Source organism: Nonomuraea sp. NPDC052129, from assembly GCF_040680095.1.
Classification (GTDB): domain Bacteria; phylum Actinomycetota; class Actinomycetes; order Streptosporangiales; family Streptosporangiaceae; genus Nonomuraea.
The window spans coordinates 1-55,000 of sequence record NZ_JBFAVX010000037.1 but is presented as its reverse complement, the minus strand read 5'-3'; the positions used below and the strand labels follow the sequence as shown (position 1 = coordinate 55,000).

Here is a 55,000-nt window from a genome sequence, read left to right as displayed (position 1 = left end):
CGCGTCCTGCTTGACCGAAACCCCCTGGATCGTGGGCAGCGCCCGGAACAGCGCGGCCCGCACGTCGGCGCTTAGCGGCTGGTCGCTCAGCAACTGGGAGATCGTCTGGAAGATCCGCTCCTGCCTGGTCGCGCCTGCGTCATCAAATTCCGAGACAGGAGTGGCGTCGACGCTCGCCCCGATCCTGGCGATCATCTCCTCGGGAGTGACCGGCGCCCTGGCCAGGTCCACGCCCGTGATGCCGGGGCCGACCTCTTGGATGACGAGCTTGCCCCGTCCGTCGTCCAACGCGGTCTGCTTGCCGTCCATGCTGTGCCACGTCTCGAGGGTGACCCGCTTGTCGCGATCCACCTCGGGCTCCGGTTCCTTGCGGAGGGGAGCGATCGTCTGTTTCACGTACAGCCAGTGGCCCGGCGACGGCATGATCTTGTACGGGTCGATCGCGGCGCTCCTGGCCGCCTTGTCGCCGAGCTCCTGAACGCGGGCGACCGGGGTGATGGCGGGTTGTTCATCGCCGCGTACCGCGAGGATGCCCGCGCCGGCGGCCAGCGCGACTGACGCGGCGAGCGCCAGACGCCAGGCCAGGCGCGGCCTGCGCCGCCTCGGCGCGGGCAGCGGCGGCATGGGGACCGGCTCGCGGATGGCCTGTAGCAACCGGGTGCGCGCCGCCTCCTTCGTCCCGCCGGTGATCGCCGGAGTAGCCTCAAGGAACCGTCCGAACTCGTCCATCATGCGTCCTCTCTCGTCTGACAGCCGGTGCCAAGAGCGGCCCGCGCCTGTTTGCGGGCCCGGTGCAGGCGCGAGCGCACGGTTCCGATCGGGATATCGAGTGCCTGCGCCACCTCCTCGTAGGCCAGTTGTCCCAACGCCGCCAGCAGCAGCACGTCGCGATCACCGCTGGCCAGGCCCGTCAGCGCCCCCGCAAGCCGACGGTCCTCTGCTTGCGCGGCGACGCGACCGATCACCGTGTCGGCCATCGGCTCCGGCGGTGGCTCCACACCGGTACGCGCCAGCGCCCGCAGGAACCGCTCCTCATCACGCCGCTGTTTGGCGATGAGGTTGGTCGCGATGCCGTACAGCCACGGCCTGGCCATCGGCTGGGTGTGATCGTAGGAAGCGCGGCAGCGGAAGGCGGTCAGGAACGTTTCCGCCACGATGTCGTCGGCGGCCTGCACACCCAGCCGCCGCGCGACATAGCGGTGGATCTGCTCGACGTAGCGGTCGAACACGCCGGCGAACTGCTCCGGGTCGTCGACTGACCGGCGGATGAGCTCGGCGTCGTCCGCCTCGACCATCCCCTCCGGTGGTGTTCGTGTCATGCCTGCTGTTTCCCGATGGGACGAAACGAGTTCTCGACGGCATCCGGGGGCATGCGAGGCGTGGCCCGGCGACACGATCAGGGTGTCGCGTCCCGGGAGTTGAGGGTCAGGGCGATGTACTCCTCACGCGACACCGCATGCACGGCCAGCCCCAGCCCATGTCGGTGCGCGAAACGATTGGCCGCGTCGGGCAGCCACGGCCCCGGCAGATGGTGCACGGCATCGCCCTGCATATTAAGGATGACCAGTCCGGATAAGCCGTCGTAGTGGTAGAGCAGCAAACTCACCGCGTCCACCACCCTCTCACCGATCCTTATCCTCGGGAGTTGCTCCTTACCCCGGGTGATCTGCAGTTTGTCGCTTGACGTGACACTGATGTACGCCCCCGTGCCGGAGCCGAGGATCACGCCGCGATCAGCACGCCACCGCTGAACGCGAGCCGTCACCGGACGTACGACGAGCAGTAGGGGGCTGAAGCCCACCGCCAGCCACTTGGCCTCCACGACGTCCAAGAGCATCCGGCCGACCGCCGAGATGCCGCGCCAAGCCATCCACATGCCGGTCGACGCGAGGTACACCATCGCGGCCAGCCCGGCGACGCCGACGCCGATGCTCACCGGTTTGCGGTACCTGAGCAGCAGCGGTGGAGGCTGGCCGTGGAGGCGACGCCAGCCGGGAGCCCGGGCGGCGAGCACGGTGCGTACCCGCTTCGAGTCGTGGTGGCGGGCGTCGATCAGCGGGAGGCCGGTCTGCGCCACGAAGTCGGTCAGGTGTGCGAAGTGCCATTCGCCAGGCAGGTCGAGGAGCACCAGGCCGTCTTCGTCGAGCGCGGCCAAGCCCTGGACCGCGTGGGTCTTGGGCTTTTTGGACGACACGAGGAACGCCTGGTCGTAGCTGTAGCAGTAGAGCCTCGCGGGTCTCAGCTGTAAGGACTGGCCGGATGCGGTGTCGGTGACCGCCAGTGCGTCACCGTCCCACGAGATGGCGGTCTTGGGACAGCGCGTCCCAGGGTGCGCCCCCGCTACCGGTCGAAGCTGAACGTCCATGACGATCATCGTCCTCCCCCTAGCCCCCTAGTTACATAAGACGGATAAGTCGGAGCTAAAGTTTCGGGCCCGGGAAACGCCCACGTGATGGTCCAAAGGACTAATGCGGTGGCCACAACGGTCCCCGAGTGTTTCGTGAAGCGACCGTCTCGATCCCCGCCCCACTAAGTGAGGACCTTCACCACACCCGTGAGTGCCAGTTGCGCCAGCGCCAGCGGCACCAGCACCACCCAGGCCAGCTTCTGCAGTTGGTCCTCGCGCAGCCGGGGAAAACTCACCCGCAGCCAAATCACCAAGAAGGCCAGCACGAACACCTTGACCAGCGTCCACACCCACCCGGCCAGCAACGGCCCGTGCCAGCCGCCCAAGAACAGCACTGCGGTCAGGAACGACAGCACGACGATCCCCACATACTCCGAGAGCATGAACAGGGCGAACCGCATCCCGGTGTATTCGGTCATCGGGCCCATGATGATCTCGGACTCGGCGATCGGCATGTCGAAGGGCGGGCGGCGCAGCTCGGCCAGGCCGGCCAGGAAGAACACCACGCCGCCGATGGCCTGCCACGGCAGCCACCACCACTGCCACGCCGACACGATCCCCGGAATGGACAGCGTGCCCGCCGCCATCGCCACCGAGGAGGCCGCCAGTACCAGCGGCAGCTCGTACGACATGAGCTGGGCGGCCGCCCGCATGCCGCCGAGCACCGAGTATTTGTTGGCCGACGCCCACCCCGCCATGATCGAGCCGAGCACCCCGATGCCCATCACCGCGAGTACGAAGAACAGCCCGAGATCGAGGTCCACGCCGACCAGGCCCTGGTCGACGGGGATGGCGATCAGTACGAGCAGGTAGGGCACCAGCGCGACGCCCGGGGCGATCATGAAGATGCGCCGGTCGGCCGCGGCCGGGATGACATCCTCCTTCTGCGCGAACTTCACCCCGTCGGCGATGAGCTGCGCCCAGCCGTGGAAGCCGCCCGCGTACATCGGCCCGAGGCGCGACTGCATGTGCGCCATGACCTTGTGCTCGGTCTGCCCGACGATCAGTGGCAGCACGAGGAACACGACGAGAATGGCGGCGAAGCGCAGCACCACGTCAAGCATCGGGCGTCCCCCAGTCGGCGGGCACACCGGGCGGCAGCGTCTTGCGCCGGCTCGGCGAGCCGTGCCCCGATTCGCCCGGCTCCTTGGCTCCCGGCCAGGGCTTGGCCACCCGGGCGGCGAGGATGAAGTCCTTGCGCAGCGGATGCCCCTCGAAACCGTCGGGCAGAAGCAGCGGCACCAGGTAAGGGTGGCCGTCGAAGAGCACCCCGAACATCTCGTACGTCTCACGCTCGTGCCAGTTGGCGCCCCGGTAGACGCCCACGGCCGAGGGCAGGCGCGGGTCGGCGCGCGGCACCCGGGTGCGGACGAGCACGCGTTCGCACGAGTCGGGGTCGTAGACGTGGGCGACCACGAAGAACCCGTCGGGCGGGTCGTCGACCCCGGTCAGCCAGTCGAAGAAGGTGTGGCCGGAGTCCCTGAGGAAGGTCAGGACCTCGATCCAGTCCGCCGTGGCGACGTCGACGGTGGTCTCACCGAAGGAGGTGGAGACCGAGACCCGCTCGCCGAACCGCTCTTCGAGAGTCACAATTCTCCCTCGTGCGAGCGGGACCACACGTAACGGTCGCTCAGCCGCTCCGCCGCGATCTTCTCCTGCAGCTTCATGATCCCGTGCAGCAGCGCCTCGGGCCGGGGCGGGCACCCGGGCACATAGACGTCCACGGGAATGATCTGATCGACGCCATTGGTGACGCAGTAGGAGTCCCAGTAGGGCCCGCCGGTGTTGGAGCAGGCACCGAACGAGATCACGTATTTCGGGTCGGGCATCTGCTCATAGAGGCGCTTGACCGCGGGAGCCATCTTGTCCGTGACGGTGCCCGAGACGATCATCAGGTCGGCCTGGCGCGGCCCGTTGGCGAACGGGATCACCCCGAACCTGATGAAATCGTGCCGGCTCATCGAGGTCGCGATGAACTCGATCGCGCAGCAGGCGAGCCCGAAGTTGAACACCCACAGCGAATATCGCCGCCCCCAGTTGAGCACGAAGCGCATCGGCTTGGGCGCCAAGCGCGAGATCGGCCCCACTGTGGGCATCGGGAGATCCGTGGCTGCCATAGGACCATTGTCCCTCGCGATCTCCCCCAGGAGTAGAGAGTCCCCGGTTGATCGACCGAAAAACAACCTAAGTCCAGGCGAGTACGCGCTTCCGCCAGGCATAGAGGATGCCGAGCGCGATGAACCCCAGGAAGACGAACATCTCCACGAGCGTCGTCAGCCCGTATCCCGGCGCGTCGAAGACCGTGGCCCATGGGAAGAGGAAGACGGCGTCCACGGCGAAGACCACGTACAGGTAGGTGAAGACGTAGTAGCGCACCTGCGACTGGGCCCAGCCGTCGCCGACGGGGTCGACGCCGCACTCGTACGTGGTCAGCTTCTCGGCCGTCGGCCTGGTCGGGCGCAGGAGGCGGTTGGCCAGGAGGGCTCCGGCCACGATGGCCACGCCGATCAGCAGCAGCGCGGCGACCAGTATGTAGGACCCGAAGTAGCCGTCCATGTCCTGATCGTAACCCAGTCAAAGCTCCGTCCCTATCACCCCAAAACGGGGTAAACCACGCGATCTCCCCCATAATCTGGCGGCCATGCGCAAAAAGCGATTCTTCGGAGGAATCGCGCTGCTAGTCCTCTCCGCGGCAGGTGGTGGGCTGGCAACCGCCTCCCCCGAGCCTGAGCACGAGCACGACGTCATGGTCCCCGCGGAGCCGACCATGATCGACTTCGTCGACCCGGCGACCGTGGACGGTCTGGGCACCAGAACCCTGGGCGGGGACGAGGGCGAGAACGCGGGTCGCTATGTGCACCTCACCTACCCCCGGCTGCCGGACGCCCCCCGCCTCAACGCGGCCCTGCGCGGCGAGGCCGAGCGGGTGCTGCGCGGCTTCCGCGAGGCCACCAGGTTCGACGCGCCGCGCCCCCGCCCCGAGCTGAACATGGACTGGCAGCTCACCGCCGCCTCCGGCGAGATCGTCGGGGTACGGCTGCGCACCGGCGAGTCCCTCGGCGACGGCTGGAGCAACTCCACCCGGACCCTCTGGTACGACCGCAAGACCGGCCAGGCGACCGGCTCGACGGGCCTGCTCGCCGGGCAGAGCATGCTGTACGACCTCACGCGACTGGTCAGGAGCCAGCTCACCAAGCGCGGCACCCCCACGACCGCCCACGAGCTGACGGGCGAGCAGTTCGACTCGATGGCCTTCAACCATGACGGGGACCTGGTGGTGGAGTTCGACGACTGCCAGGTCGGGCCGTGCTCCCTCGGCCGCCTGGCCGTGGCCGTACCCGCCCGGCAGGTGGAGCCCCTGCTGTCGCCGACCGGACGGGCGGCTCAGCATGCCGTACGGACGGCCGCCGAGCAGGCGTCCGCGACCGTGCCGAAGACGGTCCCGACGCCCAGCCCCGAGGCCGCCAGCAACCAGGCGGGCTCGGTCGACTGCGCCGCGACCAAGTGCGTCGCGCTGACCTTCGACGACGGACCCGGCCCCGAGACGCCCCGGCTGCTCGACACGCTGCGCGAGGAAAAGGCGCGGGCCACCTTCTTCACCATCGGCATCAACGCCGCCGCCCGGCCGGACCTGGTGCGCAGGATGAGTGCCGAGGGGCATCTGGTGGCCAACCACACCTGGGCGCACCGGGACCTGTCGAAGCTGCCGACCAGTAAGATCGCCGATGCGCTGGGCCGGGCCGAGGACGCCATTACGGCCATCATCGGCGAGCGCCCCACGCTGTTGCGCGCTCCCTACGGGGCGGTCAGCGAGGACGTCACGGACGTGGCGGGAGAGATGGGCCTCGCCATCGTCGGCTGGGACGTCGACGCGGGCGACGGACGCGTGGACGACGCCAAGACGATCACCGACCGGGTGACCCGGCGGGCGCGAGCCGGGAGCATCGTGCTCATGCACAACGTCAACAAGACGATCGTGGACGCGGTCCCGGGCATCATCAAAAGATTGCGCGGGAAGGGTTACACCCTCGTTACCGTTCCAGAGTTGTATGGAACAGCAGGGATGCAGGCAGGACGCCTTTACCGGCCGGGGTCGGAGAGCACGCCGCAGCGCCCCCAGACGTAGTCCACGTCTTGGGGGGACGTATAGTTGGCGCTCGTGACCCGAACAGTCCTCTTCGCACGGCTGCACGTAGACCTGTGCACAATCGCCGGCGGCCTGTGTCACCCCTAGTGGTTCTCCGGTAGCCCCTGATTGCCTCCGCGTTTACCCGCATTATGTGGCGAGGAAACGTGTTGAACCTCGCGAGGATCTAGCATGGAAACTGAGAACGCGCCCACAGCCACCGGCGCGTCGAGGAGGACTGAGCTGTGACGAAGCAGGTCCAGCAACTCGACCGCGTGATCATCCGATTCGCCGGGGACTCCGGTGACGGTATGCAGCTCACGGGCGACCGCTTCACCGCGGGCACCGCGGAGTTCGGCAACGACCTGTCGACGCTGCCCAACTTCCCCGCCGAGATCCGCGCCCCCGCAGGCACCCTCCCCGGTGTGTCGAGCTTTCAGCTGCACTTCGCCGACCACGACATCCTGACGCCGGGTGACGCCCCCAACGTGCTCGTCGCAATGAACCCGGCGGCGCTGAAGGCCAACCTGGGCGACCTGCCCCGTGGCGCCGACATCATCGCCAACATCGACGAGTTCACCAAGCGCAACCTGCAGAAGGTCGGCTACGCGGCCAACCCGCTGGAGGACGACTCGCTCAGTGAGTGGCGCGTCCACGCGGTGGCGCTGACCTCGCTGACGGTCAAAGCGCTCGAAGGCTTCGAGCTGTCCAAGAAGGACGCCGAGCGTTCGAAGAACATGTTCGCGCTGGGCCTGCTCTCGTGGCTGTACCACCGGCCGACCGAGCACACGGTCAAGTTCCTTGAGCAGAAGTTCGCCAAGAAGCCGGAGATCGCCAAGGCCAACATCGCGGCCTTCCAGGCGGGCTGGAACTACGGCGAGACCACCGAGGCGTTCTCGGTCTCCTACGAGGTGAAGCCGGCCCAGCTGGCGCCCGGTGTCTACCGCAACATCTCGGGCAACCAGGCCCTGGCCTACGGCCTCATCGCCGCGAGCGTGCAGTCGAAGCTGCCGCTGTTCCTCGGCTCCTACCCGATCACGCCGGCCAGCGACATCCTGCACGAGCTGTCCAAGCACAAGCGGTTCGGTGTCCGCACCTTCCAGGCGGAGGACGAGATCGCGGGTGTCGGCGCGGCGCTGGGCGCGGCGTTCGGCGGCGCGCTGGGCGTGACCACGACGTCGGGGCCCGGTGTGGCGCTGAAGGCCGAGACCGTCGGCCTGGCGGTCACCACGGAGCTGCCGCTGCTCATCGTCGACGTGCAGCGGGCGGGTCCGAGCACCGGCATGCCGACCAAGACCGAGCAGACCGACCTGCTGATGGCCATGTTCGGCCGCAACGGCGAGTCTCCGCTGCCGATCGTGGCGCCGATGTCGCCGAGCGACTGCTTCGACGCCGCCATCGAGGCGGCGCGGATCGCGGTCAAGTACCGCACCCCGGTCATGCTGCTGTCGGACGGCTACCTGGCCAATGGCTCCGAGCCGTGGCGCCTGCCGGAGGTGTCCGAACTACCCGACATCTCCCAGGAGTTCACCACGGCGCCGAACGGTACCGACGGCGAGTTCCTGCCGTTCAAGCGCGACACCGACACGCTCGCCCGCCCGTGGGCCATCCCCGGCACGCCGGGCCTGGAGCACCGGATCGGCGGCATCGAGAAGGCCGACGGCACGGGCAACATCAGCTACGACCCGAACAACCACGACCTGATGGTCAGGACCCGGGCCGCCAAGATCGCCGGCGTCGACGTGCCCGACCTTGAGGTCGACGACGCCGACGGCGACGCCAAGGTGCTGGTGCTGGGCTGGGGTTCGACCTACGGCCCGATCGCGGCGGCCGTACGCCGCATCAGGAAGAGCGGCGGCAAGGTCGCGCAGGCGCACCTGCGCCACCTCAACCCCCTGCCCGCCAACACCGGCGAGGTGCTCAAGAGCTACGACAAGGTGCTGCTGCCCGAGATCAACCTGGGCCAGCTCGCGCTGCTGCTGCGGGCGCGCTACCTCGTCGACATCATCAGCTACAACCGTGTGCGCGGGCTTCCGTTCAAGGCCGAGGAGCTGGCCGGAGTCATCCAGGACGTGATCGACAGTGACTGAGCTGATCAATGGGAAGGGCCTCTCGCTCGTCCCCAAGACGGACACCAAGCAGGGCCTGAAGGACTTCAAGTCCGACCAGGAGGTGCGCTGGTGCCCCGGTTGCGGTGACTACGCGATCCTGGCCGCCGTGCAGAGCTTCCTGCCGGAGCTCGGGCTCAAGCGCGAGAACATCGTGTTCGTCTCCGGGATCGGCTGCTCCTCCCGCTTCCCGTACTACCTCAACACCTACGGCTTCCACTCGATCCACGGCCGCGCGCCGGCGATCGCGACCGGGCTCGCCGCGAGCCGGCCCGACCTGTCGGTGTGGGTGATCACGGGTGACGGTGACGCGCTGTCGATCGGCGGCAACCACCTGATCCACGCGCTGCGCCGCAACGTCAACCTCAACATCCTGCTGTTCAACAACAGGATCTACGGTCTGACCAAGGGCCAGTACTCCCCCACCTCGGAAGTCGGCAAGATCACAAAGTCGACGCCGATGGGCTCGCTGGACAAGCCGTTCAACCCGATCTCGCTGGCCATCGGCGCCGAGGCGTCGTTCGTGGCCAGGACGATCGACTCCGACCGCAAGCACCTGCAGTCGGTGCTGCGCGAGGCCACCGCCCACCGCGGCACCTCGCTGGTGGAGATCTACCAGAACTGCAACATCTTCAACGACAACGCCTTCGAGCAGCTCAAGGATCCGGAGATCCGCGACGACATCACGCTGCGGCTGGAGCACGGGCAGCCGATCGTGTCGGCGTCGAAGGCGGTCGTCAGGGCGGCCAACGGCGGCATCGAGGTGGCCGACCGCGCCTCGGTGAGCGCCGACCAGATCCTGGTGCACGACGCGCACCACCCCGACCCGTCGCTGGCCTTCGCGCTGTCGCGGCTGGACGAGCCCGCGTTCGAGCACGTGCCGATCGGCATCTTCCGCTCGATCGACCGGCCCGCGTACGACGTGCTGATGGCCGAGCAGATGGAGGAGGCCGTGGCGCAGAAGGGCGCCGGCGACCTCAGCGAGCTGCTCATGGGTGGAGACACCTGGCGCATCGGCTGAAACCGTGGGGTAACGCAGCTCCTTCGCGAACCGATACACCTCCGATGCATCGGACTCGCGGGGGAGCTGCGGAGTGGCCGAAGCGCAAAACGGGCCTGGTCAATCCCGGCTGAACGCCTTCAACCTGCTGCGCCTCCTGGGCGCGCTCGCGGTCATCGTCGAGCACAGCTGGGTGCTGACCGGACACGGGACACCTCTGACCCCGGACAGCGGGATAGGGGTCGGCGGCATAGGCGTCGGGGTCTTCTTCCTCATCAGCGGCTACCTGATCAGCACGAGCTGGCTGTCCGACCCGTCGGTACGCCGCTACACGCTCCGCCGGGCGCTGCGCATCTATCCCGCGTACGCGCTCGTCGTCGTCGCCACGGCCCTGCTGCTCGGGCCCCTGGTGAGCGCGCTGCCCGCCGCCTCCTACTTCTCCGGCTCCGGCGCCTGGAGCTACATCGCCAGAGGGCTGCTCATCCAGCCGGTGAGCTACGCGCTGCCGGGCGTCTTCCAGGGCCTCCCCTATCCGAGCGCGGTCAACGGGTCGCTCTGGACGATCTGGGTGGAGGTGCTCTGCTACGTCGGCGTGGCGGTCATGGGCCTGCTGGGGCTGCTACGCCGCCGGACGGTCCTGGTCGGGCTGGTGCTGCTCGCGCTGGCCGCCGCCTCGGTCATCCACCTCACCGGCTACTCCGGTCCGCTCATCCCCCTGGTCGTGTCGGCGTACGCCGCGCAGCCCGTCGCGTTCTTCGCGCTCGGCATGCTGATCCGGGAGTTGCGCTGGGTCCCGCCGCTGTGGCTGACGGTCCCCGTGCTGCTCGCGTGGTGGCTGCTGTGGGGCACGCCGGTGGCCAATCTGGGGGCTATCGCGGCGGTCACCTGCCTCACGTTCCTCATCGCCTTCCGCGCGCCGGCGTGGCTGCACCGGCCGACCGGCTCCTACGACCTGTCGTACGGGACCTACCTGCTGGCCTTCCCCGCCCAGCAGGTGCTGGTCCAGTACGGGCTCCGGGTCCCCGCGCTCGTGTTGCTGGCCACGGTCGGCATCGTGCTGCCGCTGGCCGCGCTGAGCTGGCGGCTGGTCGAGCGGCCCGCGCTGCGCCTGCGGCAGCGCAAGCCCGTCCCGGTCCCGGTCGCGGCCCCCGAGACCTCTTAGCGCGGCTCCGCCTGCGCCAGGAGCCGCTGCAGGTGCAGGCCCCGGTGCACGTCGATCTCGTGTGAGCGGCCGATCCGTACGGCGGTGGCGAACTCGGAGCGCAGGGTCGCCCTGGTCTCCGTCGAGTCCTCCGGCAGCTGTTCGGAGTCGAGCACCAGCGTGCCCTCCGGGCCGTACAGCTCATAGCGGGTCCGGCGGCGCTGCGGGACCCGGCCGCAGATCGTCAGCTGGCTGATCACCTCGTTCTCGTGCAGGCAGGTCAGCGCCAGGAAGCCGGACCGATTTCCGGCCGGTCTGATCTCCGTGATGCGGCCCAGCGCCGCGTCGAGCAGGTCCAGGCCGTGCGGTCCGGTGTTGTAGAGCACGCCCGCGCGGGAGCGCCACGGGCTGTCGGCGAAGGTGTCGTCGAGGAATTCGCCGGTGAGCTGCATGGCGCGGGCGCCGATGGCCGGGAAGTCGCGGGCCCGCTTGAGGAACTCGCGTACGGCGGGACGGTAGCGGTTGGTCAGTACGAGTTGCGTGGCCACGCCGGTGGCGTCGACCGCGTCGGCGAGCGCCTGCGCGTCGCGTACGGTCAGCGCGATCGGCTTCTCCAGCAGCAGCGCCCGGCCCTGGCGGGCCGCCTGGACGGCCATGGCCGCCTGGACGTCGGGCGGGACGGCGAAGACCACGGCCTCGCACCGCTCCAGCAGCCGCTCGTAGGAGGTGAAGGCGGGCACGCCGAAGCGTTCGGCCAGCGCCTGGGCGGCCGGGGCGCGCCTGCTCCAGACGCCAGCCAGCCGGGTCTCGGGCCCGGCGGCGAAGACGGGGGCGTGGAAGTCCCGCGCCCAGGGCCCGGCGCCGACCAGGCCCACGTTCACCGGCGCGCTCATGCCGTGACCTTGTAGACGTGGTAGGTGTTCTCCCGCTCGAAGGTGTCGGTGAAGCCGCCGTCCTTCACGGGCAGTGTCCTGTTCTCGAACAGCACCTCCACGCTGGAGGCCGAGTCCAGCGCCTTGGGCAGTTTCAGCGTCTGCCGCCCCGGCTGGACGCCCGCCTTGGGCATGGCGAAGACGTAGGAGGAGCCGTCGAGGTCCTTGAGCATGGTGTCGAGTCCCGGCGCGAAGGTGTGGACGTAGGACTGGGTGTTCAGGACGGGCGCGAGGGTGCGGATCCGCCGGTTCAGCTCCGTCACGGCCGTCCGCGTCGCCTGGGCGCACGGCTCGCGCAGCACGTGCTGGCTCGGGCAGGGCCCGGCGAAGCTGTGGTTGAAGTAGATGACGCCGCGTGCCTCGTGGATGAGGGAGTTCATCACCGCGCCAGCCAGCTCGTCGCCGGTGATCGCGCGCAGGCCGTTCGAACCCGGCCAGCCGAGCTCCACGAACGCGTAGATCGGCTGCCTCTTGCCGTCCAGGGCGTCGAGCTTCCTGCCTCGGTCGACGACCATGCCGTAGTTGGCGGCTCGCGGGCACCGGTCGGGTGGCAGCTTGATGAAGTTCTCGGCCTCCGGGCAGATGCCGGTGTCGGTGTACCAGTACACGTCGGTGGACATGACGTCGGTGTAGCTGTTGACGAACTTCTTCGCCTCGTCGTCGGACTCCCACATGGCGATGCCCTTGCCGTAGTTGGCGTAGTGCAGGCGGCCGTCGTTCTTGGGCAGTTTGTCCTTCAGGGTGCGCATCGCCGTGTAGCCGCAGGGCGGCTTGTCGGGCAGGCACACCTGGCCTTCCCCGCCGTACTTGCCGCTCCAGACGCCGTCGCCCGGCCCGGCGAACATGTCGGGCTCGTCGGCGATCATCCAGCCGACCGTCTCGCTGCCCGAGCCCGCCAGGGGCTTGCTGGTGATCGCCGACATTCCGTTGGCGCGGATCAGTCCCATATTGCTGTTGGCCGTCAGCTCGACGTAGGTGTTGAGCCCGGCCTCCTTGTCCATCCGCACGTCGCGTTCCTCGACGACGGACTCGAACCAGACTCCGATGGGGAAGAACGATGGATCGGTCCAGCCCGCGGCGGCCGGGGCGCTGAACTTGGCGTAATAGGCCGGGCCGCCGTCCCAGGGGACGCGCAGCAGGCCGAGGTCGTCTCGGGTCGACTTGGCCTGCGCGAACACCCAGCCCACGGCGATCACCAGCAAGGCGGTGACCGCGATGAGCAAGATCCGGCTGCGCGTCCTGTTCGTCCTGTTCGTCGTTCGAGAAGTCATTGCCCTCCCAGCGCTACGGGGCGATCCGGTAGACGTGATAGCTGTGCTCCGCGTCGAAGGTCTCGGTGAAGTGTCCCTCCCTGTCGACCGGGATGGACCGGTCTTCGAAGATCTCCTCGATGTGGCCCGCCGCCGAAAGATCGCTGGGTACGGTCAGCACGCGCGGCCCCGGAGCCTGGCCCCGGCCGAGCATCGCGAACAGGTAGTAGGCGCCGTCGTGGCGCTTCAGCATGGTGTCCAGCTCGGGCGCGAAGTCGTAGGCGTACGACTGGGTGTTGAGCACCGGCGCGAGCCGGGCGATCCGGCGGTCGAGCTCGGCGACCCCGTGCCTGACCGCCTTCCCGCAGGCGCGCCGGAGCACGTTGTCCACTTTGCAGGCGGGGTCCGTGCCGTGCGCGTCGTAGACGATCCCCCTGGCGCCGTGTATCAGGGCGCTCATCGCCGCGCCGCCCACCTGCTCGGAGGTGAGGCCGGAGAGCGAGATGATCGCGTACACCGGCTGCCGGCGGCCGTCGGCGGCGTCCAGGGTGCGCATCCGCTCGACGGTCGCGCCGTAGTTGGCCGCCAGGCGGCACTGGGCCGCCGGGAGCTGCAGCCACCGGGTGGCCTCGGCGCAGACGTTGGGGTCGCCGTACCAGGAGACGTCGGCCGCGACCACGTCCGAGTAGCCGTTGACGAACTTGGCGGCCAGCGCCTCCTCCTCCCAGTAGGCCACGCCCTTGCCGAAGGAGGCGTAACGCAGCCGCTCGCCCTTGGGCAGGCGCTCGGCGAGCGTGCGCATGACGGTGTAGCCGCAGGTGACGAGTACGGGGACGCAGACGGGTTTGGTGGTGAAACCGCGGGCGCCCGTCCAGCGCCCGTTGCCCGGTCCCGCCCACACGTCGGCCTTGTCGGCGATCAGCCAGCCCACGGTCTCGGCGCCCGCGCCGGGCAGCGGGCGGCTGGTCAGCGCGGTCATGCCGGACTTCCTGAGCAGCTCCGGGCGGCTGCCGTCGGCCAGTTCGACGTAGGTGTTGATGCCCGCCGCCCGGTCCAGCGCGACCTCCCGGCCGGTCCGCGCCGAGGCGAACCAGAGCCCCACGGGGAAGAAGCCGGGACGGGTCCAGCCCGCCCCGACGGCCGCCGCCGAGCCCTTGTAGGCTGCGGGACCGCCTTCCCAGGGCACCGCCCGCAAGGCCATCGTGGGCGCGGGCAGCGTGCTCGCGACGGGCTTCGGCGGGACGGACCGCAGCCACAGCCCGCCCCCGACGGCCACCGTCGCGGCGGTGAGCAGCGCCGCCCACCGCGTGACTGTCAGTATCCTCACGCCCACCCTCTTCAACGCCGTGCGTCTGGTGTCTGCTCGGCCAGCGCCATGAGGTCGGCCGCCCGCGCCGACCAGGAGGCGCCGGCCAGCGAGCCGCGCAGCCGCTCCGGCGACTGCGGGCCGCCTTCGGCCAGGCAGACGCGGATGGCCTCGATGAACTGCTCAGGGGTGGTCGCGGTCCTGACGCGGTCGGCGTAGTGGGCCAGCTCGTCGAACTCGGTGCTGACCACGGGCAGGCCGAGCGCCAGGAACTCCTTCAGCTTGATCGGGTTCGCGTGTTTGATCCACTCGTTGTCCAGCCACGGCATGATCGCCACGTCGAAGCCCGAGCCGTAGGCGGGGATCACCGAATAGGGGCGCAGGCCCAGCCAATGCACATTCGGGTGCTTGGTGAGCCGTTCGATCTGCCCGTTCGCGTCGCCGACGAGCACCAGTGACGCCTCGGGCAGGCCGAGCGCGACCCGTTCGAGCAGGTCGAAGTCCACCACGAAGTCGTCCAGGGCGCCGAAGAAGCCGATCCTGGGCCCCGGTACGGCCCGCAGGTCGGCGGGCTGCCGGTCGGCCGGTACGCGGCTGAAGTGCTCCAGGTCGACGCCGTGGTCGAGGAAGCGCGCCCGCGTGCCCGCGAGCGGGCGTTCCTCGGCCATGAGCCCTCGGCTGGCGTACACCACGTGGTCGGCACGTTCCAGAAGGTCACGTTCGAGGGCCTCGATCGTCCTCGTGTCGGACTCGGGGAAGGCGGAGTGGCGGTCCGAGCGGTTGAAGATCAGCGCGCGGCGGCGCATCGGGCGTACCACGTCCCAGGCGGTGGGGATGGTCACCACGATCACCGGCACCTTCAGGCCCAGCCACCCGCAGACCGCCCGTACCTGCGTCCTGACCAGCCAGGCGTTCAGCCCGCGGCCCAGGCGCGAGCCGTACAGGGGGAACGGGAGCGGCGACATCACCCATAGGTTCGGCTCCACCCGCCTGACGAACTTGGCCACGCTGCGCAGCTTCCTGGCGATGCGCCGCAGCACGAAGGTGGAGCGGCCGGGCAGCGGCATCCGCATGCCGATGCTGTTGACGATCAGCACCTTGCGCGACCCCGCGAGGTGGCGCATGAGCTGGAAGTCGGAGTGGGCCCGGTTGTGGTACCACCAGTCCTGGGCGGAGAAGCAGACGTAGGCGGGCGGCGATAACGGGCGGCCGCCCGGCGGCGTGGGCCACTCGTCCATCGTCGCGAGTTCGCGCAACGCCGCCCGGTGCCGCTCCCCTGCCCGCCGGCCACGGGTGACGGCGCGCAGGGCCTCGTTCAGGGCGACCGCCAGGCGCATGAGCAGCGCGCGGGGCCTGCCGTACCGCTGCCGGTGCAGCCGCACCCGGTTGGCGGCGGCCAGCGTCCACAGCGGGGCGGAGTTGGCCTGCTCGCCGCCGAGGTGGACGGCCACCGCCCCTGGCTCGTAGCGGATCGAGAAGCCGTGGTCGCGGATCTTGAGCATGTACTCGGTCTCCTCCGAGTACAGGAAGTAGCGCTCGTCGAGCGGTCCCACCGCGTCCAGGCAGGCGCGCGAGACCAGCCAGGCGGCGCCCGTCGCCCAGTCGGGCGTGCCCGGCCGCTCGTAGGCGCGCGGGTCGACGACGAGCTCGCCCAGCGGCGCGTGTTGGCCCGCTCTGAGCCCGCCGAGCAGCGCCTCTCCCACGGCCCGAAGGACCGTGGGGCGCCGGCGCAGGGACAGCTGCAACGTGCCGTCGGCGCCCAGCAGCCGGGGCACCGCGATGCCCGTGCCGGGCACGGCCAGCGCCTCGCGCAGCAGGCGCACCGAGTCGGGTTTGAGCCGGATGTCGGCGTTGAGGATGAGGACGTCGCAGCCGGGGGCGGCGGCGATGCCCGCGTTGACGCCCGCCGAGAACCCGCCGTTGCGGCCCGTTCTGACCAGCTCGACAGGCACCCCTGTGGCGAGCACCCGCTCCACCGTGTCGTCGGGGGAGTCGTTGTCCACGACGATGATCCGGGCCGGCTCCCCCTCGCTCAGCACGGTGTCCAGAGAGCGCAGGCACTCCTCGATGACCTGCCCGCTCTGGTAGGTGACGATCACGATGGCAAGCGGCGACCGCTCGGGAACAGTCATCAGGCAGACCAATCTGTGGGGGTCAGGAGCGCCGGCCCGCGGCCAGCCGGTGCCACGCGGCCCCGGCCAGCAGCCTGAGCGCGAAGGGCAGGTCGTCACGCAGATAGCGGCGGACGAGTCGACGGGGTTCGAGGGCGAGCCTGAACAGCCACTCGCCGCCCACCCTTTGGATCCCGTCCGGAGCCCGCCGGAACTGCCCGGCGGCCATCGGGATCGCGGCGCCGCAGCCGATGTACCAGGCGTGCGGGAGTTCAGGGCGGAGCGCGGCTATGACGCGTTCCTGCTTGGGAAAGCCCAGGCCGACGAAGACGAGGTCGGGAGCGGCCGCGCGGACCTTCTCCACGGTCTCCGCCATCCCGCCGGCCAGCCGCTCGAAGCCGAAGGGCGGCGCGTACACCCCGGCCACCCGCAATCCGGGGTAACGCCCGGCCAATACCTCGCCGGCGGCCTCCGCCACCCCCGGTTCGCCGCCGAGCAGGAACACCGACCGCCCCTCGCGGGCGGCGACCTCACTGAGGGTGAAGATCAGGGAGGCCCCGGTGACGCGGTCGGATACGCGCAGCCCGCCGAGCCGAGCCGCCCACACCACCGGCATGCCGTCCGCGACCACGAGTTCGGCGCCCGCCACGAGCTCGGCGAGCTCGGGGTCGCGGCCGGCGGCGCGGACGATGTCCACGTTGGCGGTCACGATCATGCCGCCCAGGCCGTCGTGCCAGGCCCGCGCGAGGTGCTCGGCGACCTCCGGCTCGGTGATGGCGTCGATCCCGACGGCGCCCACCCGCGCGCGCGGCGCGACAGGTAAGGCGCGGTTCTTTGGACCGTTCTCATCCGACGAGTGGTCCATCGGAATGCCGCACCCCCCGTCTGCCGACTCACCCTTTGGACATCGGTATCGGGCTATATCCGTTACACGGTGGCCGACCGGAGGAGACACCCGCCAGGATGGGCTCCATGAGAGTCGAACAAGGCGCGCTCGCGGGGACCTTGCTGTTCGTCCCGAGCCCGCACAGTGACGAGCGCGGCCTGTTCACCAGGACGTTCGACGCCGAGATCGCGGCCGAGCACGGCCTGGACGCCGCGGCGTTCGTCCAGGACAGCCAGTCCCGCACGGTCAAGGGCGCGGTCAGGGCCATGCACGGCCGCTCCGGCCGGGGCGAGGCCAAGCTCGTCAGGTGCGCCCGCGGCGCGGTGTACGACGTCCTCGTGGACGCCCGGCCCGGCTCGCCCACCTTCGGCGAGCAGATGTCGGTGCTCCTCGACGACGAGACCTTCACGCACCTGTACGTGCCGCCCGGCCTGCTCCACGGCTACCAGGCGCTGAGCGACGCCGACGTCTGCTACCGGATCGACCGGCCGCACGACCCGGCCGAGGACATCTCCGTCCGCTACGACGACCCCGACCTGTCGATCGACTGGCCGCTCCCGGTCTCGGCGATCAGCGCGCGGGATCTGGCGGCCGGCTCGTGGAAAGAGGCACGGCGGCGGCTGGAGGGCTGACCTCGCGGCGCGGGGACTCTTTGAACGTCCCCGCGCCCGAAAGCCCGGCCTCGCGGCGCGCGGCCCGCATCAACGCCCCGGCCAGGCCGATGAGCAGGAACGACAGCGCGGTGGCGGTGCTGAAGGAGTTCAGGTCGAAGGTGGCCGAGCCCACCACCGGCACGATCAGGCAGGCGGCCAGCGTCAGCCCGAGGTCGCGGGTGCGGTCGTCCTGGCTGATGCTCCTGACGCGAACGGCCGACCACATCCCGACGACGAACAGGCCGACGAACGCCAGCACGCCGATCGCGCCGCCCTGCACGGCCGTCAGCAGGTACTGGTTGTCGAAGACCGGGTGGTGCGGCGGGAACCAGGTGCCGTTGCCCCGGCCCAGCAGGGGATGCTGCGAGAACTCCGAGATCGCCGTGGTGTAGTCGTTGGTCCGCCAGCGCAGGCTCTCGTCGTTGTCCAGGTTGGTGAACAGCCCGGCGATGGCGCCGATCAGGCCGGGCACGAGCAGCTTCATGACGACCAGGAAACCGGCGAGCGCGACGGCCGCCCTGACGCGCCGGGCGTTGGGCCAGCCGAGGAACAGCACCGCCCCGGAGGCGGCCAGGCCCAGGACCGTCGAACGTGAGGCGGAGAAGGCCATCCCACAGGCGATCAGCGCCACCACGGTCCACCAGCGCCGCTGCGGCTCACCGTGTTCGCGCGCGCCGAAGGCGTAGTGGAGGGCGACCGGCAGCACCATCGCGGACACGACGCCGAACTCGATGGGGTGCCCCGCGGTCGAGGCCACCCGGTTGAGCCCGTTGCGCTCCAGGATCGTCACCTCAACCGCCCGTATGCGGCTGCCGGGGATCTGCATGTACTGGGTCACGTCGAACGACAGCAGGAACTGGATCGCGCCGATCACCCCCATGATGGCGCCGACCACCACCAGCGTCTTCAGCACCAGGTCGAGCCGCTCGCGGCTGGGCACGCCGTCCACGCCGATCAGCGCGATGCCCACCATCGCGACCGCGATGACCAGCACGTGGTCGGACAGGTCCTGCTCGTAGGAGGGCAGCCACCCGGCGGAGGCGTAGGCGTAGGTCGCGAGGAAGGCGAGCGCGTAGAAATAGATCGCGTAGCGCACCGCCGACGGCCCCTTGGCCGCGCCGAGCGTACTGGTGAGGTGCGCGCAGAACCACCAGACGGCGGCGAACAGCCCGATGGCCTCCGCGTAGGTGAGGTCGAACGGCAGGCCGCCGATCACCTGACGGGCGGGCACCAGCATGAGGACCACGGTGAAGATCGCGCACAGGGTCGCGGCGTCGGCCCTGTGGGGCACTGGCCGGACGATGGACCGCTCGATTGCCACGTTCAACGCTGCAACACCGCTTCCTCGGTCCGGACGTCCGCCTCGGGCGCCGGTTCCGGCCCGTCCCGCTCGTCCCTCCTGCGCCGCAGCCCGGTCATGACGCTCTCGGCGCAGAAGGAGGCGCCGAGCGCGGCGGCCACGCCCAGCGCGAACACGGCCGCGGCGCTGCGGATCTTCCCGCCGCGCTCCGGCAGCGGCTCGGTCGGAGAGACCATCTCGTTCAGGTTGATGTACGTCTCCGGCGGTGCCTTCAGCACCTCCTGACGCCGTTTCAGCTCGACCTTGGCCCGCTCGGCGACCCGGACCACGATCGCCCGCGCGTCCTGGGGCGCCAGGCTCTTGCCCTCGATGACCACGAAGGGCGCGCTGATGAGCAGCTCGGGATTGGGGTGGCCGTTGTTGACCCTGTAGGTGGTCTTGCCGTCCGGCCGGATGCCCATCTGGCCGGCCACCTCCGTGGTGTTGAGGATCTGCACCAGGATGGAGGCCGACATGTTCAGCCCGCCGTCGAAGTTGAGCAGCGGGTTGATGATCGGGTTGGGGTTCTTGGGGTTCGGCGGCCGGTACGACCCGCTCGGCGGCACCGTGAGCACCATGACCGTCGTCGAGGAGTACTGGACGGGGATCTGGGTGTAGACGCCGTAGGCGGCGGCGAGCGTCAGCAGGAACGCGGGAGCCGCGATGTACCAGCGACGCAGGAGGACGATGATCGCGCTCCAGAAGTCCAACACAGCCCCCCAGGCATGTTCCAGCCGTACGTCAAAGCATCGGCGAGGCTGCGACCAGCGTTACTTATCACGTGTAACGTGCCAAAGCTTCACTGCGATGAGGGTGAGTGACCAAGCCCATGGCCTCGCTGGCCGTCGTCACCCCCAGCTATGGACCCGACGCGGATCAGTTCGCCGATCTGCACCGCTCCGTACTGGAGTACACCCCCGAGGACACCGTCCACCACGTCTTCGTGCCGCGCGCCGACCGGCGTCTGTTCGCCGCCCACGAAGGGCCCCGCTGCCGGGTCAGGACCGTGGGAGAGCTGCTGCCGAAGCGCTACGTCAAGGTGCCCCGAGTGGGCATGTGGGTCAACGCCCTGCGCCCCTGGCCGCCCGTACGCGGCTGGGTGATGCAGCAGATCGTCAAGCTGGCGGCCACGGCGGCGATGGACGCGGACGTGGTCCTGGTGGCCGACTCCGACGTGGTGCTCGTCCGGTCGACGACGGCCCAGCGCTCCCTGGTCGGCGGCCGGCCGCTGCTGCACCGGCTGGAGGACGGGGTGCACCCGCTCATGACGCGGCACGTGCTGTGGCACCAGGTCGCCCGCGAGCTGCTCAAACTGCCACCGGCGCCCGAGCCGCCGCTGCCCGACTACATGAGCCCGCTCACCTTCTGGGACCCCGCCATCGTGCGCGGGCTCCAGCGGCGGCTCACCGAGAACACCGGCCGGCACTGGGCCGACGCCTTCGGCTCCCGGCTGCACGTGTCGGAGTTCATGCTCTACGGCCTGTTCGTGGACGAGGTGCTCAACACGCCGGACGAGCGCCCGCCGTCGGACACCGGCCTGTGCCACAAGACCCCCGACGAGTCGCCGATGGACCTGCCGACCGCCCTGGCCTTCGCCGATCGGCTCGGGCCCGGGGCGATCGGCATGATGATCTCCGCCAAGTCGGGCACCCCGCGAGAGGTGCGGCAGGCGGCCATCGAGCGCTGCGCCGAGGTCGCCAACCGCGTTTCCTGACCCCGGCGCCGCGCGGACCCGCTCACCTAACCCGCGCGGCCGTCCTGGTCGGGCTTTCGCTGGTCGGGGGCGATCCCCAGGAACTCGCCGTTGATCCGGGCGAACTCCTCCGTCGGGGGGCCGTCGCTGTCGCGGTCCGCGGCCGGGTCGTCGTCGGATCCTGCGGAAGACATGACCGTTGAGCGGCCATTAAGGGGCTTCGCCGCTTCCGGCTCGGCGGCGGGTTCGGGTAGTACGTCCGTTTCGTCCTTGGTCGGCTCCGCCGGGGCGGTACGGCCCCGGACGCGGCGGATCCACATCAGGTAGGCGGCGCCGAAGCCGAAGAGCAGGGCGACGACCAGCACCTCCACGGCCAGTTGGAGCTTGCCCCCGCCGTCGTACGCGACCGGGATCAGCGCCACGTTGTTGACCGCGATGAACGTGCTCTTCGGCGCGCCCAGCGAGGTCTGGTAGCTGGTCAGCTCCTCACGCAGGCGCCGCTCGGCCCGCTCGAGGACGCCCTTCGCCGTCTCCGCCGTCCGGCTCACGACCTTGATGTGGATGAACGGGCCCTGCGTCACGACGCCCAGCAGGTCCGCGTTCGACCGGCCGTCGTCGATGACGATCTCGGTGCTGCCGTTCTCCTCGATCCCGAGCTTGCGCAGCTCGTCCTTGCTGTTGAGCGCGAGGATGAGGATGCCCGCGACCGTCCGCAGCCCGTCGTTGTACTGCAGCAGCGGGTTGGTCAGGCCGACCGGCTTGGTGGGATCCATCGACAGGGTGCCACCGGACGGCGGCGCGGTCAGGATGAGCGACGACTCGGTCTCGTAACGCGGTGACCCCACGAAGAACGCCACCAACGCCAGGACGAGGGCGAGGGCGATGATGGGAGGTCCAACACGCTTGTTTCGGATAAGGCCTAACAGATCGTTCCAAAAAGCCATATTTACCCGCCCAAGCCCCCGCCAATATGGGCCAATGCCTGGCCATAAAAAATGGTACAGATTGCTTATCGTGACCGGACGAGTCGATGTTACGAATCACCGGACCTGGTTGCCGTTCGCCCTACTTCGCGAGAACATCGGCGCGACCGTACCTCAGCCTCACCTCAGCTTCCGCTAGAAGGGCTGCCCGGATGACGTCCAGATCCCCAAATGTACGCTCCTCCGCCTCACTCGTCGGCCGCGCCGAACCGCCCATCGGGGTCGGCATGCCCGTCTACAACGGCGAGCCGTACCTGGAGGGCGCCCTGCGCTCGGTCCTCTCCCAGAAGGGGGTCGACTTCGAGCTGGTGATCGCCGACAACTGCTCGACAGACGGCACCGAGGAGCTCTGCCGCGAGCTGGCCAGGACCGATCCCCGCGTCCGCTACCTGCGGCGCGAGCGCAACGTCGGCATCACGGCCAACCACAACAAGGTCGTCCACGAGACCCGCGGCGAGTTCTTCTCCTACGCCACCTCCGACGACGAGTACCACGAGGACCGCCTGGCCCTGCTCTCGGCGGCGCTGCGCCGCCATCCGTCGGCGGCGGCGGCCGTCTCGGGCGTCGAGGAGATCGACGAGACCGGACAGACCATCGGCACCTGGCGCGACACCGCCCCCACCGACCAGCCCGACCCGGTGACGCGCCTGCGCCACCGGCTGGACAACTACGACGAGACCATGCACTTCTACGGGCTCATGCGCAGGGAGACGCTGCTGCGGGCCCGGCCGCTGGAGGCCATCCTGCCCGCCGACCGGGTGATGATCTCGGGCCTGGCCCTGCTCGGGCCGCTGGTCGTGGTGGACGAGCTGCTGCTGCGGCACCGCAACCACCCGGGCAGCAACAGCCAGGTCAACCACGCGCGGGCCTTCCGCGCCCGCGAGATGCCCGGAGACCAGCGCTTCTTCCTGCCCAACGTGGAAGAGGGCCGCGCGCTGCTGCGGGTCATCAGGAACGCTCCATTGACCCGCGGCCAGCGGCTGCGCGCCTACGCGGCGCTGCGGCCCTGGCTGCGGCGCAACGCCGTGCCCATGGCCCGCAACGTCGCCCACTCGGCCATCGACGTGGCCCGCGGCCTGCGGGGGCCGCTCAGCTCGTCACCACCTCGCGAATCTTCCTGATCCGGTCTCGCGAGAGGCCGGTCGCCACGTACACGATCAGCCCGGCTCCTCCGGCGACGCAGAGCCGGACGAAGTCGAAGGCGCCCTCGGTCAGCCTGGACACCAGCCAGGCGGCCAGGCCGGCCAGCAGGCCACCGAGGAGCAGCCGGAGGATCCCGGGCAGGACCGGTCCGAGCACGACGCCCGAGCGGCGTAGTTGCAGCGCCGTCACGGGCAGGGCGATCAGCAGCGCGACGGCCGCGTGCGCGATCGCCACACCCCGGATGCCGTCCAGCCGGGCGCCGGCGTACAGGGCGGGCAGCAGTGCCACGGCCCAGCTCAGGTTCATCCACACGACGAGCCTGGTCGCGCCGAGCGAGGTCAGGATGTCGAAGGCCAGCGCGGTGAGCATCCGCACCACCATCAGCGCCATGAGGAAGGACAGCGCCTGGGCGGCGGGCAGCCAGCGCTCGCCGTACAGGAAGGGCACGACCAGGGGCGCCAGCACGCCGAACAGGACCGCGACGGGCAGCACCAGCGTGATCAGCATCGGCACGAGCTGCTGGACGCGCGCGGAGAACGCCTCCGGGCGCTCCTCGGCGACCCGTGAGAAGCCGGGCAGCGTGACGTGGCGCAGGGCCTCGCCGACCAGTCCCGGCACCCAGCTCGACACGTTCAGCGCGATCATGTAGAAGCCGAGCGTGGTCGCGCCCAGGAGCCGGCCGATGATGATCGCGTCGGCGTTGAGCACCAGCGCCTCGATGGCCAGGCTGACCGCCAGGGGCACGCCGAAGCCCAGCAGCTTGCGCGCGATGGCCCGATCGAAGCCCAGCCGCAGCGGCATCTTGGCCCAGACGAACACCAGGATGCCGCTCACCAGGGAGTTGGCGACCGCGCCGATGACGAAGCTGTAGACGCCCGCACCCGTGGCCGCCAGGGTGATCGCCACCGGCACCTGGACGGCGATGCCCGCCATGTTCGCCTTGGCTATTTTGTCCTGCTGGAAGCCGCGGAGCATGACCGCGCTGCGTACGTTGACGAACCCGTCGATCACGATGATCACGGTGAGCAGCCGCACCACCGGGGTGGCGGAGATGTTGCCCGCCAGGCCGGTGAAGTAGGGCGCCGCCACCCAGAACACGGCATAGATGGCCACGCTGAGGGTGATGACGACGGTGGTCGCGGTGACCACCATGTCCTCCAGCTTGCCGCGCCACTGCACGACGGCCGCGACGATGCCGGCGTCGTTGATGTAGAAGAGGAACTGGTTGGCGGCCAGCGCGACCGCGTACAACCCGAAGTCCTCCGGGGCGAGCAGGCGGGCCAGCACGAGGCTCAGGGTGAAGGTGGCCAGCTTCGACCCGCCCCTGGCCAGCAGCCCCCACCGTAGTCCCCTGCTCGCCGACCCGGCCCGGTGATCGCTGATGGGCTCGCTCGTACTCACTACTGGCTCACTCACCGTCCGGCACCCGTTCGAGCCAGATCTCGCGCCAGAAGGGGAAGAACTCGCGGGGGCAGTTCAGCGAGTGGACGCCCTCGCACACCACGTCCTGCAGCACGATGCAGGGCGTCTTCATCTCCAGCATCCGTCCCGTGGGCTCGTCGATGCAGCGGTCCACCCGGGCGCGCACCCGCGCGGTGCGGCCGCAGTGGCGGGCCAGCTCGGCGTCGAAGTTCATGCCGCGGTTGGACAGGTCCTCGTTGACGGTGGCCAGGATCTCCTGCTTGGACCGTACGCGGACCAGCTCGCCCGGCTGGAGGTCGAGCGTCTGGACCGGCGTGCGGCCCCTGATCTCGCCCTTCATCGTGCCCCACGGCCGACCGCCCTTGACACGCAGCGCGCGGGGCAGCTTTCTCCTCGTCAAGTGCTGGAAGCGGTTGTACAGCCCGATTCCGGTGGCCTTCAGGGTCCTGAGCACGCCGACGTTCCGCGTCCGCACGTCCGCCACGAACTGCCCCAGATCGGCCATCGGCAGCGGTACGGGCGCCGCTCTCAGCAGCTCGGTCGCCTGGCAGGAGTAGCGTTCGGAGCCGTCCTCGCCCGGCGGCTTGCGGCTGTTGATCTCCAGCAGCGGCAGCAGCCGGGAGTCCGGCACGGCGTTCGGGGGCAACTCGTCCGCCGCGACCCGCTTGATCCACGCCTGTTTCCAGTACATGGAGCAGGCGGTCTGGCAGCCGCCGTGCGCCGAGCCGTCGCACCGGGCGCCGAGCAGGTGCACGGCGCTGTCCATGCGCCGCAGGCCCGTCTTGGTCAGCGTGTCGCACAGCTTGTGCGCCACCTTGTGCACGGTGAGGCGCTGACCGCAGAACTTCAGCATCTCCGGCATGAACGGCAGGCCGTCCAGCTCGCCGCGCTCGTCCAGCGTGGCCAGGATCTCGGCCTCGCTGCGGATCTCCACCAGGTCTCCGACCCGCAAGCTCATGGTTTCCATTCCCTCACCAGTTCCGCGTCTTCGAGGCTCGCCGCCGCCTCGGCCACCGCCTGGAACGGGAGGCCGGCCCGTTCCGCGATGTCCAGCAGCGAGTGCGTGCCGTCCGAGAGGTTCAGCACCCAGAGCATGGCCATCTGGGCCTGCTTGGTGTCGCTCCTGCCGCCGAGCGCCCCGTAGAGGCCGCGCCGCCCCAGTTGCGGCTCGCCGTAGGGGCTGAGGTTCTCCAGGCGCCGGTCTCCCTCCAGCACCCGGGTCACCTCCCAGCAGGTCTCCAGGGTGTCCTCCATTGCCTCGGGGAGCACGAACGCCGGATTGTCCCCCGAGGTGTGATATTCCGGATAGCCCGCGTACGTCGATCTGGTCAGGCAGCCGACCGGCAGGTCGAATCCAGGTGAGCAGTACTGCCGCTCGTCGTAGCCGTACGGGGAGAAGTCGAGCGTGCGGTGCGGGCGCCCGGAGGAGCGCAGCACGTGCCCCACCGCCCGGTCGATCTCCGTGTCGCCGCGCCTGCTCCGCTTGTACGTGAGCGCGCCGCCGTCCCCCGCGCACGCGAGGACCAGCCCGTGCCTGACCCGCTCGACCGCGTCCCGGTTTCGAGCGAGCCAGGTGATCGACCCGATCGTGCCGGGCGCGAACAGGAAGCGGTAGGTGTAGCGCGGCGACGCCGCCGCCAGCCGCCGGGCCAGCTGGACGGCCACCGCGATGCCCGCCAGGTTGTCGTTGGCCAGCGACGGGTGGCAGGTGTGGCAGGAGATCAGCACCTCCTCGCCCGTCCGGCCGGGCACGACGTGCTCGGCGTACGTGAGGTGGCCGTCCGCCAGCGTGGAGTCCACCACGACCTCGTACTCGCCCTCCCGGAGGCCCGCCAGCGTCTCATGACGCAGGCAGAACCCCCAGTCCTCGGCGTAGTAACTCGTCCGGTAGGGGATGAGATCCGGCTGGTCCGGCAGCGTGTGCAGGTGGCCGCGGAGCTCGGCCAGCGGCATCCGGGCCGAGACCGGCACGCTGTAGCCGACCACGTGCAGGTTGGACTCGGCGAAGTCGACGACCTTGGCGCCCGTGGGGCCCTTGATGTAGGCGTCGCGGATGTTCCACTCTTTGGGCACGTTCCAGTCGAGCACCTGCGTGCCGGTGGGCACCTCGTGCACGTTCAGCGCGAGGTGCTCGCCGACGATCTCCAGGGTGCGGCGGACGCCGTCTCCCGTGATGCTCCGGCACAGCGGGTAGAGACGCTCCACCAGCTGGTGCATCTCCTTTCCGAGGCCGGTCACGAGGGCATCAGCCGCTCGTCGACCGTCCCTGCGGCCTGCCGGTCCGAGAGGCGAGCCAGGCGGGTGAAGCGGCGCTCGAAGCCCTCCCTGGTCAGCCCGTGCCGCCGGTAGGCGTCGATGAGTTCGAGCGCGCCCTCCTTCACCGAGCGGCGCGCCTCGTATCCGGGCAGCGCGGCGCGGATCCGCGAGAAGTCGACCCGGTAGGAGCGCGGATCGGCGCCCGTCTCCCCCGTGATGGCCAGCGTGGCGCCGGGCACCGCCTCCACCACGGTCGCCGCGATCCCGGCCACGGTGACGTTGTTCTGCTCGGTGCCCACGTTGAACGCCTCGGCGTGTACGGCCTCACGCGGCGCGACCAGGGCGGCGGCGAACGCGTCCGCGATGTCCAGCGCGTGCACCAGGGGCCGCCATGGCGTGCCGTCGGACAGCACGCGCACCTCGCCGGACAGGTGCGCGTGCCCCACCAGGTTGTTGAGCACGATGTCCGCGCGCAGCCGGGGCGAGAAGCCGAAGGCCGTGGCGTTGCGCAGGAAGACCGGCGTGAAGTCGGCGTCGGCCAGCTTCAGCACCTCGTCCTCCACACGCACCTTGGACTCGGCGTAGGGGGTCACGGGACTCAGGGGCGCCTCCTCGGTGACCAAGTCGTCCCCGCCGGCGGCTCCGTAGACCGAGCAGGTGGAGGCGTACAGGAAGCGCCGCACGCCCGCCTCGCGGGCCAGCCGGGCCAGCCGTACGGAGGCGTGGTAGTTGATGTCGTAGGTCAGCTCGGGCGCCAGCGAGCCGAGCGGGTCGTTGGACAGGGCGGCCAGGTGCACGACCGCGTCGAATCCGGCCAGTGCCTCGGCCGGGACCTCGCGCAGGTCCACGGCGAGCCCTTGGGGGTCGTCGGGCCGCGGCCCGAGGACGCAGTCGGCGAACAGCCCTGAGTCGAGGCCGGTCACCTCGTGTCCCGCTTCCACGAGTACGGGGGACATGACGGTGCCCAGGTAGCCCTGGTGTCCGGTCAGCAGTACACGCATATCCGGCTAGTCTCCTGCGAGGTCGAGGGTCAGTTTGCGGGTGTGGAAGGCTTCGGCGTACCTGTCGCCGCACTCGATGCCGCGGATGCGGGCGAGCCCGAGGAAGGCTTCGTCGTCGAACCAGGAACGCCGGAGTTGCGAGGGGTAGTGCCGCCGCAGCAGGGCGACCTTCTCCGCCGCCACCTCCGGCCGCAGCGGCTGGTAGGCGGTGGGGCGGCCGAGGTCACCGTCCCACTTGACGATCTCGTAGCCGAGCGTCAGGTGGTCGCGGAAGGCCGTGGGCACGAGCTCGGCCAGGCCCCGGTGGTCCTGGTGGGCGTCTCCCGGATGTGGGCCGAGGATCAGGTCGGGATCGGTCCTTGCCCGCAGCAGCTCCAGCGCTTCCTTGGCCTGCTCCCAGTGCGCGGGCAGCCGGCCGTCGGGCAGCTTGAGCACGGTCAGCCGCAGGTCGGCCCCGGGGCAGAAGGCGGTGAGCGCCGCGTGCTCCTCGTCCTCGCGCTCGGTGCCGCCGCCGGAGAGGACCAGCGCGTCGACCTGGAGCCCTGGCCGGCCCGCGCAGAGGGTGAGCAGCGTGCCGCCCGCCCCGATCGCGATGTCGTCGCAGTGCGCGCCCAGCGCGACGATCCGGCCCAGCCGGGCGGCCGTCAGGCGGATCATGCCTCCCACAGCGCCCAGGGCCTGTCGCCACGCGAGTACGCCTCGTCCAGCTCGATCCGCTGGTTGACGGTGTCGGTCGGCCGCCAGTAGCCGCGGTGCCGGTAGGTCATGAGCCGGCCCCGTTTGGTCAACTCCACACAGCCATCCCCCACCAGATCCCCATTTTCCGGGATGTGATCGAAAATTTCCTGACGGAGAACGAAATATCCGCCGTTGACCCATATCGGCATCTGGGTGACCGGCGCGATGTCCCTCGCCAGCCCGTCGTCGTCGATGTCGATGCAGTGGAAGGTGCCGGGCGGCGGCACGACCATCATGGACGCCCCCACGTCGGCGGCCATGAAGCGGTCGACGATCTCCGGCAGCGGCGCGTCGGTGAGCACGTCGGCGTAGTTGGCCAGGAACACCTCCTCGCCGTCCAGATGGTCGCGGACGCGCCGCAACCGCTCGCCGATCGGCGACTGGACGCCGGTCTGTACGAAGGAGATCGACCAGTCCGAGATGTCCTGCGACAGCAACTCCACCTCGCCACCGCGCAGCCGGAAGTCGTTGGAGGCGGTCTCCTTGTAGTCCAGGAAGAACTCCGTGATGTGCTGGGCGCCGTAACCGAGGCAGAGGATGAACTCGGTGTGCCCGAAGTGCGCGTAGTAGCGCATCACATGCCAGATCAGCGGCCGGGGACCGACGAGCTGCATGGGCTTGGGTACCTCGCCCGGCGCTCCGGTGCGCATCCGCGTGCCGTACCCACCGCAGAAGAGCACGACCTTCATGGCACGATCTCCAGACTCGGGATGGGAAAGACCAGCTGCCCGCCCCATTCGCGGACATAGGAGAGCTGTTCGGTGAGTTCCTCTCGCAGGTTCCACGGCAGCACCAGCACGTAGTCCGGCCGGTCCTCGGCCAGGCGCTCGGGCGGCAGGATCGGGATCCGGGTGCCCGGCGTGAACCTGCCGTGCTTGTACGGATTGCGGTCCACCGTGTACGCCAGCAGGTCCTCGCGAATGCCACAGTGGTTGAGCAGCGTGTTGCCCTTCCCCGGCGCGCCGTAGCCGGCCACGGTCTTGCCCGCCTCGGCCGCGTCGATGAGGAAGCGGAGCAGGTCGCGGCGGACCTTGGCCACCCGGGCGGCGAACTCCGCGTACCCGGCCAGCTCGTCGAGCCCGGCCCCCTTCTCCCTGGCCAGCACGTCGGCCACCCGCTCGGTGGGCTCGCCGCCCGCCTCCTCGGGCCGGGCCCAGAGCCGGATCGAGCCGCCGTGCGTCGGCAGCAGCTCCACGTCGACCAGGGCCAGGCCGCCGGTGGCCAGGGCCCGCCGCGCGGAGGCGACCGTGTAGTACTGGAAGTGCTCGTGGTAGATCGTGTCGTACTGGTTCAGCTCCACGAGCGTGAGCAGGTGCTGCACCTCGATGGAGACCCACCCGTCGTCGGCGACGAGCGCCCGCAGCCCTCGGGTGAAGCCGACGACGTCGGGGATGTGCGCGTACACGTTGTTGGCCACGACCAGGTCGGCCGGCCCGTGCTCGGCGCGGACCGCCGCCCCGGTCTCCGGGTCGAGGAAGGCCGTAAGCGTGGCGATGCCCTTGTCCCTGGCCGCCTGGCCCACGTTGGCCGAGGGCTCGATGCCCAGGCAGCGCACCCCTCGTTCCGCCACGTGCTGCAGCAGGTAGCCGTCGTTGCTGGCCACCTCGACCACGAAGCCCGGCGCGAACCGGTCCACGGCCGCCGCCACGAACTCCCGGGCGTGCTCCACCCAGGAGGTGGAGAAGGAGGAGAAGTACGCGTACTCCGTGAACGTCTCCTCCGGCTGGATCAGCGGCGGTATCTGGGCGAGCCAGCAACTCGTGCAGACCCGCAGGTGCAGGGGGTAGGTGAGCTCGGGCTCGTCGAGCCGCTCCCTGGTGAGGAACAGCTCGCAGGGCGGCGTGGCACCGAGGTCGACCACGCTCGCCAGTTCGCCCGAGCCGCAGAGCCGGCAGACGGTCACCGGCCTCGGCCTCTTCCGCGCTGTAACCAACGAGCCATGGTCCCCTCCCGATGTGTGAAATTCAGTACGAACTACCGTTGGCTCGCTCCACGTGAGCCACGGCCTCCTTCTCGTACTCCGCCGACAGCTCCTCCGGGATGCGTGCCAGGTCCCCGGCGCGCATGAAGTCGCGCAGAGTGGTGCCCAGGCACGCCGCGTCCACGTTGGGCGCGCCCTTGCGTGATCTGACGTCGTCGATGTGGACGGTGCGGAAGTCGATGCTGAAGCGCGTCACGCCCGAGGTGTTGCGTACGGTCGAGTGCAACTGGGCGCCCGAGAAGAGGAGCACCCCGCCCGGCTCCATGACGAACCTGAGCTCGCCGGACAGGTCGAGGTCCTCTTCCGGCTTCGGCTGCTCGCGCGTGTCGCTGTAGATGTGCTGGGCGGCCGACGGGCGCTCCGTCCTGACCCACGAGGCGTAGTCGTAGCGGCCGCTGCCGTTGCGCACGGCCTGGGTGAAGTACTCCGGGTGCAGGGCGAAGACGTTCTCCGGCACCACGTCGTAGACGGGGATCCACCAGTTCACCTGGTTGAACGGCGCCGAGTACCAGCAGTCGCGGTGGGCGTGGTAGGCGTACGAGATACCCGAGTCGAGGTAGCCGTCGGAGGTCGAGGTCCGTAACCGCGGCACGTCGAAGTAGGTCTCGTCCGGCGCGAACCCCAGCTCGTCCAGCAGGACCGCGATGAGCTCCTTGCACCTCGGATGGTGGATGAAGCGCGGCTTGACGTCGGCCAGCAGCGCGGCGAACCGCTCGACCGGCATGCTGTGCTGGGCGATCGTGGGATCGACGCCGCCGAAGGTCTCGGCGACCAGTTCGCGGGCGAAGGACACGAGCTCGCGGGACGCGGGCGAGGCCGTGTAGACGAAGACGTCGCCCTGGAAGATCCTCTCGCGTCGTGCCTCGTCGTTCATCGTGCTGCCGGTGAATACCGTGGTCATCTGGGCTTGCCCCTTACACGTGCATGGTGCGAGTCGAACCGATCTCCCCTCGTAGGTCTTGCGAGGCCGTGCGTGGGGCGGGATGGGTTGCTGGCTCCCGGAAACGTACAGATCGGGATGGTGATCCTGACCCCGCTCAGGACCACATGCCTCAATCAACTGGCATTTCGCGACTGCCATCTCACGCGTTACACGCTCTGGTGGGAACGTTCCTGCTATGTCAGGATCCGGCTCATGGATCCCCTCGGTTTCGACGGCGCCTGGCTGTTCAGCCCGCATATCCACAAGGACGGTCGCGGGCAGTTCCTGGAGTGGTTCAGGAGCGACGAGCTCGACCGCCCGCTGGACCTCGCCCAGGCCAACTGCTCGGTCTCGGCCAGGGGCGTGCTGCGCGGCCTCCACTACGCGGATGTGCCGCCCGGTCAGGCCAAGTACGTCACGTGCGTCTCCGGCAGCGTCCTCGACGTCGCGGTGGACCTCAGAACCGGCTCGCCCACCTTCGGCCAGTGGGCGGCGGTGCAGCTGGACGACGTCTCGCGGCAGGCGGTCTACCTGGCCGAAGGGCTCGGCCACGCGTTCTTCACGCTCAGCGAGTCGGCCACCGTGATCTACCTGTGCTCCACCTCGTACGCCCCGCAGCGCGAGCACGGCATCCATCCGCTGGACCCGGCCCTCGGCATCGTCTGGCCGGAGGGCATCGAGCCGATCCTCTCGGACAAGGACGCCGCGGCACCCACGCTGGCGGAAGCGATCGAGCAAGGTCTACTCCCCTCCTACGCCGACTGTCTGGCCCACTACGCGAGCTCCCCAGGCCCTCAGCAGGGCCGGCCAGGCCGCGTGTAGGGCGATGGACCACTCCCGCATCGGCGGCAGCCCGGCGGCCTGCCAGTTCCCGTGCGCCAGCACGCTGTTGGCGGGGCGTGGGGCGGGCCGGCGCAGCGCCGTGCTCGGGATGGGCCCGACCCGGCTGGGATCGGCCCCGAGCAGGGAGAAGAGCTCTCTCGCGTAGTCGTACCAGCTCGTCCGCCCGGCGCTCGTCCCGTGGTAGACGCCGGGCGGGGCGTCCGCCCGGCCGAGCTGGACGATCCGCTCGGCCAGGTCACCGGTCCAGGTGGGCTGGCCGAACTGGTCGTCGACCACGGAGACGGTCGGCCGGGAGGCTTCGAGGCCGACCATCGTGCGGGCGAAGCTGCGGCCGTGGGCGCCGTAGAGCCAGGCCGTACGCACCACGTGGTGACCGTGCTCCAGCGCCGCGTGCTCGCCCGCGAGCTTGGTCCTGCCGTAGGCGTTGATGGGCCCCGTCGGGGCGCTCTCCCGGTACGGCCCGACCCCGGCGCCGTCGAAGACGTAGTCGGTGGAGAGCTGGATCAGCCGGGCGCCCAGGTCGGCGGCGACCCGGGCGAGCACGGACACGGCCGTCCCGTTGATCGCCAGGGCCTCCTTCTCGCGCGTCTCGGCGTCGTCGACGGCCGTCCACGCGGCGCAGTTGACCACCACGTCAGGCCTGGCCGCGCGCAGCACCCAGGCGACGGCACCGGCGTCGCACAGGTCCAGCTCGGACCGGGTGAACGGGCGGACTCGCATCCCCGGCGTGGTCCGCAGCCGCTCCGTCAGGTCGGTGCCGAGCATGCCGCCCGCACCCGTGATCACCCACCTCATGCGCGCCGCCTCAGCACCAGGTCGGTGACCGTGGCGCGATGGTCGGTCCGCGGGAGGGCGAGCGTCTCGAACGAGCGCACGACCACCCCCTCGGAGGCCAGCACGTGGTCGATGGCGACCTTGGGGACGAGGGCGGAGCGCCCGTAGTACGGCCAGGTCATGACAAGTCCCTTCCCGGTGACGGACGCGGCGTCCTGATAGCCGGTGGCGATCAGCTCCCTCAGCACCGCGTGGTCGAGCGTGGAGTTGAAGTCGCCGGCCAGGACGCGCGGCCGCTTGGCCACCGCCGGCGGCAGGACCCGGATGCTCTGCGCCCAGCATCCCGCCAGCCAGCCGCCGGCCGGCGCGCAGGCGTGCACGCCGACGACGTCCACCTCCGAACCGTCGGGCAGCGTGAGCAGGCCGCCGACGTGCTGCCACTGGCCCGCCGCGAAGCCGAGTCCCGGACGCAGCGGGAAGCGCGAGTAGACGGCCGTGCCCAGCTGTTCCAGGTGGTACGGCAGCAGGGCGCGCAGGCCACCCCGGTCGAGTCGCGCCGCGAGGTCCGGAGTGAGCTCCTGAAGGGTGAGCACGTCGGGGCGGCTCCGCTCGACCGCGCCGATCAGGGCCTCGGCGGGCACCGAGCCCACGCGCAGGTTCGCGGTCATCACGCGCAGCGGCTGCCCCGCTGCCTCGGGGACGCCCTGCGGCACCGCGCGCGGCAGCACCACCGAGGCCAGCAGCCCGCCCACCACCAGCGCGGCGTACGTGGCGGGCCGGTTGCGCAGCGCCAGAGCCAGTGCCAGCGGCACCAGCGAGCCCGCGGCCGCGTAGGGGGTGAACGACACGAGCTGGGACCACCTGAGCTTGGGCTCCCAACCGGCCACGCGGAGCACTGCCCAGCCGGCGAACGGCGACAGCAGTGCCCAGAGCGCGGAGGTGAGCAAGGTGTTCTGCTTCAAGCTCTCCACCACGCCGCGTTGCTCGCGTACCAGCTGACGGTGTCCTTGAGCCCCTGCTCGAACGCGATCTCCGGCCGGTAGCCGAGCGCGCGCAGCTTGGTGTCGTCGAGCGAGTAGCGGCGGTCGTGGCCCTTGCGGTCCTCGACGGGCTCGACCATGCTCCAGTCCCGGCCGCACGCCTCCAGCAGCCGCTCGGTCAGCTCCCTGTTGGTCAGCTCGGCGGTGCCCGCGATGTGGTAGACCTCGCCGGGCGCGCCCTTCTCGGCCACCAGGCGGATGCCCGCGCAGTGGTCGCCGACGTGGATCCAGTCGCGGACGTTCCCGCCGTCGCCGTAGAGCGGGACCCGCTCGCCGCGCAGCAAGTTCGTGACGAACAGCGGGATGACCTTCTCCGGGTACTGCCTCGGGCCGTAGTTGTTGCCGCACCGGGTGATCGACACGTCGAGGCCGTACGTGATCGCGTACGCGCGGGCGACCAGGTCGCCGCCCGCCTTCGACGCGGCGTACGGGGAGCGCGGCAGGAGCGGCGCGGACTCCTCCCATGAGCCGTGGTCGATGGAGCCGTAGACCTCGTCGGTCGACACGTGCACCACCTTCGGCACCCCGGCCTCCAGGCATGCCTGCAAGAGCGTCTGGGTGCCGAGCACGTTGGTGCGCATGAACTCGGCCGGGCCGTCGATCGACCGGTCGACGTGCGACTCGGCGGCGAAGTTGACCACCAGGTCGTGGCCCGGCACCACCTCGCCGAGCAGCTCGGCGTCGCAGATGTCACCGTGGACGAAGGTGTGCGGCCTCCCTTGGAGGTTGGCCCGGTTGCCGGCATAGGTGAGCTTGTCGAGCACGGTCACGTCCGCGTCGCCCAGCCCGTGGACGAAGTGCGAGCCGATGAAGCCGGCCCCACCCGTCACCAGAATCCTTGTCATGAACTGATCTGCACCTTGCTGTGATCGCCCAGCACGAGGCGGTGGGCTTTGGGGGTGTCCGGAGCGGGGGTCACCTCGACGTCGTGGCCGATGAGCGACGACTCGATCCGGCCGACACCCTGGATGGAGGCTCGGGGCAGCACGATCGAGTATTCGATCTCGCTGCGGCCGATCGCGCAGTCGGCGCCGATCGAGGTGAACGGGCCGACATAGCTGTCCTGTACCCGCGCGCCGGGGCCGATGATCACCGGGCCCACGACGCGCGAGCGTTCGACCACGGCGCCGGGCTCCACCACGACCCGCCCGATCAGCTCGCTGGCCTGGTCGACCTGACCGCTCACCCGACGGTCGAGCGACTCCAGCACGAGCCTGTTCACCTCCAGCATGTCGGTGACGTTGCCGGTGTCCTTCCAGTAGCCGGAGATCACCGAGGACTCGACGCGCAGTCCCGACTCGATCAGCCACTGGATCGCGTCGGTGATCTCCAGCTCGCCACGCCCCGACGGCTTGAGCTCGGCCACGGCGGCGTGGATGGCCGGACTGAAGAGGTAGACGCCGACCAGCGCCAGATCGCTCTTGGGCCGGTCGGGCTTCTCCTCCAGGCCGATCACCCGGCCGGCGGCGTCGAGCTCGGCGACCCCGAACTGGCGCGGATCGCCGACCCTGGTGAGCATGATCTGGGCGGCGGGCCGCTCCCTGGCGAACCGGTCCACCAGGCCGTTGATGCCGCCCACGATGAAGTTGTCGCCCAGGTACATGACGAAGTCGTCGTCACCGAGGAAGTCGCGGGCGATCAGCACGCCGTGGGCCAGGCCCAGCGGCGCCTCCTGGCGCAGATAGGTCACCTGCAGGCCGAACGCGGAGCCGTCGCCGACGGCCGCCTCGATCTCGGCCTGCGTGTCGCCGACGACCAGTCCGAGCTCCCTGATCCCCGCCTCGGCGATCGCCTCCAGGCCGTAGAACAGCACCGGCTTGTTGGCGACCGGCACGAGTTGCTTGGCCGAGGTGTGGGTGATGGGCCGTAGCCGTGTGCCCGACCCTCCGGCCAGCACGAGTGCTTTCACCGCTAGTAAGCCCCTTCTCCACGGGTGACGACGGACCAGGTCTTCCAGAGGATCTGGAGGTCGAGGATGAGGGACCAGTTCTCCACGTACCTCAGGTCGAGGCGTACGGACTCCTCCCAGCTCAGGTTGGAGCGACCGCTGACCTGCCAGAGTCCCGTCATGCCGGGCTTGACGACCAGGCGGCGGCGGACGTCGCTGCCGTACTTGGCGACCTCCTCCGGGAGCGGCGGCCGGGGGCCGACGAGTGACATGTCTCCGCGCATGACATTGACCAGTTGGGGCAACTCGTCCAGCGAGTATTTGCGGAGGAAGGCGCCTACCGGAGTGATTCTTGGATCGTTCCTAATCTTGAAGAGCACCCCGTCCAATTCGTTGGCATCGAGGAGGGCGTCTCTGAGCTTCTCGGCGTCCTCCACCATGGTCCGAAATTTCAAGACACGGAACTCTTTGCCGCGTTTGCCGACCCGAGTCTGGGTGAACAGCGCGGGGCCCGGGCTGGTGAGGCGGATCAGCAGCACGATCGCCAGCAGCGGCACGGCCATGAGCAGCAACGCGGCTCCCGCAACGAGCCGGTCGAAGACGGTCTTGACGATCTGCCTGGCACCGTCGAACTCGGGATGCCCCACGTGCAGGAGCGGCATCCCCGCGACCGGCCTGATGCTGATCCGCGGGCCGGCGACCTCCATGAGCGCGGGCGCGACGAACAGGTCGGTGCGCGCGGCCTCCAGGCTCCACGCCAGCCGTCGCAGCGCCGACCCGTCGAATTCGGGGCAGGCCGTGACGGCGACCGCGTCGGCTCCCATCCGGTACACCACCTCGGCGACGTCGCCGAACGAGCCCAGCACCGGGATGCCGTCGAGGTCGACGTCCATCCGGTCCGGCGGCAGGCAGGCGCCTACGACCCGCATGCCGTGGTACGGCTGACGGCGGAACTGCATGACCAGGTCGAGGATGGATTCGCGATGGCCGACGGCGATGACCTCGCGCATGTAGTCGCCGACCACTCTCCGGCTGTGCAGCCGTTTTCGCAGCTTGTAGCGGAAGCACAACGCGGACAGAAGCGCCAGCGGCAGCATCGCCATCACGAAGCTGCGCGCGACGACGGTCTGCGTGGCGTAGGCGCCGATCGCGACCGCGGCCATCAACCCGGCGCCGCCGTTGAAGACGGCCCTGAACTCTTCAGTGCCCTCGCCGTGCGCGCGCGGCCGGTACGCGCCACCCATCGCCAACGCGAAGGGCCAGGCGATGACCAGACTCACTCCTAGAACGAATTCGGCCAACGGAACGTACGCGCCGGACAAGAGGCGAATGCCCAGCACGCAGACGCACGCGACCAGCGCGCACGCCGTGTCGCCACCCCACAGAAGCCGTAAGTACGCACGCGTCCAGATACTTGACGCGCGACGTGGTACGGCTTCGAGGAGCACGACATCGGACTCCCCGGTCCCCACCCTCATAGCACCACCCTGAAAACTTTTGTGCACCGCAAGAACATGACGTTCCTTGAACCTCATGGGTTGACAAGTCCCCCATGCACAATCAAGGGCGGCGGCCCCCACTAAAGAGTAAAGATCCACTCCGACAAGCGATATACCGTTAAATGTCCACAACCGGACGGAACTCGGGGCGGAGAAGGGGTTGACGGAACGATCCAAAAGTGCTGATCGACACGTCGGCAAATGTGCGGTTTATGGCAACATTTCAGCAGGTTGCCGGAATATGACGGGGCTAGTCATATTCCAGATCCGGCAGTGCGGATGGCGGATCGGGGCTCCGCCAGACGACCACGACTCCGTCATGTGCCGACTCGGCGGCGATGTGCAGCCGGTCGAGGTCGAAGTCGGGCAGATAGCGCAGACGCGCCAGAAACGTGGCGTCGGTGGCCGACCTGGGTACCACGCAGCCTTCGCCATCGCGGTCGAGCAGGATATAGAGGACGTCCTCTCCTGACTCGGTCACCACACGGACCTCGACCACGTCCTCCCAGGCAAGGGCTTCGACGCTCCCGTCCGCATAGTGACGGGTCACGCCCTCTTCCGTGACGTACACGTAGGAGTCCGGCATCGGGTTGCCGTGCATGGCCGCGATTCTCGCGACATCTGGGGTCCCGCCGCAAGAGTTCGCGATATTGGGTGCGGATCTCCATCGCGAGATCGGCCCGGCAGAGGGCCAGGAGGGGCTCAGGAGGGCTCGGGAGCGGCCTTGCTAGAGGCCTTCTTACGAGGAGGGGCCGTGCGAGGGAGCCTCTCTTGCCAGAGGTCTCTTTACGGGAGGTCGGTCCCGGTTCGGGGGGATGCGTCGCCGCCCCACGTGTGGCTGAGGTGGGCGACCACCGCGGCCCGCGCCGCATCGGCCGGGCCGTCGGCGATGGCGTCAAGCAGCTCTCGATGCTCGTGTACGAGCACGTCCCTGTCCTCGTAGACCTCACGCAGCCGGACCAGGCCGAGCCGGGTCTCCGCGGCCAGCGCGCCGTAGAGCCGTTCGAGCCGCGGGCTGCCCACGGCCTCGATCAGCGCCTGGTGCAGCGCCATGTGCTCGGCCACCGACTCCGACCACGGCGCGTCGGCGGGCAGCGCGTCCATCCGTAGCAGCGCCGCCTCCGCCGCCGGCACCCGCCGCCCCGCCACCGCCGTGGCCATCAGACCCTCCAGCGGCCGACGTACGTACATGAGATCGTCGAGGTCCGCGATCGTCACCTCGGGGACATAGGCGCTGCGATTGCGCTCACGCCTGAGCAACCCTTCGTGCACCAGCACAGCCAGGGCCTCCCGGACCGTGGGCCTGGCCACCCCGTAGGTGGCGGCGAGCTCCTGCTCGGGCAGCGCCGTACCCGGCCCGATCTCACCGGAGAGCACCCTGCGGCGCAGCGCGTCGGCGAGCGCGCCGACCGCGGAGACGGGTCTGAGCGGCAACGTCACGGCTGCGACTCTAACGCCTCATCGGGACACACCGTTTCCCCCGCGACCGCCCGCGCCTCCTCAGACGCCGGCCTCTCCGCGAGCGGCCTTTCGGATGGCCGCTTTTCTGGTACGGCCACGACCACGAGACTGATCGCCAGCAGGACGAGCCCGGCGATGGACACCGAGGTCAGTCGTTCGCCGAGCACCACCAGCCCGAGCAGCGCGGCGACCGCCGGCTCGGCCAGGGCGAGGGTGGCGGCCGTGGCCACCGGCGTGGTACGCAGTCCTCGGCCGTACAGGAAGTAAGACAGAGCGGTGGCGCCGACGCCGAGGTACAGAGCGGCGAACAGCCCGCGCGGCTCGGCCAGCCACTCGGTGCCCCGCCAGAGCAGGACCGGCACCATGATGACGGCGGCGCCGCCGAACATCACCCCCATGACCGCGTTCGACGACGCGCCGGTGCTGATCGCCCGAGCGGCGGTGACGGCGTAGAACGCGTACAGCAGCCCGCCGAGCAGCGCGAACAGCACCCCGGACACCATCTGCCCGCCCGCCTGCGCACCACCGCCCACGATCAGGGCGGCGCACCCGCAGACCGCGGCGGCGGTGGCCATGGCCCACCGCCGGCTCGGCCGCTCACCATGCAGCAACCAGGAGAGCACCCCGGTGAAAACGGGCCCACTGCCGATCGCGACGACTGTGCCGATGGCCACGCCGGTGCGGGCGACCGCGGCGAAGAAGCACAACTGGTACACGGCGACGGCAACGGCGGCGGCCAGCAACCCGGGAGTCACCGGCAACCTGAGGGCCGGCGGCAGCCTGGGGGTGACCGGCTGCCTGGGCGTGACCAACGGGTCCCGCCCAACTCCCGCTCCCGTTCCGGCTCCGGCTCCGGCTCCGGCTCCGGCGAACAGGCCGACCAGTGCGAGCGCTGTGCCGCCGATGACCAGTCGGGCGGCGGCCAAGGCGATCGAGTCGGCCGAGACGAGCAGCCCCGCCGTACCGGCCGTCCCCCAGAGCACGGAAGCACCGATGACGGCGAAAGGTCCGTTCTTCATGCCTATTATTGTCAGACAGTCAGACAATATTGTCCAACTGCTGGTCGATGAGCTGCCCGGCCGGGGCGGCCAGCTCGCCCGCATAGTCGTCGAGCACGGCGAGCCCGTCGTGGATGCTGGACGTGGTCTTGCGCGGCAGCCCCAGCAGTACGTCACCCTCGACGGAGATCACCCCGTCGACGTGGAACTCGCCGTTGGCGGCGGAGATGGAGACGGCGAAGCTGAGCTCACGGCCGTCGGGGAGGGTGAACGCGGTCCCGGTCCGTACGCCGGCGGGCGGAAAGAAATAGGAGAAGGGCTGGCTCCGGACGAACGGGTGGTGTAATTCGGCGAGAATCTCCGCCGCCCGGCTCAGTGCCGCCAGCAGGCCGGCCGCGGCCGAGCTCTCGCTGTCCACCCCCCGAGCCTAGATCAGCTCGCCCACCCATGACCAGGCGCGAGCTATTCGGCACTCTCCGTCCCACAGCCCCAGCCGTCCGCGGCGGTGGGCGATGGCAGGTCTGTGGGTGATGGCAGACAGTCAGTCGGTGGCGAGGCGGGCGTGGCGTTCGACGTCGTAGCGGCGGCCGTCATAGCGGAGCTTCTGGCGTTCGATGCCCTCAGGACGGAAGCCCGCCTTGGTGGCCACTCGGCACGAGGCCGGGTTGTTGATGCGGTGGCCCAGCTCCAGCCGATAGAGGCCGCGCTCGCGGAAAGCCCAGCGGGTCAGCTCGACCACGGCCGCCGCCGCGACACCACGACCCCTGGCCTCGGGCACCGTCCAGTAGGAGACCCAGCCGTTGTCGTGGCCGTCGATGCCCGTCACCGCGACGTTGCCCACGACCTGGCCGGAGAGCGTGACAGCGAACGCGTGGCCCGCGCCGGGCCAGGACGCGATCCAGCCCACCGCGTCCTGGAGTGAGACGATCGGCCACGACGCCTGACCGGCCATGTCCGGCGCCTGGAACGCGCGCAGCACGGTAGGAGCGTCGTCCGCGCACCACTCGCGCAGCTCGATGTCCATATCTGTCACGGTGCCTGATCCTAACCGCGACTTCCAACTGGTTTTACGCCCTATTGCCCGATTTTATGAGCAGCCTCGAAGGGGGTGACCAGTTCCTTGGGCGCCGTCAAGCACCACGCCTCGGCGACCAGCTCGAACAGCTCGTCAGCGTCGATCCGCTTCAGGTGCACCACCACCCACCCGAACCGGCCGGCGGTGAACTGGATCTCGAACACATCGGGCCGTTCGGCGACGAGCGCCATCTGCTCCTCGATCGTCGCCTTGAGCCCAACGGTCTCGGTCTCTTCCCACAGATAACCGAAGCCCTTGTCACGCACCTTGAGGCTGACCCAGGTGCCACCATGATCGCCCAGGCGCGCCTCGGGCAACCGGTCCAGCAGCTTGAGGAACTCGTCGACGCTCACACCCATGCCGTCTTGTGTAGCAAATCGTGCCGACAGTTTGCGCCGCGGCCGCGTCCTTGAGCCTCAGTCGTAGTAGCGGGCTTCGATAACGTTCCCGTCGAGGTCGGAGAAGTAGATCACGCCGGGCGCGATGCCCCTGGCGCCGAAGGAGTTGGAGCCGGTGCCGGTGACCTCCACGCCGTTGCTGGTGAGCCTGGCTTCGAGCGCGTCGAAGTCGTCGCGGGCGAGTGCCAGGCAGAAGTGGTTGACTGGATGACCGGCGCTGCCGCTGACGCCGGTGCCCTCGTCGACGCGCTTCGCCGCGTTCTGGGGCATCAGGTCGATGATCGTGTCACCGGAGACCCGTACGCTGGGGAACGGCGCCTTGCCGTCCCTGAACTCCTCGGCACGTACCCCGGGCAGGCCGATGACCTGCTCGTAGAAGTCGAGCGCGCGAAGCTGGTCCGAGACCCAGCAGACGAGATGGTCCAGACGCACGTCCATACAGACCTCCGGTGTGGGGATGTTGACCCCGTCCAATATGAGTTGCCCGCTATATCGCTGTCCACTTGTCGGTTTGTGAGGGAGCCGTTCGTCGTTGGGTGAAAACGACGAGCAGAAGGAGTCATCTGGTGAAATATCTGCTGCTGATCTGCGCGGATCCGTCCATCGAGGTGATCGCGGAAGAGGGCGGGGCCGAGTGGAGCCCGGAGTGTACGGGCGCGACCTGGCTCGACGATGGGGACGGCCCCGCGGTCGGGAGGAGGTTCGAGGGGCGTAACAGCTGCGGACGCACATGACCGAGACCATCAGGGCGATGACCAAGACAGAAGCTGATTAACCGCCCAGAAACCCTTCAGTCTGTCCCTATACGCTCGACGGCATGGGACGACCGCCTCGCCATGACGTTGACCGATTGCTCGACGCGGCCGCCGAACTGGTGGCCGCGAGCGGCCCGAGCACCGTGACCGTGGCGGCGGTCGCCCGTGCCGCCCGCGCGCCGAGCGGCTCGATCTACCACCGCTTCCCCAGCCGCTCCTCCATGCTCGCCACCCTGTGGCTGCGCACGGTCGACCGCTTCCAGGACGGCTTCCTGTCCGCGCTCAACACCGAGCCCGCCGCGCGGGCCGCCCCCGCCGCCGCGCGCCACGTGGTCGCCTGGAGCAGGGCGCATCCGCACGAAGCTCACATCCTGCTGTACGGCCCGGCGGACTTCGACGAACCCAACTGGCCGTCGGAAGCCCGCGAACGCCTGGAACGCAGCGACCGCCGGGTCCGCAACGCCGTCCGCGCCCTGGCCGAACGGCTGGACAGGCGCGAGCCGCAGGAGGTCGAGCAGTTGTTCCTGGCCACGGTCGACCTGCCGTACGCCACGGTCCGTCGCCACCAGAACTCGGGCCGCCCGATTCCCGCCTACGCGGAGGACCTCGTCACCAGCTGCGCCGCCACACTTGTGGGGTAGCTGGATCAGCCCTTGATCGCGGTGCCCTGGGCGGAGGTGAGGCGCCAGGAACCGTGGGAGTCTGCGGTGTACACGTGGGTGTAGCGGCTCCCGGCACTGAACGTGGCGCCTTCGGGGCTGGTGAAGTTCATGCCGGTACGTCCCACGACGATGCCCACCTCCCCATGAAAACGGACGATCGCCTCGTCGGGAAACGAGTCGATCCGCGGAAACCGGAGGGACCCGGACGCCACCAGGTCGAGGATGACCTGCTTGGTGGCGACCGCCCCATCTTCGACCCCCACCAGGAGGAAGTCGTCCGCCAGCAACTCCTTCAGCCGGTCTAGGTCGTTGGCCACCAAGGCGTCGAAGAAGCTCTGGTCGTACTTAAGAAGAGTGTCGCGGTCCTTGCTCATGCCAGGGCGTCCGTTCGTCGGTGGTCGGGGATCGACGATAGACGTTGACGCTGGTGACAAGGTCAAATGATGGCGGCACGCCCGCGGGTCTGGCGTTACGCGGGTCCGGGCATACGGAGACTGCCATGGCTGACATCGATGCCGCGATGAAGGGTTGGCGATCATGTCCGCTGCGATTCGTTCCAGAAGTGCGTCCCGTCTGGTGATCGGGCTCGTAGCCGCCGCGCTGACGCTGACAACGGTCGGCGCGGGCACGACTGCGGCTCGCGATACGTCTGTCACCGTGACCGAGCGGGAGTTCTCTCTCACGCTCTCGACGACCGGCTTCAAGCCAGGGGCCTACACCTTCACGATCCACAATGCGGGGACAGCTTCGCATGGCCTGTCGATCAAGGGGCCCGGGGTCGACTCGACCTCCAGCATCGTCCCAGCCGGAAAGACAACGAAGCTCTCCGTCACGCTGAAGAAGGGGACGTACGACCTGTGGTGCCCGGTGGACAATCACCGCGCGATGGGGATGATGACGAAGATCAGCGTGAAATAGCGAGCCCCTAACGGCGGTAGCGCAGGCCGTCCATCAGCAGGTCGAGCAGGCGGCCCGTCCGGTCGCGCTGCTCGTCCTCGCCGACGACCAGCGCCACGCCGCCCAGACTGGCGAGCACGTCGTCCGGCTCGACGTCCGAACGCACGGTCCCCGCGGCGGCCCCGGCGGCCAGCAGCGACCCGATCGCGCCGAGCATCCGGTCGCGGCTCTCCGCGAACGGGTTGCCGCCGGACGCGATGACCGCGCGCAGCGCGTCGGCCATGCCGCGCTTGGTCGTCATGTAGTCGACGAAGCGATCCATCCAGGCGCGGGTCGCCTGGTCGGGCGGCATCGTGCGCAGCAGGCTCGCCGCGGCCTCGCACAGCCGGGTGAGCTCGTTGCGGTACGCGGCCTCGACGAGCGCCTCGCGGGTGGGGAAATGCCGGTAGAGCGTACCGATGCCGACCCCCGCGTCCTTGGCGATCGCGTCGAGCGTCACCTCGGGGCCCTCGTGGGAGAAGGCGCGCACGGCGGCGTCGAGCAGCCGATCGCGGTTGCGGCGCGCGTCGGCGCGCAGCGGTCGGGATCCGGCCTGCACGGTGACTCCTGTGGATTTCGGGGGCGAGATTTGCCAAACGGAGGAGACTCCGAATACAGTCGGAGTTAATTGGAGGCTCCTCCGTTTCACATCTTACCGTTTGGGGCTCTCCTACCGCATCCCTGACAGGACTGGGAATCATGACTGCGAACACCCGCATCACCACCCCGTTCACCGCCCAATCCACCGCGGCCGAGGTGCTGGAAGGCGTCGATCTCAGCGGCCGGCGGGCCATCGTCACCGGCGGGGCGTCCGGCATCGGCGTCGAGACCGCCCGCGCGCTCGCCGCGGCGGGCGCGGAAGTGACCCTCGCCGTGCGCGACCTCGACGCCGGCGCCGCGACCGCCGCGGACATCATCGCGACCACCGGCAACAAGCAGATCTTCGTCGCCCCGCTGGACCTCGCCGACCGCGGCACGGTCACGTCGTTCGTGACCGCCTGGGAAGGCCCGCTGCACATGCTGGTCAACAACGCCGGCGTGATGGCCTGCCCCGAGGCGCACACCCCGGACGGCTGGGAGCTCCAGTTCGCCACGAACCATCTCGGCCACTTCGCCCTGGCCACCGGCCTGCACGCCGCGCTCGCGGCGGCCGACGGCGCCCGGGTGGTCTCGGTCAGCTCCACCGCGCACCTGCGCTCCCCGGTCGTCTTCGAGGACATCAACTTCCGTGAGCGCGCCTATGAGCCGTGGTCGGCGTACGGGCAGTCCAAGACGGCGAACGTGCTGTTCGCGGTGGAGGCGGCGCGGCGCTGGGCGGACGACGGGATCACCGTCAACGCGCTGATGCCGGGCGGCATCCGCACGAACCTCCAGCGGTACGTCTCCGACGAGGAGCTCGACCGGCTGCGCGCCGCCGCCGCTTCCTCCGGCGCGGACGTCACGTGGAAGACGACGGAGCAGGGGGCGGCCACGTCGGTGCTCGCCGCCGCGTCGCCGCTGCTCGACGGCGTCACCGGCCGCTACTTCGAGGACTGTAACGAGGCGCTGCCGAACGACACGCACTCGGCCCGCCACGGAGTCGCCTCCTACGCCCTCGACCCGGCGTCCGCGGCGCGTCTGTGGGAGCTCTCCGTCAACGCCTGACCTGGATCCCGCCTGCTAAAGTATCTACTGGATCGATCGATCCCCGGCGCCGGTGAGTCTCCCCGCGCACTTCACTCCCCCACTGTTCCTGGTAGTCCGGTGCAGAGTCCCTTTTATGGATACCAAGGGATTTCCACGTCAATTCGCCCGTACCCAGCGGTTCTCGCTCGGGGTGCCCCGGGCCTTCACTCTGTCGCCCGATGGCCGTCGGGTCCTGTTCCTCCGTACTCGCGGGGGTGAGGATCGGGGCAGCTGTCTGTGGGTCGTCGACGAGATGGGTGAGCGGCTGGTCGTGGCGCCGGAGACGCTCGGGGCGGACGGAGCCGTTCCGGAGGCGGAGCGGATTCGGCGGGAGCGGGCTCGGGAGCGGGCGACCGGGGTCGTCGCCTATGCGGCCGATGCGGCCGTACGTACCATCGCCTTCGCCGTGGACGGGCGGCTGTGGGCGGTGCACATCGACGGCGGTGAGGCGCGGCCCGTGCCCACCGCCGGGCCGGTGGTCGATCCCCGGCCCGACCCCACCGGGAGCCGGGTCGCCTACGTGACCGGTGGCGCGCTGCACGTCGTCGAGCTGGCCGACGGGCGTGACCGGCGGCTGGCCGTACCCGAGGACCCGGAGGTGGTCTGGGGGCTGGCCGAGCATGTGGCGGCCGAATCCATGGACCGGACGCGCGGCTATTGGTGGTCGCCCGACGGCACCCGGCTGCTGGCCGCCAGGGTCGACAACCGTCCCGTACAGCGCTGGTGGATCGCCGATCCCGCCAACCCGTCCCGGCCGCCTCGCGAGATCGCCTACCCGGCAGCCGGTACGGCCAACGCCGAGGTCACGCTGCACGTGCTCGACCTCGACGGCGGCTCCGTGGAGGTGCGCTGGGACCGGGCCGCGTACGAGTACGTGGCCACCGCCGGCTGGGACGCGCACGGCCCGCTGATCGGCGTGCAGAGCCGGGACCAGCGCACGCTGCGGGTACTGGCCGCCGACCCGGACACGGGCCGGACGAAGCCGCTCCACGAGCAGCGCGATGCCGCCTGGGTCCAGCTCATCGCGGGCACGCCCGCACGTACGGCGTCCGGTGCGCTGGTGCACACCGCCGACCTGGACGGGACCCGGCGGCTGCTCGTGGACGGCCGTCCGGTCACCCCCGAAGGGCTGCAGATCCGCTCGGTCGTGGACGTCTCCGGCGAATCTGTGCTCTTCACCGCGAATGACGAGCCCACCGAGCAGCACCTGTGGACATATGACGCGGAGCGCGGTCCCGTACGGCTGAGCGACGGGCCAGGGCTGCACACCGGTCAGCGGGCGAGCGGCGCGCTGGTGCTCGCTTCCCACACCGAGGCCGGTCACTCCTTCCGCGTGGTGCGTGACGGGCGGCCCGACGTGGAGATCGCCTCGCGCCAGGCCGAGCCGCTGATCGTCCCGCGCGTCACATGGTTGCGGGCGGGTGAGCGGGAGATCCGTACCGCGTTGCTGCTGCCCTCCTGGCACCGGCCAGGCTCCGGTCCGCTGCCGGTGCTGATGGCGCCGTACGCGGGACCGGCGATGCAGTTGGTGACCCGGGCCCGGCACTGGTGGCTGGCCGAGTCGCAGTGGTTCGCCGAGCACGGGTTCGCGGTGGTGACGGCGGACGGCCGTGGCACTCCGGGACGCGGCCCCGCCTGGGACAAGAGCGTCCATGGCGACACGCTCACCGCGCCGCTCGAAGACCAGGTCGTGGCGCTGCGGGCGGCCGCCGAGCACTGCCCCGACCTCGACCTGGGCCGGGTGGGCATCCGCGGCTGGAGCTACGGCGGCACGCTCGCGGCGGCGGCCGTGCTGCGCATGCCGGAGGTGTTCCACGCCGCCGTCTCGGGGGCGGCGCCGAGCGACCAGCGGCTGTACGACACCCACTGGCGGGAGCGGTTCCTGGGCCATCCGGACGAGGAACCGGAGAACTACGAGCGTTCCTCGCCCATCGGCGACGCGGCCCGGCTGCGCCGCCCGTTGCTGCTGGTGCACGGCCTGGCGGACGACAACGTGGTGGCCGCGCACACCCTTCGGATGTCGGCGGCGCTGCTGGCGGCGGGCCGCCCGCACCAGGTGCTCCCGCTGTCGGGGGCCACGCACATGCCGACCGCCGAGGCGGCTGTGGAAGGGTTGCTGCGGCACCAGCTGGAGTTCCTGCTTACCGCGTTGAACGTCTCTTCCGGCTGACCACACGATTCGCGGCCGGGCTCGGGTCCGAAGCCCGGCCGCGGGCCCGCCACCAGCGGCCTGACAGCGGGACAACAGCGACCTACCAGCGGGCGGCGCCATCGTCGGAGGACGACTTCCTCCGAAGGGACAGCTCATGACATCGACCGACAGCATCCGGATGGGCGTGGCCCGCGGCATCCAGTACGGCCTGGTCGCCAAGCCCGACACGTTCGCCCCGCAGGCCCGCGACCTCGGCGCCGGGCTGCTGCGTATGTTCTTCTACTGGTCGCAGCTCGAACCCGAACCGGGCCAGTACGACTGGAGCGCGGTGGACGCGGTCCTGGACCAGGTCGACGACGACACCGAGCTGTGGTTCATGATCTGCGCGGCCTCACCCTGGGGCTCGACCAGGTCGACCGACCTGCTCCCCGGCTCACCGCCCACCGACCCCGCCGCGTACGAGGCGATGCTGCGCGCCCTGGTGACGCACTGCGCGGGCCGCGTGCGCTACTGGCAGTGCGAGAACGAGCCGTGCATCCCGCTGTTCTGGGGCGGCACCGTGACCGAGTACCTCGACCTGCTGGCCCTGTTCCACGGGGCGGTCAAGAGCGCCGACCGGCAGGCCGACGTCGTGCTCGGCGGCTGCCCGCCCGGCGTCTTCCCCGCCCCCGAGACCCCCGATGAGGAGCGGGACTTCTTCCTGCGGCTCGTCGCCGACGGCGCTTACGACGTCTTCGACATCCACCTGTACGGCGACCCGTACCTGATTCCCGACACCATCGACGACATCCGCACCGTGATGCGCTCGTCCGGCCCCGAGAAGCCCATCCTGGTCGGCGAGTACAACGGCCCGCTCCTCTTCCAGTATCCGGAGGTGATGGAGCACCTGGCCGACGTCATGAACTCCGGCGCCATGACCCCTTGGCACACGTTCACGACCGAGGACTTCAGGTCAGGCCGGGTGTCGGCCGCACCCGCCCGGGAGGCGATGGAGCGGCTGTACGCGCGGATGAGCGAGCTGCCGCCAACTCTGCAGATGTTCATGACGGGCTGCCCGCCGGAGCTGGAGGCCGAGCGGCATCGGATCAACGCGCGCGACCTCGTGGTGCGCAACCTGCTGGCGCTGTCCTGCGGCGTGCGGCGCACGGTCTGCTGGCAACTCGGCCCCGACGCGGACGAGCCCACGGCCCATCTCGAGATGCTGCAGTTGATCTTCTCGAAGTTGATGCTGCTGGAGTCCGACGGCGAGACACTCGGTGCCCGTCATCCGAGCGCGGACGCCTTCGCCGAGCTGGCCGCGCGCCTCGACGGCGCCGAGAGCGTCCGGCGGGTCGACGTGCCGGACGCCTATCTGTTCGAGGTGACCCGGCCCGGCCGCCCATCGCTCTACGTGACCTGGGTACGCGGCGCGGAACAGGACATCGAATGGCGAACCGCCCCTCAGGGGAGCAGCAGCCCCCAGTAGAGGGCCCACGGGAGCAACACCGCCCCACCGGCGAGCAGGAGGCCGAGCCGTACCCTCTCCCCCCTCGCCACAGCGGCGCTGGCCCGGCGCCAGGCCAGCGCCGTACGGACGGTGGCGACCACGCACACCACCGCGAGGAGCTGCAGCACCAGCCAGATCACCGGATGACCCGCGACCATGGGCCCGGGAGCGGCCAGCTTGCCACCGGTCATGACCACGTAGAACAGGTAGGCGAACGCCCCGAGCACCACCCCGAAGCCGCCCGCGCTCACCAGCCGGGCGGCCCTGGACACCGGAGCCTGGGAAGCGCGGCGAAGCCGCCGCGCCAGCGCGACCACCGGGTAGGCCCCGAACCCGACCAGGAACACCAGCAAGGCCGCGACCTGCACAAAGGCCAACTCCCACCAGGCCGGAGGATCCATCGGAATGGTCAGCGACGCCTGCGTGGGGGCCGGTCCATTCGTCTGAGCCGTGGGCGGCTTGCCGCCGGTCACGTCCTTCACCCAGGAGCCGACCAGATCGGCGTAGCCGGGGGCGAGCTCTTTCAGCCGGGTGACGCCGCCGTCGGGGCTCTGGTGGGCGGCATGATCGGCGCCGGGGAAGAACTGGAAGGTGTAATGCCGATTCCCGCCCGCTTCGAGCGCCCTGGCGAACACCGGCGGGGTCTCCTTGGGCGGGGTCAGCAGGTCGTTCGTGCCCCAGATGCCGAGAACGGGCTGGCTTACCTTGGCGATGGTCGGCGCGGGATCGTAGTAGGGCTCGGGGAACATGCCGCCGTCGGCGATCGCCGTGTACAGCTTGGGCTCGGCCCGCTCGACGAGCGACCCCGACACCCCCGCCTTCCGCAGCCCGGCCGCCACCGCCCAGGTCTGCTGCCGCAACGGTGCCAGCCCGTTGGCGCCCACGAGCACGATGAAGGCGACCTCCTTCGAGCGAGAGGCCGCGATCGGCACCACCCAGCCGCCCTCGCTGAGCCCCCACAACCCGACCTTCGCCGGATCCACGCCCGGCTGCGTACGCAGCGCGGCCACGGCGCCGAGCGCGTCGTCGGCCAGCTGCGAGTAGGACCGGGTGAAGAGCGAGTAGCCCACTGATCGCTTGTCGTAGATCAGCACGGACAGCCCCCGGCGGGCGAACTCGACCGCCTCACCCAGGAGCTGCTTGCGGGGCGTTCCGGTGCCGGCGCCGTGTACCAGCACGATCCCCGGCCGGTCGGCCTTCGCCCCAGCCGGGGTCAGCACCGTGCCGTGCAGGTCGAGCCCGCCGCTACCCCGGAAGCTCACCTCGGCCGCGCTCAGATCAGGGGGTACGGCGAGCGGGGATGGTTCGGCCACCGCGACCGCCGGCGGGACGAGCAGGCACAGGGCCATGGCCGCTGCCGCCGCTCCAGCAAGAATCCGTCTCATATGCCGAAGCTACTCTGCAGAGACATTTCGGCAAAGGCTTCTCTGCAGATATCGTTCGGCAGGAGGATAGGCTGCTCCTCATGAAGGATGACGAGGCGTTCACGCTCGACGACCCGGCGAGGCTCAAGGCCCTCGCCCATCCGATGCGCCGGCTCATGCTGCGCCACCTCAACGTGCACGGCCCCGCGACCTCGACCACCCTCGGCGAGCTCCTCGACGCCAAGACCGGCACGACCAGCTACCACCTGCGCCAGCTGGAGAAGTACGGCTTCATCGAGGAGATCCCCGAACGCTCGACCGGCAGGGAGCGCTGGTGGCGCCGCGCCCCCGAAGCCCCGAGAGACATGCGCGCGCCCACCCCGGACCAACTCGCCCCTGAGGACCGCCCGGTGCTGGCCGAATTCCACCGGATCGGCATGGACGAGGACCGCGTGCTCTTCGAACGCTTCCCCGCCGCCTACCACCGCGACCCGGACTGGGCGAAGGCATCACGCGGCCTGGGCCGAATGACGAAGCAGGAGTTCGCCGAGTTCTACGAGGAGTACATAGCCCTGCTCCTGAGATACAGCCACCGCGCCGAGGACGCACCGCCGGACGCCCGCCCCTTGTACATCCGCCTCTTCGCTCTGCCCGCGGACGAGGATTGACCAAGCACCCGGCCTTGCTCTCCCGTAAGGTCCGTACAGGACAGATACGCGGATGTCGACTGCGGCACGATCTCCCCTCCCATCTGATAGCGGGCCAAATTCCTCCGAATCGGCATGGACGTGGACCGCGAACTCTTCGAACCGCCTCATACACCGCGATGTGCCCACCCCTGCTGCTGGCCCGGAGCCCTTGGTTCTCCAGCACGGCGGACAGCGCCTTACGTGCTGCGTCGTAGAGCAACTGGTATGCGCCGATCGGATCCGACTGCATGGCGAGGCGAGCCGTTGCCAGGTGTTTTCAGGCCTGAACGAGCAACTCTTCGGCCTGCGAACGGCTCGCCGCGACCTTCTGGATCTCGCCACGGCTGAGCATCCCCTCAAGGGCGGCGCGTCCTTGCTCCCATCTCATCGGCCGTTCCTCTTCTCAATCTTGAGTCGCACATAAGGTCGGGACCTGACCGTTTCCAGGAAGGGATCACCGACGGAGGACTCCCAGTCATCACGACTCAACCGCCGCATGTTCACCTCTCTGCCGAGTTGCCGCTCCGCAGCCCTGGCGGCGTCGTATAGATCATCTTCGTCAACGGCGCCGACGACCATGACGTCTACATCGTTCGGCACCTTGCCTGGCTCGCCGGAGTACCGCGCAGCCCAGGAACCATAGATGTACGCCTCCTCGACGCCAACGACGCCAGACAGCTGCTCACCGAGCACAGCCACCGGCCCGTATGTCAGAGCGAGCAGCTCGGTCAGCGGTCGAGCCACGACTACATCGGTGTCCGCGCGGATCATCCGCAGATTGCCGATTCTCCGCTCGACGATCAGACCTGCGGCAGCGAGGCGATCGACTTCGCGAGTCACGGTTGAGGCGGAGACATCGAACCTCTTCGCCAGCTCAACCTGTGCATATTCTGCACCGGGATGCAGAAAGAGCCAGGCCAGAAGCTCCCCCTGGAAGGGAGAACGCAGTAGTGGAAGCAAGACGGACGGCGGCTGTTTCATGAACTGAAACATAGCTTGCAGTTTACGCAAGTTCTAGCGCCGCGTACGGGAAATGAGATCGTCCGTGAGATCACCCATCTGGACGGCCGTTCCCCTTCTCCCGCCGAGGAGGAGACCCGCGATCGTTCGCGCCGCTTCGCCGTGCACGTGCTGCGGCACGGCGAGCCAAGGCGCTGCTCACCGGGCGGAGTGGCACCGGCTCTCGTACCATGGCTCTGTGCGCGGTCTCATTCGTTCGGTGTGGGACGAGCCCCGCCCTCCCAACCCCGCGCCGCGGGGGTGGCGGGACTGGGCGCTGGTGGCGGTGTTGGTGGCGGTCGCGGTGCTCGAAGGAGCGCTGCGGCCGGATCTTCCGTGGCGCGCCCTCTCGGTGATCGTCACTGTCGGGCTGGCGACGACGTTGTTGTGGCGCCGCAGCAGACCGCTGCTGATGATCGTGATCGCCTTCGGTGCCATGACCCCGGTCCCCTTACTGACGGGCGGCTACTCGCCAGAGACCTACACCATGGCGTTTCTGCTGTTGCTGGCCTACTCGTTGTTCCGGTGGGGGTCCGGACGCGATGCGGTGATCGGGTCGACGATCATCCTGGTCAAGATCTGCTTCTCGATGGTCTCCGACTACCCCGGTCCCAGCGATGCCGTCGGCGGGGTCGCCGTGGTGTTCCTGGTGGGCGCCCTGGGCGTGGCCTTCCGCTACCGGGCCAAGGCCAGGATGCGCGAGCTCGACCAGGTCAAGCTGCTCGAACGCGAACAGCTGGCCCGCGACCTGCACGACACCATCGCTCATCACGTCTCGGCGATGGCCATCCGCGCGCAGGCCGGTCTGGCCACCTCGACGTCGCGGCCGAGTGCCGCGACCGAGGCGCTGCAGGTGATCGAGGCGGAGGCGGCGCGTGCCTTGGCCGAGATGAGCGCCATGGTGCGCGTCTTACGCCGCGACCAGCCGGCCGGCCTGGCGCCCGGGCGGCGCGTCACCGATCTCCAACAGCTCGCCGGCCCAGGCGGCTCCGGTCCCTCCGTTGACGTGGAGATCTCGGGCGACATCGACGATCTGCCCCCCTCGGTCGGTGCCGCGATCTACCGCCTGGCCCAGGAGTCGGTCACCAACGCCCGGCGCCACGCGCGTCACGCCACCCGCATCCAGGTCCGCCTGACCGCCGACGACACCTCGGTGCACCTGCGCGTCAGCGACGACGGCGACGGCAGCCTCATCCGCCCGGCCGCGTCGCCGGGTTACGGACTCATCGGCATGATCGAACGCGCCGACCTGCTCGGCGGCACCTGCGTGGCCGGCCCGAACCCCGATCGGGGCTGGAGCGTGACCGCCGTACTCCCTCGAACCGGATCGGCCCCATGAGCATCCGCGTGATCGTCGCCGACGACCAGGAGATCGTCCGCACCGGCCTCATGATGATCCTCGACGCCCAGCCGGACATCGAGGTCATCGGCCAGGCCGCCGACGGGCAGCGAGCCGTCGAGCTCGCCCGGCGCCTACGCCCCGACGTGTGCCTGTTCGACATCCGCATGCCCGTCCTTGACGGCATCGAAGCCACCCGGTCCCTGGCCGGACCGACCGTCGAGGACCCCTTGGCCGTCATCGTCATCACCACGTTCGATCTGGACGAGTACGTCTACGCCGCCCTGAGAGCCGGCGCCCGGGGTTTTCTGCTCAAGAACGCCGGCGCCGACCTGCTCTCCCAGGCCGTCCACGCCGCCGCCAACGGCGACGCGCTCATCGCCCCGAGCATCACCGCACGACTGCTCGGGGCCTTCACCCGCGCCGGGCCCACCGCACCACCGGTCCACCCCATCGAGGCGCTCACCGAGCGAGAAGAACAGATCCTGACCACCGTGGCACGTGGCCGAACCAACAGCGAGATCGCCGACCAGCTGCACATTTCCCTCAGCACCGTCAAATCCCACATCGCTAGCCTGATGGCCAAACTCGGCGCCCGCAATCGCGTCGAGATCGCCATGTGGGCGTATGAGACCAACCGCATCAAGAACTAACTCGGCGTGGATTGGCCGGTCGCCTACGGATGATCCATTCGGCCACGGCGACGTTGATCACCCACCCAGCGCCCATGAGCAGCCCTCTGGGCAGCTCGCCCGGTGTGCCGAAGAACAGGAACCACGGCAAGTGGGTCAGCGCCTGCGTCCCCGCACCCAGTGCGATCGCATACCCGCGCATCATCCAGGCGCGGTGCCGGGCGATGTCCCGCCGCCGGATCGCGGCGAGGCCGAGGCCGAGGGACAGCAACATGGCCGTGCCGAACACGAGCCGGAAGCCGGTGACGAGATCGCCATCCCCCGCAGGGCGGGGATAGAACAGGGTCATCCACAGACCCGTCAGCGCAACGACGAACCCACATGGCACCAGCACCCGCCCGGCGACGCGATGCCACCCCGGCCTCCGGCGGCGGAACCCGGAGGCGAACTGGAAAGCCCCCAGGAGGCTGTACACAGTGACGCTGATGATGTGCAGCACCACGGGCAGGGGCATCGCGAAGAACCGAGCGTTCTCCGACGTGATCGCCGCACCGCCGGTCAACTGGGTCAGGCGGAAGGCACCCGCCGCCACGGGAATCGCGCTGAGCAAGATCAGCGCGGTGGGCACGAGCCACCCTGCCCGCGTGGACGCGGTTGTGGCGGGAGTCCCTGCTCTGCGCCGATCATCCGTCGGCCTGCCGCCTTGAGGGGGTTGCCGGAACGGGGGGCGTACCGTCGTGATCTCGTCGCTCATAACCCCGATTGTGCGGACTGAGGCGGCGGCGGCTCATCGATAGAACGGCCCGTTCTGAGCTGGCCGATCGACCGGAAATCAGGCGTACTTTCGGCTGATTGGCGGGCCCGGGGGGGGGGGGGGGGGGGGGCCCCCCCCCCCCCCCCCCCCCCCCCCCCCCCGCCCCCCCCCCCCCCCCCCACATTTGAAAACA

The 55,000-nt window shown here is 69.7% G+C and carries 57 protein-coding genes (1 of these 57 cut by a window edge); 17 read left to right on the top strand and 40 right to left on the bottom strand.

Going from position 1 to position 55,000, the window contains the following annotated elements; all coding sequences use genetic code 11:
• From AB0L53_RS48605 to ndhC, 7 genes are all read right to left on the bottom strand, one after another.
• Positions 1 to 732, bottom strand: partial view of a CU044_5270 family protein gene (locus AB0L53_RS48605; RefSeq protein ID WP_364010404.1) — the 5' portion only. 237 nt of this gene lie to the left of the window's left edge; the window shows 732 of its 969 coding nt (coding positions 1-732); the start codon lies at positions 730 to 732; its stop codon lies beyond the left edge, outside the window.
• Positions 729 to 1,319: an RNA polymerase sigma factor gene (locus tag AB0L53_RS48600; protein WP_364010401.1), complete on the bottom strand. Its 591-nt coding sequence runs from the start codon at positions 1,317 to 1,319 to the stop codon at positions 729 to 731. Before AB0L53_RS48600 ends, AB0L53_RS48605 begins: the two co-directional genes overlap by 4 nt.
• A 77-nt stretch (positions 1,320 to 1,396) precedes the next feature.
• Positions 1,397 to 2,365, bottom strand: coding sequence for a hypothetical protein (locus AB0L53_RS48595; RefSeq protein WP_364010398.1), 969 nt, complete (start codon positions 2,363 to 2,365; stop codon positions 1,397 to 1,399).
• 164 nt (positions 2,366 to 2,529) lie between these two features.
• The gene (locus tag AB0L53_RS48590; protein WP_357954881.1) at positions 2,530 to 3,471 is read right to left on the bottom strand and encodes a complex I subunit 1 family protein; all 942 of its coding nucleotides are present in this window, start codon (positions 3,469 to 3,471) and stop codon (positions 2,530 to 2,532) included.
• Positions 3,464 to 3,997, bottom strand: coding sequence for an NADH-quinone oxidoreductase subunit C (locus tag AB0L53_RS48585; RefSeq protein WP_357954879.1), 534 nt, complete (start codon positions 3,995 to 3,997; stop codon positions 3,464 to 3,466). Before AB0L53_RS48585 ends, AB0L53_RS48590 begins: the two co-directional genes overlap by 8 nt.
• Positions 3,994 to 4,461, bottom strand: coding sequence for an NADH-quinone oxidoreductase subunit B family protein (locus tag AB0L53_RS48580; RefSeq protein WP_357955010.1), 468 nt, complete (start codon positions 4,459 to 4,461; stop codon positions 3,994 to 3,996). The genes AB0L53_RS48585 and AB0L53_RS48580 overlap by 4 nt, the downstream gene beginning before the upstream one ends.
• Before the next feature lie 130 nt (positions 4,462 to 4,591).
• A complete protein-coding gene (gene ndhC, locus AB0L53_RS48575; protein ID WP_358554047.1) occupies positions 4,592 to 4,963 on the bottom strand; it encodes an NADH-quinone oxidoreductase subunit A in 372 nt (123 codons plus the stop codon).
• A gap of 85 nt (positions 4,964 to 5,048) precedes the next feature.
• On the opposite strand from ndhC, the gene AB0L53_RS48570 reads away from it, so the two are divergent.
• From AB0L53_RS48570 to AB0L53_RS48555, 4 genes are all read left to right on the top strand, one after another.
• The gene (locus AB0L53_RS48570) at positions 5,049 to 6,533 is read left to right on the top strand and encodes a polysaccharide deacetylase family protein (RefSeq protein WP_364010393.1); all 1,485 of its coding nucleotides are present in this window, start codon (positions 5,049 to 5,051) and stop codon (positions 6,531 to 6,533) included.
• A gap of 245 nt (positions 6,534 to 6,778) precedes the next feature.
• Complete coding sequence (locus AB0L53_RS48565; protein ID WP_364010390.1) at positions 6,779 to 8,623, top strand: 2-oxoacid:acceptor oxidoreductase subunit alpha; 1,845 nt, start codon at positions 6,779 to 6,781, stop codon at positions 8,621 to 8,623.
• Positions 8,616 to 9,662, top strand: coding sequence for a 2-oxoacid:ferredoxin oxidoreductase subunit beta (locus AB0L53_RS48560; protein ID WP_225298742.1), 1,047 nt, complete (start codon positions 8,616 to 8,618; stop codon positions 9,660 to 9,662). Before AB0L53_RS48565 ends, AB0L53_RS48560 begins: the two co-directional genes overlap by 8 nt.
• A 73-nt stretch (positions 9,663 to 9,735) precedes the next feature.
• The gene (locus AB0L53_RS48555) at positions 9,736 to 10,803 is read left to right on the top strand and encodes an acyltransferase (protein ID WP_364010387.1); all 1,068 of its coding nucleotides are present in this window, start codon (positions 9,736 to 9,738) and stop codon (positions 10,801 to 10,803) included.
• Here AB0L53_RS48555 and AB0L53_RS48550 read toward each other — a convergent pair.
• From AB0L53_RS48550 to AB0L53_RS48530, 5 genes are read right to left on the bottom strand one after another with little or no spacing between them, the layout of a single operon-like run.
• Positions 10,800 to 11,675, bottom strand: a complete 876-nt coding sequence (locus tag AB0L53_RS48550) for a Gfo/Idh/MocA family oxidoreductase (protein WP_364010384.1) — start codon at positions 11,673 to 11,675, stop codon at positions 10,800 to 10,802. The genes AB0L53_RS48555 and AB0L53_RS48550 overlap by 4 nt on opposite strands.
• Positions 11,672 to 12,985 (bottom strand): hypothetical protein, encoded by a 1,314-nt coding sequence (locus tag AB0L53_RS48545; RefSeq protein ID WP_364010381.1) that lies wholly within the window; start codon positions 12,983 to 12,985, stop codon positions 11,672 to 11,674. Before AB0L53_RS48545 ends, AB0L53_RS48550 begins: the two co-directional genes overlap by 4 nt.
• Before the next feature lie 13 nt (positions 12,986 to 12,998).
• Positions 12,999 to 14,291 (bottom strand): hypothetical protein, encoded by a 1,293-nt coding sequence (locus AB0L53_RS48540; protein ID WP_364010378.1) that lies wholly within the window; start codon positions 14,289 to 14,291, stop codon positions 12,999 to 13,001.
• An 11-nt stretch (positions 14,292 to 14,302) separates the two neighbouring features.
• Entirely contained in the window at positions 14,303 to 16,402 is a 2,100-nt protein-coding gene (locus AB0L53_RS48535; RefSeq protein ID WP_364010375.1) for a glycosyltransferase, read from the bottom strand.
• Positions 16,403 to 16,424: 22 nt separating this feature from the next.
• Entirely contained in the window at positions 16,425 to 17,246 is an 822-nt protein-coding gene (locus tag AB0L53_RS48530) for a WecB/TagA/CpsF family glycosyltransferase (RefSeq protein WP_364010372.1), read from the bottom strand.
• 107 nt (positions 17,247 to 17,353) lie between these two features.
• Between AB0L53_RS48530 and rfbC (AB0L53_RS48525) the strand changes: the two genes are divergently transcribed.
• A complete protein-coding gene (gene rfbC, locus AB0L53_RS48525; RefSeq protein ID WP_364010369.1) occupies positions 17,354 to 17,899 on the top strand; it encodes a dTDP-4-dehydrorhamnose 3,5-epimerase in 546 nt (181 codons plus the stop codon).
• Here the strand turns inward: rfbC (AB0L53_RS48525) and AB0L53_RS48520 are convergent.
• Positions 17,838 to 19,211, bottom strand: a complete 1,374-nt coding sequence (locus tag AB0L53_RS48520) for an O-antigen ligase family protein (RefSeq protein ID WP_364010366.1) — start codon at positions 19,209 to 19,211, stop codon at positions 17,838 to 17,840. The two genes, rfbC (AB0L53_RS48525) and AB0L53_RS48520, sit on opposite strands and share 62 nt — an antisense overlap.
• 32 nt (positions 19,212 to 19,243) lie before the next feature.
• Positions 19,244 to 19,969 carry a hypothetical protein gene (locus tag AB0L53_RS48515; protein ID WP_364010363.1) on the bottom strand — a complete coding sequence of 242 codons (726 nt, stop codon included), beginning with the start codon at positions 19,967 to 19,969 and terminating at the stop codon, positions 19,244 to 19,246.
• A gap of 107 nt (positions 19,970 to 20,076) precedes the next feature.
• Between AB0L53_RS48515 and AB0L53_RS48510 the strand changes: the two genes are divergently transcribed.
• The gene (locus tag AB0L53_RS48510; protein WP_364010360.1) at positions 20,077 to 20,973 is read left to right on the top strand and encodes a DUF6492 family protein; all 897 of its coding nucleotides are present in this window, start codon (positions 20,077 to 20,079) and stop codon (positions 20,971 to 20,973) included.
• Between the two features lie 26 nt (positions 20,974 to 20,999).
• On the opposite strand, the gene AB0L53_RS48505 is transcribed toward AB0L53_RS48510, so the two are convergent.
• Positions 21,000 to 21,809 carry a hypothetical protein gene (locus tag AB0L53_RS48505; protein WP_364010357.1) on the bottom strand — a complete coding sequence of 270 codons (810 nt, stop codon included), beginning with the start codon at positions 21,807 to 21,809 and terminating at the stop codon, positions 21,000 to 21,002.
• Between the two features lie 278 nt (positions 21,810 to 22,087).
• On the opposite strand from AB0L53_RS48505, the gene AB0L53_RS48500 reads away from it, so the two are divergent.
• Positions 22,088 to 23,056 (top strand): glycosyltransferase, encoded by a 969-nt coding sequence (locus tag AB0L53_RS48500; protein ID WP_357954851.1) that lies wholly within the window; start codon positions 22,088 to 22,090, stop codon positions 23,054 to 23,056.
• On the opposite strand, the gene AB0L53_RS48495 is transcribed toward AB0L53_RS48500, so the two are convergent.
• The 8 genes from AB0L53_RS48495 to AB0L53_RS48460 all read right to left on the bottom strand — a co-directional run bounded on the left by AB0L53_RS48495 (position 23,025) and on the right by AB0L53_RS48460 (position 31,377).
• Complete coding sequence (locus tag AB0L53_RS48495; RefSeq protein ID WP_364010354.1) at positions 23,025 to 24,494, bottom strand: oligosaccharide flippase family protein; 1,470 nt, start codon at positions 24,492 to 24,494, stop codon at positions 23,025 to 23,027. The two genes, AB0L53_RS48500 and AB0L53_RS48495, sit on opposite strands and share 32 nt — an antisense overlap.
• Positions 24,487 to 25,458: a hypothetical protein gene (locus AB0L53_RS48490; RefSeq protein ID WP_364010351.1), complete on the bottom strand. Its 972-nt coding sequence runs from the start codon at positions 25,456 to 25,458 to the stop codon at positions 24,487 to 24,489. The genes AB0L53_RS48495 and AB0L53_RS48490 overlap by 8 nt, the downstream gene beginning before the upstream one ends.
• A complete protein-coding gene (locus AB0L53_RS48485; protein WP_364010348.1) occupies positions 25,455 to 26,717 on the bottom strand; it encodes a DUF4910 domain-containing protein in 1,263 nt (420 codons plus the stop codon). The genes AB0L53_RS48490 and AB0L53_RS48485 overlap by 4 nt, the downstream gene beginning before the upstream one ends.
• Before the next feature lie 17 nt (positions 26,718 to 26,734).
• The gene (locus AB0L53_RS48480) at positions 26,735 to 27,757 is read right to left on the bottom strand and encodes an SDR family oxidoreductase (RefSeq protein ID WP_364010345.1); all 1,023 of its coding nucleotides are present in this window, start codon (positions 27,755 to 27,757) and stop codon (positions 26,735 to 26,737) included.
• Positions 27,758 to 27,763: 6 nt separating this feature from the next.
• Positions 27,764 to 28,414 (bottom strand): PIG-L deacetylase family protein, encoded by a 651-nt coding sequence (locus tag AB0L53_RS48475; protein WP_364010342.1) that lies wholly within the window; start codon positions 28,412 to 28,414, stop codon positions 27,764 to 27,766.
• Positions 28,411 to 29,184, bottom strand: a complete 774-nt coding sequence (locus AB0L53_RS48470; protein ID WP_364010339.1) for a sugar phosphate nucleotidyltransferase — start codon at positions 29,182 to 29,184, stop codon at positions 28,411 to 28,413. Before AB0L53_RS48470 ends, AB0L53_RS48475 begins: the two co-directional genes overlap by 4 nt.
• The gene (locus tag AB0L53_RS48465) at positions 29,181 to 30,398 is read right to left on the bottom strand and encodes a class I SAM-dependent methyltransferase (RefSeq protein WP_357954837.1); all 1,218 of its coding nucleotides are present in this window, start codon (positions 30,396 to 30,398) and stop codon (positions 29,181 to 29,183) included. Before AB0L53_RS48465 ends, AB0L53_RS48470 begins: the two co-directional genes overlap by 4 nt.
• Positions 30,399 to 30,459: 61 nt before the next feature.
• Positions 30,460 to 31,377 carry a hypothetical protein gene (locus AB0L53_RS48460; RefSeq protein WP_364010336.1) on the bottom strand — a complete coding sequence of 306 codons (918 nt, stop codon included), beginning with the start codon at positions 31,375 to 31,377 and terminating at the stop codon, positions 30,460 to 30,462.
• 234 nt (positions 31,378 to 31,611) lie between these two features.
• Between AB0L53_RS48460 and rfbC (AB0L53_RS48455) the strand changes: the two genes are divergently transcribed.
• Positions 31,612 to 32,220, top strand: coding sequence for a dTDP-4-dehydrorhamnose 3,5-epimerase (gene rfbC / locus AB0L53_RS48455; RefSeq protein WP_364010333.1), 609 nt, complete (start codon positions 31,612 to 31,614; stop codon positions 32,218 to 32,220).
• Here rfbC (AB0L53_RS48455) and rfbD read toward each other — a convergent pair.
• From rfbD to AB0L53_RS48395, 12 genes are all read right to left on the bottom strand, one after another.
• The gene (gene rfbD / locus AB0L53_RS48450) at positions 32,140 to 33,036 is read right to left on the bottom strand and encodes a dTDP-4-dehydrorhamnose reductase (RefSeq protein WP_364010330.1); all 897 of its coding nucleotides are present in this window, start codon (positions 33,034 to 33,036) and stop codon (positions 32,140 to 32,142) included. The genes rfbC (AB0L53_RS48455) and rfbD overlap by 81 nt on opposite strands.
• A complete protein-coding gene (locus AB0L53_RS48445; protein ID WP_364010327.1) occupies positions 33,033 to 33,977 on the bottom strand; it encodes an endonuclease/exonuclease/phosphatase family protein in 945 nt (314 codons plus the stop codon). Before AB0L53_RS48445 ends, rfbD begins: the two co-directional genes overlap by 4 nt.
• Positions 33,974 to 34,900, bottom strand: a complete 927-nt coding sequence (gene rfbB / locus AB0L53_RS48440; protein ID WP_364010324.1) for a dTDP-glucose 4,6-dehydratase — start codon at positions 34,898 to 34,900, stop codon at positions 33,974 to 33,976. Before rfbB ends, AB0L53_RS48445 begins: the two co-directional genes overlap by 4 nt.
• Entirely contained in the window at positions 34,897 to 35,964 is a 1,068-nt protein-coding gene (locus AB0L53_RS48435) for a glucose-1-phosphate thymidylyltransferase (protein WP_364010321.1), read from the bottom strand. The genes rfbB and AB0L53_RS48435 overlap by 4 nt, the downstream gene beginning before the upstream one ends.
• A gap of 2 nt (positions 35,965 to 35,966) precedes the next feature.
• On the bottom strand, positions 35,967 to 37,421 hold the full coding sequence (locus AB0L53_RS48430; protein WP_364010318.1) for a sugar transferase: 1,455 nt from the start codon (positions 37,419 to 37,421) through the stop codon (positions 35,967 to 35,969).
• A 271-nt stretch (positions 37,422 to 37,692) separates the two neighbouring features.
• Complete coding sequence (locus tag AB0L53_RS48425; RefSeq protein ID WP_225298795.1) at positions 37,693 to 38,043, bottom strand: hypothetical protein; 351 nt, start codon at positions 38,041 to 38,043, stop codon at positions 37,693 to 37,695.
• A 185-nt stretch (positions 38,044 to 38,228) separates the two neighbouring features.
• Positions 38,229 to 38,882: a GntR family transcriptional regulator gene (locus AB0L53_RS48420; RefSeq protein WP_364010315.1), complete on the bottom strand. Its 654-nt coding sequence runs from the start codon at positions 38,880 to 38,882 to the stop codon at positions 38,229 to 38,231.
• On the bottom strand, positions 38,879 to 39,922 hold the full coding sequence (locus tag AB0L53_RS48415; RefSeq protein WP_364010312.1) for an EamA family transporter: 1,044 nt from the start codon (positions 39,920 to 39,922) through the stop codon (positions 38,879 to 38,881). Before AB0L53_RS48415 ends, AB0L53_RS48420 begins: the two co-directional genes overlap by 4 nt.
• Before the next feature lie 19 nt (positions 39,923 to 39,941).
• Positions 39,942 to 40,319 carry a hypothetical protein gene (locus AB0L53_RS48410; RefSeq protein WP_364010309.1) on the bottom strand — a complete coding sequence of 126 codons (378 nt, stop codon included), beginning with the start codon at positions 40,317 to 40,319 and terminating at the stop codon, positions 39,942 to 39,944.
• A gap of 123 nt (positions 40,320 to 40,442) precedes the next feature.
• Positions 40,443 to 40,925 carry a GNAT family protein gene (locus AB0L53_RS48405; protein WP_358554195.1) on the bottom strand — a complete coding sequence of 161 codons (483 nt, stop codon included), beginning with the start codon at positions 40,923 to 40,925 and terminating at the stop codon, positions 40,443 to 40,445.
• 50 nt (positions 40,926 to 40,975) lie between these two features.
• The gene (locus AB0L53_RS48400) at positions 40,976 to 41,335 is read right to left on the bottom strand and encodes an MmcQ/YjbR family DNA-binding protein (protein ID WP_364010307.1); all 360 of its coding nucleotides are present in this window, start codon (positions 41,333 to 41,335) and stop codon (positions 40,976 to 40,978) included.
• A 57-nt stretch (positions 41,336 to 41,392) separates the two neighbouring features.
• A complete protein-coding gene (locus tag AB0L53_RS48395) occupies positions 41,393 to 41,812 on the bottom strand; it encodes a VOC family protein (RefSeq protein ID WP_364010304.1) in 420 nt (139 codons plus the stop codon).
• Between the two features lie 128 nt (positions 41,813 to 41,940).
• Between AB0L53_RS48395 and AB0L53_RS48390 the strand changes: the two genes are divergently transcribed.
• Both AB0L53_RS48390 and AB0L53_RS48385 read left to right on the top strand, forming a co-directional pair.
• Entirely contained in the window at positions 41,941 to 42,108 is a 168-nt protein-coding gene (locus tag AB0L53_RS48390) for a hypothetical protein (protein WP_364010301.1), read from the top strand.
• Between the two features lie 83 nt (positions 42,109 to 42,191).
• Positions 42,192 to 42,770: a TetR/AcrR family transcriptional regulator gene (locus AB0L53_RS48385; protein ID WP_364010298.1), complete on the top strand. Its 579-nt coding sequence runs from the start codon at positions 42,192 to 42,194 to the stop codon at positions 42,768 to 42,770.
• 5 nt (positions 42,771 to 42,775) lie between these two features.
• Here the strand turns inward: AB0L53_RS48385 and AB0L53_RS48380 are convergent, their stop codons facing one another.
• Positions 42,776 to 43,165 (bottom strand): nuclear transport factor 2 family protein, encoded by a 390-nt coding sequence (locus AB0L53_RS48380; protein WP_364010295.1) that lies wholly within the window; start codon positions 43,163 to 43,165, stop codon positions 42,776 to 42,778.
• Between the two features lie 163 nt (positions 43,166 to 43,328).
• Between AB0L53_RS48380 and AB0L53_RS48375 the strand changes: the two genes are divergently transcribed.
• A complete protein-coding gene (locus AB0L53_RS48375) occupies positions 43,329 to 43,709 on the top strand; it encodes a cupredoxin domain-containing protein (RefSeq protein WP_364010292.1) in 381 nt (126 codons plus the stop codon).
• Between the two features lie 7 nt (positions 43,710 to 43,716).
• Here the strand turns inward: AB0L53_RS48375 and AB0L53_RS48370 are convergent, their stop codons facing one another.
• Positions 43,717 to 44,286: a helix-turn-helix domain-containing protein gene (locus tag AB0L53_RS48370; RefSeq protein WP_364010289.1), complete on the bottom strand. Its 570-nt coding sequence runs from the start codon at positions 44,284 to 44,286 to the stop codon at positions 43,717 to 43,719.
• A 140-nt stretch (positions 44,287 to 44,426) separates the two neighbouring features.
• Between AB0L53_RS48370 and AB0L53_RS48365 the strand changes: the two genes are divergently transcribed.
• The 3 genes from AB0L53_RS48365 to AB0L53_RS48355 all read left to right on the top strand — a co-directional run bounded on the left by AB0L53_RS48365 (position 44,427) and on the right by AB0L53_RS48355 (position 49,009).
• Entirely contained in the window at positions 44,427 to 45,371 is a 945-nt protein-coding gene (locus AB0L53_RS48365; RefSeq protein ID WP_364010286.1) for an SDR family NAD(P)-dependent oxidoreductase, read from the top strand.
• A 115-nt stretch (positions 45,372 to 45,486) separates the two neighbouring features.
• Entirely contained in the window at positions 45,487 to 47,562 is a 2,076-nt protein-coding gene (locus AB0L53_RS48360) for a prolyl oligopeptidase family serine peptidase (protein WP_364010283.1), read from the top strand.
• 136 nt (positions 47,563 to 47,698) lie between these two features.
• Positions 47,699 to 49,009 (top strand): hypothetical protein, encoded by a 1,311-nt coding sequence (locus tag AB0L53_RS48355; RefSeq protein ID WP_364010280.1) that lies wholly within the window; start codon positions 47,699 to 47,701, stop codon positions 49,007 to 49,009.
• Here AB0L53_RS48355 and AB0L53_RS48350 read toward each other — a convergent pair.
• A complete protein-coding gene (locus tag AB0L53_RS48350) occupies positions 48,985 to 50,415 on the bottom strand; it encodes a prolyl oligopeptidase family serine peptidase (protein WP_364010277.1) in 1,431 nt (476 codons plus the stop codon). The two genes, AB0L53_RS48355 and AB0L53_RS48350, sit on opposite strands and share 25 nt — an antisense overlap.
• 80 nt (positions 50,416 to 50,495) lie before the next feature.
• On the opposite strand from AB0L53_RS48350, the gene AB0L53_RS48345 reads away from it, so the two are divergent.
• Positions 50,496 to 51,062, top strand: a complete 567-nt coding sequence (locus tag AB0L53_RS48345; protein ID WP_358554172.1) for a helix-turn-helix domain-containing protein — start codon at positions 50,496 to 50,498, stop codon at positions 51,060 to 51,062.
• A 405-nt stretch (positions 51,063 to 51,467) separates the two neighbouring features.
• On the opposite strand, the gene AB0L53_RS48340 is transcribed toward AB0L53_RS48345, so the two are convergent.
• A complete protein-coding gene (locus AB0L53_RS48340; RefSeq protein WP_364010274.1) occupies positions 51,468 to 52,076 on the bottom strand; it encodes an ArsR family transcriptional regulator in 609 nt (202 codons plus the stop codon).
• A gap of 205 nt (positions 52,077 to 52,281) precedes the next feature.
• Here AB0L53_RS48340 and AB0L53_RS48335 point away from each other — a divergent pair, with 205 nt between their 5' ends.
• The gene (locus AB0L53_RS48335) at positions 52,282 to 53,421 is read left to right on the top strand and encodes a histidine kinase (protein ID WP_364010270.1); all 1,140 of its coding nucleotides are present in this window, start codon (positions 52,282 to 52,284) and stop codon (positions 53,419 to 53,421) included.
• The gene (locus tag AB0L53_RS48330; protein ID WP_364010267.1) at positions 53,418 to 54,074 is read left to right on the top strand and encodes a response regulator transcription factor; all 657 of its coding nucleotides are present in this window, start codon (positions 53,418 to 53,420) and stop codon (positions 54,072 to 54,074) included. The genes AB0L53_RS48335 and AB0L53_RS48330 overlap by 4 nt, the downstream gene beginning before the upstream one ends.
• On the opposite strand, the gene AB0L53_RS48325 is transcribed toward AB0L53_RS48330, so the two are convergent.
• Positions 54,064 to 54,807 carry a DUF2306 domain-containing protein gene (locus tag AB0L53_RS48325; protein WP_364010264.1) on the bottom strand — a complete coding sequence of 248 codons (744 nt, stop codon included), beginning with the start codon at positions 54,805 to 54,807 and terminating at the stop codon, positions 54,064 to 54,066. The genes AB0L53_RS48330 and AB0L53_RS48325 overlap by 11 nt on opposite strands.
• Positions 54,808 to 55,000 lie beyond the last annotated feature (193 nt).

Bases quoted from the DNA above. Each gene is read 5' to 3' on its own strand.
- AB0L53_RS48535 (WP_364010375.1), bottom strand. From the start codon at position 16,402: ATGACTGTTCCCGAGCGGTCGCCGCTTGCCATCGTGATCGTCACCTAC.
- AB0L53_RS48400 (WP_364010307.1), bottom strand. From the start codon at position 41,335: ATGGGTGTGAGCGTCGACGAGTTCCTCAAGCTGCTGGACCGGTTGCCC.
- AB0L53_RS48590 (WP_357954881.1), bottom strand. From the start codon at position 3,471: ATGCTTGACGTGGTGCTGCGCTTCGCCGCCATTCTCGTCGTGTTCCTC.
- rfbC (WP_364010333.1), top strand. From the start codon at position 31,612: ATGGATCCCCTCGGTTTCGACGGCGCCTGGCTGTTCAGCCCGCATATC.
- AB0L53_RS48360 (WP_364010283.1), top strand. From the start codon at position 45,487: ATGGATACCAAGGGATTTCCACGTCAATTCGCCCGTACCCAGCGGTTC.
- AB0L53_RS48490 (WP_364010351.1), bottom strand. From the start codon at position 25,458: ATGAGCTTGCGGGTCGGAGACCTGGTGGAGATCCGCAGCGAGGCCGAG.
- rfbC (WP_364010369.1), top strand. From the start codon at position 17,354: ATGAGAGTCGAACAAGGCGCGCTCGCGGGGACCTTGCTGTTCGTCCCG.
- AB0L53_RS48350 (WP_364010277.1), bottom strand. From the start codon at position 50,415: ATGAGACGGATTCTTGCTGGAGCGGCGGCAGCGGCCATGGCCCTGTGC.
- AB0L53_RS48355 (WP_364010280.1), top strand. From the start codon at position 47,699: ATGACATCGACCGACAGCATCCGGATGGGCGTGGCCCGCGGCATCCAG.
- AB0L53_RS48365 (WP_364010286.1), top strand. From the start codon at position 44,427: ATGACTGCGAACACCCGCATCACCACCCCGTTCACCGCCCAATCCACC.
- AB0L53_RS48415 (WP_364010312.1), bottom strand. From the start codon at position 39,922: ATGAAGAACGGACCTTTCGCCGTCATCGGTGCTTCCGTGCTCTGGGGG.
- AB0L53_RS48330 (WP_364010267.1), top strand. From the start codon at position 53,418: ATGAGCATCCGCGTGATCGTCGCCGACGACCAGGAGATCGTCCGCACC.
- AB0L53_RS48570 (WP_364010393.1), top strand. From the start codon at position 5,049: ATGCGCAAAAAGCGATTCTTCGGAGGAATCGCGCTGCTAGTCCTCTCC.
- AB0L53_RS48485 (WP_364010348.1), bottom strand. From the start codon at position 26,717: ATGCACCAGCTGGTGGAGCGTCTCTACCCGCTGTGCCGGAGCATCACG.
- AB0L53_RS48475 (WP_364010342.1), bottom strand. From the start codon at position 28,414: ATGATCCGCCTGACGGCCGCCCGGCTGGGCCGGATCGTCGCGCTGGGC.
- AB0L53_RS48425 (WP_225298795.1), bottom strand. From the start codon at position 38,043: ATGCACGGCAACCCGATGCCGGACTCCTACGTGTACGTCACGGAAGAG.
- AB0L53_RS48345 (WP_358554172.1), top strand. From the start codon at position 50,496: ATGAAGGATGACGAGGCGTTCACGCTCGACGACCCGGCGAGGCTCAAG.
- AB0L53_RS48340 (WP_364010274.1), bottom strand. From the start codon at position 52,076: ATGTTTCAGTTCATGAAACAGCCGCCGTCCGTCTTGCTTCCACTACTG.
- AB0L53_RS48530 (WP_364010372.1), bottom strand. From the start codon at position 17,246: ATGGACCACTCGTCGGATGAGAACGGTCCAAAGAACCGCGCCTTACCT.
- AB0L53_RS48405 (WP_358554195.1), bottom strand. From the start codon at position 40,925: ATGGACATCGAGCTGCGCGAGTGGTGCGCGGACGACGCTCCTACCGTG.
- AB0L53_RS48470 (WP_364010339.1), bottom strand. From the start codon at position 29,184: ATGAAGGTCGTGCTCTTCTGCGGTGGGTACGGCACGCGGATGCGCACC.
- AB0L53_RS48375 (WP_364010292.1), top strand. From the start codon at position 43,329: ATGTCCGCTGCGATTCGTTCCAGAAGTGCGTCCCGTCTGGTGATCGGG.
- AB0L53_RS48550 (WP_364010384.1), bottom strand. From the start codon at position 11,675: ATGAGCGCGCCGGTGAACGTGGGCCTGGTCGGCGCCGGGCCCTGGGCG.
- rfbD (WP_364010330.1), bottom strand. From the start codon at position 33,036: ATGAGGTGGGTGATCACGGGTGCGGGCGGCATGCTCGGCACCGACCTG.
- AB0L53_RS48430 (WP_364010318.1), bottom strand. From the start codon at position 37,421: ATGAGGGTGGGGACCGGGGAGTCCGATGTCGTGCTCCTCGAAGCCGTA.
- ndhC (WP_358554047.1), bottom strand. From the start codon at position 4,963: ATGGACGGCTACTTCGGGTCCTACATACTGGTCGCCGCGCTGCTGCTG.
- AB0L53_RS48595 (WP_364010398.1), bottom strand. From the start codon at position 2,365: ATGGACGTTCAGCTTCGACCGGTAGCGGGGGCGCACCCTGGGACGCGC.
- AB0L53_RS48545 (WP_364010381.1), bottom strand. From the start codon at position 12,985: ATGACTTCTCGAACGACGAACAGGACGAACAGGACGCGCAGCCGGATC.
- AB0L53_RS48580 (WP_357955010.1), bottom strand. From the start codon at position 4,461: ATGCGCTTCGTGCTCAACTGGGGGCGGCGATATTCGCTGTGGGTGTTC.
- AB0L53_RS48500 (WP_357954851.1), top strand. From the start codon at position 22,088: ATGACGTCCAGATCCCCAAATGTACGCTCCTCCGCCTCACTCGTCGGC.
- AB0L53_RS48380 (WP_364010295.1), bottom strand. From the start codon at position 43,165: ATGAGCAAGGACCGCGACACTCTTCTTAAGTACGACCAGAGCTTCTTC.
- AB0L53_RS48600 (WP_364010401.1), bottom strand. From the start codon at position 1,319: ATGACACGAACACCACCGGAGGGGATGGTCGAGGCGGACGACGCCGAG.
- rfbB (WP_364010324.1), bottom strand. From the start codon at position 34,900: ATGACAAGGATTCTGGTGACGGGTGGGGCCGGCTTCATCGGCTCGCAC.
- AB0L53_RS48325 (WP_364010264.1), bottom strand. From the start codon at position 54,807: ATGAGCGACGAGATCACGACGGTACGCCCCCCGTTCCGGCAACCCCCT.
- AB0L53_RS48395 (WP_364010304.1), bottom strand. From the start codon at position 41,812: ATGGACGTGCGTCTGGACCATCTCGTCTGCTGGGTCTCGGACCAGCTT.
- AB0L53_RS48480 (WP_364010345.1), bottom strand. From the start codon at position 27,757: ATGCGTGTACTGCTGACCGGACACCAGGGCTACCTGGGCACCGTCATG.
- AB0L53_RS48385 (WP_364010298.1), top strand. From the start codon at position 42,192: ATGGGACGACCGCCTCGCCATGACGTTGACCGATTGCTCGACGCGGCC.
- AB0L53_RS48460 (WP_364010336.1), bottom strand. From the start codon at position 31,377: ATGACCACGGTATTCACCGGCAGCACGATGAACGACGAGGCACGACGC.